This window comes from Pseudoalteromonas sp. NSLLW24 (assembly GCF_015864725.1).
In the GTDB taxonomy this organism is placed as follows: Bacteria; Pseudomonadota; Gammaproteobacteria; order Enterobacterales; family Alteromonadaceae; genus Pseudoalteromonas; species Pseudoalteromonas arctica.
On the sequence record NZ_JADYWQ010000019.1, the window covers coordinates 1 to 57,176 of the forward strand.

59 protein-coding genes, 1 rRNA gene and 1 pseudogene (1 of these 61 running past the window's edge) are annotated in these 57,176 nt (G+C 39.6%); 41 read left to right on the forward strand and 20 right to left on the reverse strand.

From position 1 onward, the window contains the following. Positions 1–95 precede the first annotated feature (95 nt). Positions 96–210, forward strand: a 5S ribosomal RNA gene (rrf, locus tag I6E72_RS16600). A 337-nt stretch (positions 211–547) separates the two neighbouring features. Here the strand turns inward: rrf and I6E72_RS16605 are convergent. Beyond that, positions 548–884, reverse strand: a pseudogene (locus I6E72_RS16605) (DapH/DapD/GlmU-related protein); the annotation flags it as partial. 145 nt (positions 885–1,029) lie between these two features. Here I6E72_RS16605 and I6E72_RS16610 point away from each other — a divergent pair. Next, positions 1,030–1,623 (forward strand): hypothetical protein, encoded by a 594-nt coding sequence (locus I6E72_RS16610; RefSeq protein ID WP_165722808.1) that lies wholly within the window; start codon positions 1,030–1,032, stop codon positions 1,621–1,623. 2 nt (positions 1,624–1,625) lie between these two features. Here I6E72_RS16610 and I6E72_RS16615 read toward each other — a convergent pair whose 3' ends face one another. After that, positions 1,626–2,006 (reverse strand): hypothetical protein, encoded by a 381-nt coding sequence (locus tag I6E72_RS16615; protein ID WP_024591701.1) that lies wholly within the window; start codon positions 2,004–2,006, stop codon positions 1,626–1,628. Positions 2,007–2,105: 99 nt separating this feature from the next. On the opposite strand from I6E72_RS16615, the gene I6E72_RS16620 reads away from it, so the two are divergent. Continuing rightward, entirely contained in the window at positions 2,106–2,546 is a 441-nt protein-coding gene (locus I6E72_RS16620; protein ID WP_165722807.1) for a tellurite resistance TerB family protein, read from the forward strand. A gap of 21 nt (positions 2,547–2,567) precedes the next feature. Here I6E72_RS16620 and I6E72_RS16625 read toward each other — a convergent pair whose 3' ends face one another. Beyond that, positions 2,568–3,134 carry an NADPH-dependent FMN reductase gene (locus I6E72_RS16625; protein ID WP_197113236.1) on the reverse strand — a complete coding sequence of 189 codons (567 nt, stop codon included), beginning with the start codon at positions 3,132–3,134 and terminating at the stop codon, positions 2,568–2,570. Positions 3,135–3,253: 119 nt separating this feature from the next. Here I6E72_RS16625 and I6E72_RS16630 point away from each other — a divergent pair, with 119 nt between their 5' ends. Next, positions 3,254–4,153: a LysR family transcriptional regulator gene (locus I6E72_RS16630; protein WP_165722805.1), complete on the forward strand. Its 900-nt coding sequence runs from the start codon at positions 3,254–3,256 to the stop codon at positions 4,151–4,153. Between the two features lie 21 nt (positions 4,154–4,174). Here the strand turns inward: I6E72_RS16630 and norR are convergent, their stop codons facing one another. Beyond that, complete coding sequence (norR, locus tag I6E72_RS16635; protein WP_165722804.1) at positions 4,175–5,731, reverse strand: nitric oxide reductase transcriptional regulator NorR; 1,557 nt, start codon at positions 5,729–5,731, stop codon at positions 4,175–4,177. Between the two features lie 160 nt (positions 5,732–5,891). Here norR and I6E72_RS16640 point away from each other — a divergent pair, with 160 nt between their 5' ends. From I6E72_RS16640 to hmpA, 3 genes are read left to right on the forward strand one after another with little or no spacing between them, the layout of a single operon-like run. Continuing rightward, positions 5,892–6,161: a hypothetical protein gene (locus I6E72_RS16640; RefSeq protein ID WP_007584928.1), complete on the forward strand. Its 270-nt coding sequence runs from the start codon at positions 5,892–5,894 to the stop codon at positions 6,159–6,161. Continuing rightward, on the forward strand, positions 6,161–7,393 hold the full coding sequence (locus I6E72_RS16645; RefSeq protein ID WP_165722803.1) for an NnrS family protein: 1,233 nt from the start codon (positions 6,161–6,163) through the stop codon (positions 7,391–7,393). Before I6E72_RS16640 ends, I6E72_RS16645 begins: the two co-directional genes overlap by 1 nt. A 20-nt stretch (positions 7,394–7,413) precedes the next feature. Continuing rightward, positions 7,414–8,595: an NO-inducible flavohemoprotein gene (hmpA, locus tag I6E72_RS16650; RefSeq protein WP_197113239.1), complete on the forward strand. Its 1,182-nt coding sequence runs from the start codon at positions 7,414–7,416 to the stop codon at positions 8,593–8,595. Between the two features lie 80 nt (positions 8,596–8,675). Here the strand turns inward: hmpA and I6E72_RS16655 are convergent, their stop codons facing one another. The 3 genes from I6E72_RS16655 to I6E72_RS16665 all read right to left on the reverse strand — a co-directional run bounded on the left by I6E72_RS16655 (position 8,676) and on the right by I6E72_RS16665 (position 11,419). Then, positions 8,676–9,047, reverse strand: a complete 372-nt coding sequence (locus I6E72_RS16655) for a hypothetical protein (RefSeq protein ID WP_024591696.1) — start codon at positions 9,045–9,047, stop codon at positions 8,676–8,678. Further along, entirely contained in the window at positions 9,047–10,666 is a 1,620-nt protein-coding gene (locus tag I6E72_RS16660) for a S41 family peptidase (protein ID WP_197113242.1), read from the reverse strand. Before I6E72_RS16660 ends, I6E72_RS16655 begins: the two co-directional genes overlap by 1 nt. A 99-nt stretch (positions 10,667–10,765) precedes the next feature. Continuing rightward, positions 10,766–11,419, reverse strand: a complete 654-nt coding sequence (locus tag I6E72_RS16665) for an endonuclease (RefSeq protein ID WP_029751433.1) — start codon at positions 11,417–11,419, stop codon at positions 10,766–10,768. A gap of 231 nt (positions 11,420–11,650) precedes the next feature. On the opposite strand from I6E72_RS16665, the gene I6E72_RS16670 reads away from it, so the two are divergent. Then, positions 11,651–12,619, forward strand: coding sequence for a DnaJ C-terminal domain-containing protein (locus I6E72_RS16670; protein ID WP_165736135.1), 969 nt, complete (start codon positions 11,651–11,653; stop codon positions 12,617–12,619). Then, entirely contained in the window at positions 12,619–12,939 is a 321-nt protein-coding gene (locus I6E72_RS16675) for a chaperone modulator CbpM (RefSeq protein ID WP_007584937.1), read from the forward strand. Before I6E72_RS16670 ends, I6E72_RS16675 begins: the two co-directional genes overlap by 1 nt. Before the next feature lie 75 nt (positions 12,940–13,014). Here the strand turns inward: I6E72_RS16675 and I6E72_RS16680 are convergent, their stop codons facing one another. After that, on the reverse strand, positions 13,015–13,740 hold the full coding sequence (locus tag I6E72_RS16680; protein WP_024608687.1) for a membrane protein: 726 nt from the start codon (positions 13,738–13,740) through the stop codon (positions 13,015–13,017). A 312-nt stretch (positions 13,741–14,052) separates the two neighbouring features. Here I6E72_RS16680 and I6E72_RS16685 point away from each other — a divergent pair, with 312 nt between their 5' ends. Beyond that, positions 14,053–14,433, forward strand: a complete 381-nt coding sequence (locus I6E72_RS16685) for a hypothetical protein (RefSeq protein ID WP_008138697.1) — start codon at positions 14,053–14,055, stop codon at positions 14,431–14,433. Here the strand turns inward: I6E72_RS16685 and I6E72_RS16690 are convergent, their stop codons facing one another. Then, on the reverse strand, positions 14,434–14,874 hold the full coding sequence (locus tag I6E72_RS16690) for a PaaI family thioesterase (RefSeq protein WP_007584940.1): 441 nt from the start codon (positions 14,872–14,874) through the stop codon (positions 14,434–14,436). It abuts the gene before it with no gap. A gap of 167 nt (positions 14,875–15,041) precedes the next feature. Between I6E72_RS16690 and lexA the strand changes: the two genes are divergently transcribed. From lexA to I6E72_RS16715, 5 genes are all read left to right on the forward strand, one after another. Beyond that, the gene (lexA, locus tag I6E72_RS16695) at positions 15,042–15,659 is read left to right on the forward strand and encodes a transcriptional repressor LexA (protein ID WP_007584941.1); all 618 of its coding nucleotides are present in this window, start codon (positions 15,042–15,044) and stop codon (positions 15,657–15,659) included. A gap of 483 nt (positions 15,660–16,142) precedes the next feature. Further along, entirely contained in the window at positions 16,143–17,285 is a 1,143-nt protein-coding gene (gene coxB, locus I6E72_RS16700) for a cytochrome c oxidase subunit II (RefSeq protein WP_024594300.1), read from the forward strand. Continuing rightward, positions 17,285–18,877, forward strand: a complete 1,593-nt coding sequence (gene ctaD, locus I6E72_RS16705) for a cytochrome c oxidase subunit I (protein ID WP_007584944.1) — start codon at positions 17,285–17,287, stop codon at positions 18,875–18,877. The genes coxB and ctaD overlap by 1 nt, the downstream gene beginning before the upstream one ends. Then, on the forward strand, positions 18,877–19,407 hold the full coding sequence (locus I6E72_RS16710) for a cytochrome c oxidase assembly protein (RefSeq protein WP_002959612.1): 531 nt from the start codon (positions 18,877–18,879) through the stop codon (positions 19,405–19,407). Before ctaD ends, I6E72_RS16710 begins: the two co-directional genes overlap by 1 nt. A gap of 35 nt (positions 19,408–19,442) precedes the next feature. Then, positions 19,443–20,318: a cytochrome c oxidase subunit 3 gene (locus tag I6E72_RS16715; protein ID WP_024594298.1), complete on the forward strand. Its 876-nt coding sequence runs from the start codon at positions 19,443–19,445 to the stop codon at positions 20,316–20,318. Here the strand turns inward: I6E72_RS16715 and I6E72_RS19905 are convergent. After that, complete coding sequence (locus tag I6E72_RS19905; RefSeq protein WP_076916441.1) at positions 20,221–20,529, reverse strand: DUF2909 family protein; 309 nt, start codon at positions 20,527–20,529, stop codon at positions 20,221–20,223. The genes I6E72_RS16715 and I6E72_RS19905 overlap by 98 nt on opposite strands. Before the next feature lie 14 nt (positions 20,530–20,543). Between I6E72_RS19905 and I6E72_RS16725 the strand changes: the two genes are divergently transcribed. From I6E72_RS16725 to I6E72_RS16785, 13 genes are all read left to right on the forward strand, one after another. Beyond that, a complete protein-coding gene (locus I6E72_RS16725) occupies positions 20,544–21,284 on the forward strand; it encodes an SURF1 family protein (RefSeq protein ID WP_197113245.1) in 741 nt (246 codons plus the stop codon). Next, positions 21,274–21,768, forward strand: coding sequence for a hypothetical protein (locus tag I6E72_RS16730; protein ID WP_007584950.1), 495 nt, complete (start codon positions 21,274–21,276; stop codon positions 21,766–21,768). Before I6E72_RS16725 ends, I6E72_RS16730 begins: the two co-directional genes overlap by 11 nt. Before the next feature lie 28 nt (positions 21,769–21,796). After that, positions 21,797–22,786 (forward strand): COX15/CtaA family protein, encoded by a 990-nt coding sequence (locus I6E72_RS16735; protein WP_007584952.1) that lies wholly within the window; start codon positions 21,797–21,799, stop codon positions 22,784–22,786. 12 nt (positions 22,787–22,798) lie between these two features. Then, positions 22,799–23,728, forward strand: a complete 930-nt coding sequence (gene cyoE / locus I6E72_RS16740; protein ID WP_002959598.1) for a heme o synthase — start codon at positions 22,799–22,801, stop codon at positions 23,726–23,728. After that, a complete protein-coding gene (locus I6E72_RS16745; RefSeq protein ID WP_007584954.1) occupies positions 23,725–24,342 on the forward strand; it encodes an SCO family protein in 618 nt (205 codons plus the stop codon). Before cyoE ends, I6E72_RS16745 begins: the two co-directional genes overlap by 4 nt. A gap of 152 nt (positions 24,343–24,494) precedes the next feature. Continuing rightward, positions 24,495–24,767 (forward strand): STAS domain-containing protein, encoded by a 273-nt coding sequence (locus I6E72_RS16750; protein WP_002959595.1) that lies wholly within the window; start codon positions 24,495–24,497, stop codon positions 24,765–24,767. Between the two features lie 8 nt (positions 24,768–24,775). Then, complete coding sequence (locus tag I6E72_RS16755; protein ID WP_197113248.1) at positions 24,776–25,138, forward strand: response regulator; 363 nt, start codon at positions 24,776–24,778, stop codon at positions 25,136–25,138. Positions 25,139–25,148: 10 nt separating this feature from the next. Next, positions 25,149–27,239, forward strand: a complete 2,091-nt coding sequence (locus I6E72_RS16760) for a chemotaxis protein CheA (protein WP_024594292.1) — start codon at positions 25,149–25,151, stop codon at positions 27,237–27,239. After that, on the forward strand, positions 27,236–27,721 hold the full coding sequence (locus tag I6E72_RS16765) for a chemotaxis protein CheW (RefSeq protein WP_007584959.1): 486 nt from the start codon (positions 27,236–27,238) through the stop codon (positions 27,719–27,721). Before I6E72_RS16760 ends, I6E72_RS16765 begins: the two co-directional genes overlap by 4 nt. 45 nt (positions 27,722–27,766) lie before the next feature. Then, complete coding sequence (locus I6E72_RS16770; protein WP_197113251.1) at positions 27,767–30,073, forward strand: methyl-accepting chemotaxis protein; 2,307 nt, start codon at positions 27,767–27,769, stop codon at positions 30,071–30,073. Between the two features lie 79 nt (positions 30,074–30,152). Next, positions 30,153–30,983, forward strand: a complete 831-nt coding sequence (locus I6E72_RS16775; RefSeq protein WP_024591684.1) for a CheR family methyltransferase — start codon at positions 30,153–30,155, stop codon at positions 30,981–30,983. Next, positions 30,967–31,584: a chemoreceptor glutamine deamidase CheD gene (gene cheD / locus I6E72_RS16780; protein ID WP_007584962.1), complete on the forward strand. Its 618-nt coding sequence runs from the start codon at positions 30,967–30,969 to the stop codon at positions 31,582–31,584. Before I6E72_RS16775 ends, cheD begins: the two co-directional genes overlap by 17 nt. 8 nt (positions 31,585–31,592) lie before the next feature. Then, positions 31,593–32,624 carry a protein-glutamate methylesterase/protein-glutamine glutaminase gene (locus tag I6E72_RS16785; RefSeq protein ID WP_007584963.1) on the forward strand — a complete coding sequence of 344 codons (1,032 nt, stop codon included), beginning with the start codon at positions 31,593–31,595 and terminating at the stop codon, positions 32,622–32,624. Here the strand turns inward: I6E72_RS16785 and I6E72_RS16790 are convergent. After that, entirely contained in the window at positions 32,614–33,651 is a 1,038-nt protein-coding gene (locus tag I6E72_RS16790) for a polysaccharide deacetylase family protein (RefSeq protein ID WP_197113266.1), read from the reverse strand. The genes I6E72_RS16785 and I6E72_RS16790 overlap by 11 nt on opposite strands. Before the next feature lie 42 nt (positions 33,652–33,693). Here I6E72_RS16790 and I6E72_RS16795 point away from each other — a divergent pair, with 42 nt between their 5' ends. Beyond that, positions 33,694–34,965 carry an MATE family efflux transporter gene (locus I6E72_RS16795; RefSeq protein WP_197113268.1) on the forward strand — a complete coding sequence of 424 codons (1,272 nt, stop codon included), beginning with the start codon at positions 33,694–33,696 and terminating at the stop codon, positions 34,963–34,965. Positions 34,966–34,979: 14 nt separating this feature from the next. Here the strand turns inward: I6E72_RS16795 and I6E72_RS16800 are convergent, their stop codons facing one another. Together I6E72_RS16800 and nfuA are read right to left on the reverse strand one after the other, a co-directional pair. Next, positions 34,980–35,249: a hypothetical protein gene (locus tag I6E72_RS16800; RefSeq protein ID WP_002959572.1), complete on the reverse strand. Its 270-nt coding sequence runs from the start codon at positions 35,247–35,249 to the stop codon at positions 34,980–34,982. A 9-nt stretch (positions 35,250–35,258) separates the two neighbouring features. Beyond that, positions 35,259–35,834 carry a Fe-S biogenesis protein NfuA gene (gene nfuA / locus I6E72_RS16805; protein ID WP_007584966.1) on the reverse strand — a complete coding sequence of 192 codons (576 nt, stop codon included), beginning with the start codon at positions 35,832–35,834 and terminating at the stop codon, positions 35,259–35,261. A gap of 146 nt (positions 35,835–35,980) precedes the next feature. Between nfuA and I6E72_RS16810 the strand changes: the two genes are divergently transcribed. After that, complete coding sequence (locus I6E72_RS16810; protein ID WP_197113270.1) at positions 35,981–38,530, forward strand: M14 family zinc carboxypeptidase; 2,550 nt, start codon at positions 35,981–35,983, stop codon at positions 38,528–38,530. Positions 38,531–38,754: 224 nt separating this feature from the next. On the opposite strand, the gene I6E72_RS16815 is transcribed toward I6E72_RS16810, so the two are convergent. After that, complete coding sequence (locus I6E72_RS16815; protein WP_101216091.1) at positions 38,755–39,432, reverse strand: ComF family protein; 678 nt, start codon at positions 39,430–39,432, stop codon at positions 38,755–38,757. A 74-nt stretch (positions 39,433–39,506) separates the two neighbouring features. On the opposite strand from I6E72_RS16815, the gene bioH reads away from it, so the two are divergent. From bioH to I6E72_RS16830, 3 genes are all read left to right on the forward strand, one after another. Next, positions 39,507–40,244 (forward strand): pimeloyl-ACP methyl ester esterase BioH, encoded by a 738-nt coding sequence (gene bioH / locus I6E72_RS16820; RefSeq protein ID WP_010554945.1) that lies wholly within the window; start codon positions 39,507–39,509, stop codon positions 40,242–40,244. Between the two features lie 90 nt (positions 40,245–40,334). After that, complete coding sequence (locus I6E72_RS16825) at positions 40,335–40,643, forward strand: hypothetical protein (protein ID WP_007584971.1); 309 nt, start codon at positions 40,335–40,337, stop codon at positions 40,641–40,643. A 4-nt stretch (positions 40,644–40,647) separates the two neighbouring features. After that, the gene (locus I6E72_RS16830; RefSeq protein ID WP_197113272.1) at positions 40,648–41,502 is read left to right on the forward strand and encodes a putative metalloprotease CJM1_0395 family protein; all 855 of its coding nucleotides are present in this window, start codon (positions 40,648–40,650) and stop codon (positions 41,500–41,502) included. A gap of 72 nt (positions 41,503–41,574) precedes the next feature. Here I6E72_RS16830 and I6E72_RS16835 read toward each other — a convergent pair whose 3' ends face one another. The 4 genes from I6E72_RS16835 to greB all read right to left on the reverse strand — a co-directional run bounded on the left by I6E72_RS16835 (position 41,575) and on the right by greB (position 45,610). Next, the gene (locus I6E72_RS16835; protein ID WP_197113274.1) at positions 41,575–43,902 is read right to left on the reverse strand and encodes a Tex family protein; all 2,328 of its coding nucleotides are present in this window, start codon (positions 43,900–43,902) and stop codon (positions 41,575–41,577) included. A 168-nt stretch (positions 43,903–44,070) separates the two neighbouring features. Then, complete coding sequence (locus I6E72_RS16840) at positions 44,071–44,652, reverse strand: CBS domain-containing protein (RefSeq protein WP_010554942.1); 582 nt, start codon at positions 44,650–44,652, stop codon at positions 44,071–44,073. A gap of 50 nt (positions 44,653–44,702) precedes the next feature. Continuing rightward, positions 44,703–45,014 (reverse strand): hypothetical protein, encoded by a 312-nt coding sequence (locus tag I6E72_RS16845; RefSeq protein WP_007584977.1) that lies wholly within the window; start codon positions 45,012–45,014, stop codon positions 44,703–44,705. Positions 45,015–45,130: 116 nt separating this feature from the next. Continuing rightward, the gene (gene greB, locus I6E72_RS16850; protein ID WP_007584978.1) at positions 45,131–45,610 is read right to left on the reverse strand and encodes a transcription elongation factor GreB; all 480 of its coding nucleotides are present in this window, start codon (positions 45,608–45,610) and stop codon (positions 45,131–45,133) included. A gap of 195 nt (positions 45,611–45,805) precedes the next feature. On the opposite strand from greB, the gene ompR reads away from it, so the two are divergent. Further along, on the forward strand, positions 45,806–46,525 hold the full coding sequence (gene ompR / locus I6E72_RS16855; protein WP_002959552.1) for an osmolarity response regulator transcription factor OmpR: 720 nt from the start codon (positions 45,806–45,808) through the stop codon (positions 46,523–46,525). Between the two features lie 5 nt (positions 46,526–46,530). Continuing rightward, complete coding sequence (gene envZ / locus I6E72_RS16860; protein ID WP_024599469.1) at positions 46,531–47,844, forward strand: two-component system sensor histidine kinase EnvZ; 1,314 nt, start codon at positions 46,531–46,533, stop codon at positions 47,842–47,844. 22 nt (positions 47,845–47,866) lie between these two features. Here envZ and I6E72_RS16865 read toward each other — a convergent pair whose 3' ends face one another. After that, positions 47,867–49,909: a glycoside hydrolase family 97 protein gene (locus I6E72_RS16865; RefSeq protein WP_197113276.1), complete on the reverse strand. Its 2,043-nt coding sequence runs from the start codon at positions 49,907–49,909 to the stop codon at positions 47,867–47,869. 158 nt (positions 49,910–50,067) lie between these two features. On the opposite strand from I6E72_RS16865, the gene I6E72_RS16870 reads away from it, so the two are divergent. Further along, complete coding sequence (locus tag I6E72_RS16870) at positions 50,068–50,691, forward strand: methylamine utilization protein (protein WP_197113278.1); 624 nt, start codon at positions 50,068–50,070, stop codon at positions 50,689–50,691. Beyond that, on the forward strand, positions 50,681–51,913 hold the full coding sequence (locus I6E72_RS16875) for a hypothetical protein (RefSeq protein ID WP_197113281.1): 1,233 nt from the start codon (positions 50,681–50,683) through the stop codon (positions 51,911–51,913). The genes I6E72_RS16870 and I6E72_RS16875 overlap by 11 nt, the downstream gene beginning before the upstream one ends. Positions 51,914–51,972: 59 nt before the next feature. On the opposite strand, the gene speE is transcribed toward I6E72_RS16875, so the two are convergent. After that, on the reverse strand, positions 51,973–52,836 hold the full coding sequence (speE, locus tag I6E72_RS16880; RefSeq protein ID WP_197113285.1) for a polyamine aminopropyltransferase: 864 nt from the start codon (positions 52,834–52,836) through the stop codon (positions 51,973–51,975). 198 nt (positions 52,837–53,034) lie between these two features. On the opposite strand from speE, the gene speA reads away from it, so the two are divergent. The 4 genes in view from speA to I6E72_RS16900 are tightly spaced (at most 60 nt apart) and all read left to right on the forward strand, a layout consistent with a single transcriptional unit that may run on beyond the window. After that, positions 53,035–54,915: a biosynthetic arginine decarboxylase gene (speA, locus tag I6E72_RS16885; RefSeq protein WP_024591379.1), complete on the forward strand. Its 1,881-nt coding sequence runs from the start codon at positions 53,035–53,037 to the stop codon at positions 54,913–54,915. A 60-nt stretch (positions 54,916–54,975) separates the two neighbouring features. Further along, a complete protein-coding gene (locus tag I6E72_RS16890) occupies positions 54,976–55,854 on the forward strand; it encodes an acyltransferase (RefSeq protein ID WP_197113331.1) in 879 nt (292 codons plus the stop codon). A gap of 25 nt (positions 55,855–55,879) precedes the next feature. Then, positions 55,880–56,800 carry an acetyltransferase gene (locus tag I6E72_RS16895; protein ID WP_197113287.1) on the forward strand — a complete coding sequence of 307 codons (921 nt, stop codon included), beginning with the start codon at positions 55,880–55,882 and terminating at the stop codon, positions 56,798–56,800. Next, positions 56,797–57,176, forward strand: the 5' end (the start) of a protein-coding gene (locus I6E72_RS16900) for a mechanosensitive ion channel family protein (protein WP_024599475.1). The gene runs 877 nt beyond the window's last position; only the first 380 of its 1,257 coding nucleotides appear in the window; its start codon is at positions 56,797–56,799; its stop codon lies off the right edge, out of view. The genes I6E72_RS16895 and I6E72_RS16900 overlap by 4 nt, the downstream gene beginning before the upstream one ends.

Genomic DNA, 57,176 nt, shown 5'->3' on the forward strand with positions numbered 1-57,176 from the left:
TAAAGTAGATATTACTTAGAAAGACTTAAAAAATATTATCAGATATTTTCCAAATTCAGTTAGTGCGTAGCGATACGGATTAACGCCCAAATTTGCTTGGTGACAATAGCGTTTTGGACCCACCTGACTCCATGCCGAACTCAGTAGTGAAACGAAACAGCGCCGATGATAGTGTAGCATTTGCTATGTGAAAGTAGGACATTACCAGGCTTCAAATTGTAGAAAGCCCGAATCTAACGATTCGGGCTTTTTTACGTCTGCAGAAAAGTGAAATGTGCGCAATTAACACACACTCACATCAACACACATCACGTAGGTCGGGCGAGCGTAGCGACTCCCGACGCTGATATACTGCGTAGCGTACCGATTTTATATTGTAGAGCGTCCGAATCTAATGATTCGGGCTTTTTACGTCTACAAAAAAGTGATTCAGGTATTCCTCTATAGCGGAGCGTCTCTTAGTGAATAATTCACTTAATTTAACGAGTTAAAGTGCTCGCTGATGCGAGCGTAGCGACTCCCAACGTTAAAATCACATCGAGAATAACTACAGTTTTCTTATTTCACGAGCTGGGTTACCCGCTACTACAGTATTAGGCATTACACTTTTAGTAACGAAAGCACCCGCAGCCACAACACTATTTTCATCAATACTCACACCCGCTAAAATAATTACACCTGCGTCAACCCATACGTTATTGTCTAACGCGATAGGTGCTGCAAAGTTTTCCTTATTAAGCCTTTTTGCTGGATTAGTAGCATGTGACACAGCTAAGAGCTGAACGTTCGGGCCAATTAAGCAGTCATCACAAATGGTGATTAAGTAATTGGCCAATGGCTAGTTGAGGTGTGTAATTAATATTTATAAAAGTAGGATTGTTAATGAAGGCTGAGATATTTAGTCGTTAATCGCTATTTAGTAGTTTTACCTAGTTGTCTTGTTCTAAATTTTATATAGATACTTCTAATAAAGTACTTAAGAAAACTGTACCATTACAGATGTTTTAAAATAACTATAACGAGAAACATATGAAATTATTAACTGCAGCAACTTTAATAGTTGCTTCATCGACAGCTTTTGCACGCCCTGCACCGCTAGTGTCTATTCCTACTCATGATGCCTTTTTTAATAGTATTGCAGCGCATTGCGGTAAAGCTTTTGAAGGTGAAGTAGCGGTAGATAACGCGAAAGGGCCAAGCTCATTTACAGATAAAAAGCTGGTTATGCATGTACGTAAATGTAGCGAGACTGAGTTACAAGTGCCGTTTCATGTAGGAGACGATGCATCACGTACGTGGATCATAACTAAAACGGGTAGTGGCTTGAGTTTAAAGCACGATCATCGTCATAAAGATGGAACAGACGACGCATCAACTATGTATGGTGGCCATACGCTTGATGCAGGGTTCGCGCAAATGCAGTCGTTTCCAGCAGACCAATACTCTAAAGAGTTATTCGTGAAAGAAGGCATTGCACAGTCTGTAGGTAATACATGGCAAATGTATATTTACCCAGAAGTATTTACTTATCGATTAATTCGCCAAGGACGTGAGTTTAAGGTGGATTTTGATTTAACTAAACCGATTACTCCACCATCAGCACCTTGGGGTTATAAAGACTAAGGCTACTTACCCTTGTTTGTATCTTCTTTAGTTTCGCATTGTAGTAAAACACTTAAATCTGGTTGGTAAGCACGTGGTTTTGTTGGAAAGCGCTCGTACTCTTGCACGCCTTCAAGTATTTTCAACATAAAGGTATTGCCGCGGCATAGACGGTCCGCATGGCGTAATAAAAATACACTTTGATTGGTAAAGTGTTTGTAATCGTCTGACTGGATTTCTATTTTATAGTTGTCTTCGCCAATTTTGGTTTGGTAGTAATGCACTTTGTTGTCAAAGTCGTAGAGCTTCTCTGTTTCGGCTTTTTCAGCAAGTGCAGTATTTGCACTTGAAAGGGCCACCAGTGTAGCGCCTATAAATAAGCGTGGTGCGTTTATTCCTTTCATAAAATATATCCTTTAATTTGCGAACTTTATACCCATTAATAAGAGTAATAAGGTCGATTTCTTTACGTATTAGTCTAACACCCAAAAAGGGAAAGTGTGATGTTCAAACAAATAAAACAACTTTTTGCTGTATTCGATGAACAGCAGCCAAGTATGCAAGAGCACGATTTAAAAACAGCTGTTGCTGCATTATTAATTGAAGTTATGCGTGCAGATACCAAGCTTGAACATGATGAACAACAAACCCTGACTGTAACCTTAAAAAAGTATTTTAATTTAACAGATATTGAGGTTAATGAGCTTACTAATAACGCGGCAAGCAGCTTAGATGATTCGATAGATTACTTTCAGTTTTCAAAACAGATTAATGAGCATTGCAGCGCGGCGCAGCGAATAGAAATAATAGAGTTATTATGGCGCTTAGCGTATGCCGATGGAGAAATAGATCCCCAAGAAGACTACGTAATACGTAAAGTAGCAGGGCTTTTATATGTAACGCATACCGATTTTATCGCCGCAAAACTCGCGGCGACAAAGTAATTAGTTATTTAGGCGTGCAGGTTATCTTAACTTACTTGCAACGCTTACTAACTGATGAGCAAGCGCCAATACTCGCTCTGCAGTAACAGGTTCATTAATTTGCCCATTTTCATCAAACAATGTGTGTACAGCGGGTACTGCAAGTTGATCGGCAAGCACTAACGATCCAATACCACTTAATATATCACGTACATGATTTAAACCGCGTAACCCACCAAGTCCACCTGGTGATGCTGAAAACAGCGCCACTACTTTATTACGAAAAGCAGGAACAGCACCTTGCTCTGTGCGCGATGCCCAATCAATCGCATTTTTAAGTGCTGCAGTTATAGAGCCGTTGTACTCTGGGCTTGCTAGTAAAATACCGTCAGCTGCACGTAGTTTGTCTTTTAAAAGCTGTACATCGCCTGGTGTACCTTGCGCTTCAATATCTTCGTTAAATAGTGGGATGTTTAATTCGTTTAGTTTTATTACTTCTACTTCAGCACCTGTTTGTAGAACAAAACGTGCTGCCTCATTAATAATTTTTTGATTAAAGCTTTCTTGTCGAAGACTTCCTGCTAGGGCGATAATTTTTGGTACTGACATGCTAGTGACCTTTTAGTGTTTAAACTTACAACGCTAATGTAGCAAAATTTTGCTTGTAGAAAACCCCAATAAACGCAACACTTGTGTGCGTAAATGCACATAAGTATAAGGTAAGCAGCATGGCGATAAAATTTGAAGATTGGCAAGACGTTAAAGTAGCGTTTGAAGTAGCACGATTAGGCACGTTAACGGCGGCAGCAGAAGAGCTTAATGTGCACCACAGCACAGTACTTAGGAGAATTAATAATCTTGAAAAAAACTTAAATGCACGCCTTTTTCATCGCCATGCCCGTGGTTACAAGGTTACTGAAATTGGCACCAAGTTATTTGCAACAGCACAAACTATCCATAGCTCCTTAGAGCAGTTACATAACGATATAGCAGCAGCCGATAGCACCCTTAGAGGGAGTTTATTACTAACGACGGTAAGTGGTTTTATGGATGTACTTGGTGATGTATGTGAGCAATTTCAGTCGCTACATCCACAAGTGCAGCTTGAGGTTATTTTAGAACAAAAAAGATTAAGACTCGATCACGGACAAGCACATATTGCAGTGCGTGCAGGCCCAAGACCAGATGAAGGCGATTATATTGCTCAGCATTTGGCGCAGCTTTCATCGGGTTTATACGCTAATAAACGTTACATTAATAAATACGGCATGCCTAAATTATTAAGTGATTTACAACAACATAATTTTGTATCAGGTGTGGCGGGTTTTAATGCCCGCGTGCCTTATTTTGCATGGGCTGATGAACATATTCCTGCATCGCAAATAAAGCTGCGAGTGTCCGAAACCTCAGAAGCAACTCGTGCAATAATTAAAGGGCTAGGTATTGGCGGATTACAACATGATGTGGCAGCGCAATATTCTGATTTAGTACCTATATTGCACAGTGATTTAAGCTGGCCTACCGATGTATGGTTAGTCACGCATCACTTAGTACATCGCACTGCTAAAGTACAAGCTTTTGCAGGATTGTTGAAAACACACTTTAGTAAGTTAGCTGCTAATCAATAATTTTAGCTGTGTTTTGAATGATTATAGTGTTTTTTTTACTTCTATCCCTAGGCGTTTAGCCAAGCGTACTAAGTTAGCTCTATCTAATTCAAGCACTCTTGCTGCTGCTGACCAGTTGTAGTTATGCTTCTTTAATTGCTCAGTAATTACGTTGTATTGCAACGATTCTACAGCTTGCTTTAAAGGTTGGTTGATTAAGGTGTTGGTTGTAATTTGGCTTGCTACTAGAGAGTTTTGTGGCGCACTTGGGGTTAAATCACAGTGCTCGCTTGTAATGGTTATTATTGGATTTTGCCATTGGCTTTGTTTTGCTTTTAGGGCGCTGCGGCTAATGACATGTTCAAGCTCGCGAACGTTACCTGGCCAGTTGTACTGATTAAGCAGTACTTGCGCTTCAGGGCTTAGTTTTAATTGTTTTATCCCTAATTTACGGGCTGTTTGCTCAATAAAATAACCAGCTAAGAGTGTTATGTCGTGCTCGCGTTTACTAAGTGGTGGCACAGTAATAGGGTAGACACTGAGGCGATGGTATAAATCGGCTCTAAAGCGACCTTGAGCTACTTCTTCTTTTAAATTTCTGTTGGTTGCGGCAACTACGCGTACATCTACGTACTTTGGCGTGTCTTCTCCTACCGTTTGTATTTCGCCACTTTGTAGCACTCGTAATAGTTTACTTTGCATGGTCAGGGGCAGTTCGCCTATTTCATCTAAAAATAACGTGCCGCCATCAGCTAATTGAAATTTACCTTGGCGCGAATTTTGTGCGCCTGTAAAAGCCCCTTTCGCATGACCAAAAAATTCACTTTCAGCAAGGTTCTCAGGAAGCGATGCACAATTTAAGTGAATAAGCGGTTGATCTTTTCGAGCTGAATTTAAGTGAATATTACGCGCTACAAGCTCTTTCCCTACTCCTGTTTCACCTAATATAAGCACGCTAAAGTTAGATGCTGCAACGAGTTTAATTTCGTTTTTAAGTGTTTGCATTAGCGGACTTTGACCAATAATTTCACCGCCATCTCGTGTTAACGCTTCACGATTTAGTTCTTGCACTAATGCACTTGAGTGCTGTGCATGCTGTTTGTAATGGGCAAGCTCTAAAGCTGTTTTAAAGTGCGCACTACACAGTGTTTGTAAAGTATTGAGTGTATCAGCGCTTATGCTGTTAAATGCATTGGCGTTAAGGCTATCAAACGTAAGTACGCCAAGTAGCGCGTTTTTATCATAAAGAGGTAAACCTAAACATGCATGTACCGGTATGTCGCCGGTTTTAGCTAATAGCAATCCGTCGTATGGATCGGGTAGTGGGCAGTCGTGCGCAAATTGTAGCGCGAGTGTGCTTTTGCAAATAGCTTCTAGACGAGGGTGTTCTACTATCTTAAATCGCCTGCCAAGACTGTCGGACATTAATCCTTTAATTGCCAGTGGTTTTAATTGCTCACCCTGAAGCACTAATAACGCGCTTGCATCACTAGGAATCACCCGCTCAACCGTTGCTAGTAATTGATCAAAGCTATGCTCGTGTAGTGTACTTTGAGCAAGCTCTAGAGCAACTTGTGTAAGGTTGAATTGCTGGTTCATGTCAAAATGACCTGTTTGTGTTCTTATGAGTTAATTTATAGTAGGTCATAAAGACTCATACTGTAAAGTGGTTTAATTTAACTTATTGAATTTAATTAATTAAATTTGTTGGCACAGTATGTGTAATAGCTAAGTAACGTAGTTAGTTACAGAGATCGCCATGAACACACTAATGCTGAATAATTTAAATAATCAAACACAGTTTAGTTCACTATACGAAACAGTATTATTTGCTGCCAATACTGCATTAGCTGTGAGTTTAGTGTGTATTACGGCAAGTATTTTAATTAGCTACCCGTTTGCTGAGTACTTTTCCATGGCGGTGCAAGTATCAGCTCATATTGGCACTATTGTTATTGCTGCTATTTTAAAAGTAAGTTACGTACTGCGCTGTGTTGCACAACATGGTTTAGGGCAGGAGGTACGATAATGCGCCCTATAAACTTAACTGAGCCAATGCCAGCACGCGTTGCTATTCATCAAGTATCTCAATGGCCATTATGGATGCTCGCTTTTAGACCTTTCTTTTTAGGCGGTGGCTTATTGGCATTTTTGTCGGTGGGGTATTGGCTACTTATTTTAACAGGCCATGCAAGTTGGCACTTATCGATACCTGCGACATTATGGCACGCGCACGAAATGCTGTTTGGCTTTGCAGGAGTTGTAGCTGTTGGCTTTTTACTTACCGCTGCACAAACATGGACAGGCGTGCCGAGCATAAGTGGCAAAGCCCTTATGTGGCTTACGTTTATATGGCTTGCAGCGCGCTTAGCTTTTTTTGTGATATTGCCTGATATTGCTCATTTTAATTTATATGCTGCACTTACATTACAAGTTATTTGGTGGTTAGGCGCCATAGCCGCGTTGGCTAATATGTTATTAAAAGCCAATAGCAAAAGTAACTATCCGTTTTTAGCTATTTTGGCTGTGCTTTGTGGGCTCAATGTATTGTATTTAATACTCATTTTACAGAAAAACATGCAGCTTGCACTTGGTGTGGTTGATACCGCAGTACTAGTAATTACTTTACTAGTTGGCATTGTTGCGGGTCGCGTTTTACCATTTTTTACCGCTAAAGGTCTAGGTTTAACCGCACAAGTTCGCACTCCTAAAATAGATAAAGCGGTGATGTATTTATCTATTTTGGCTATCACTTTATTTTTCATCAACAAGTTGTTTTTGAACACGATTAATCCTGCGTTAGTTGTTGCAACTGTTGCTGCGCTTCACCTGGTCAGGGCTGGTTTTTGGTGGGATAGCAAGGTATTGAGAGTGCCGTTGTTATGGTCTTTACATTTTTCCTACTTAGCGTTAGGCGTAGGGTTAATGATGGTTGCATTTAGCTTTTATAGCAGTGCAATACAATTTAAAGATGCGCTGCACTTAATCACTATTGGCACAATAGGTATGATGATTTTAGCAATGATGACGCGTGTATCACATGGTCATACAGGGCGTACACTCGCTATTCCTCATTACATGGCTGTTGCTTTTGCGTTTTTGCTTGTGGCCGCTATTACTCGTTCATTACTCCCTTTTATTATTGGGCCTCACCTTGCTTGGCAAATAAGTGCTTTGCTGTGGTTAGTGGCTTTTTCATTATTTTTAATTCACTGCACACCTATATTAACGCGGCGTCGTGTTGATGGGCGTCGTGGTTAGTTCATCCATAGGAAACACATATGTTATCTGATAAAACCATTGAGATTGTAAAAAGCACAGTTCCGTTATTAGCGCAGGCGGGTACGGTTGTTACCGATCATTTTTATAAGCGTTTATTTAGCCATAATCCTGAGCTTAAAAATATTTTTAATATGGCGAATCAAGATACAGGTCGTCAGCAATTTGCACTTTTTAATGCATTGGCTGCGTATGCACAAAATATTGATAATTTAGCCGTATTAAAAGAAGCGCTAACACGTATTAATCATAAGCATACAAGCTTGAATATTTTACCTGAGCATTACCCTATTGTAGGTGCACACTTAATTGGTACGCTTAAAGAGCTTATTCCTGAGCAATTTACTCCCGATGTTGAATACGCTTGGCGCGAAGCTTACGGCGTACTTGCTGATATTTGTATAACCGAAGAAGCTGCTTTGTATGAGCACAGTAAAAATAAACACGGTGGTTGGGCGGGAACTCGCCAATTTGAAATAACCAACAAACAGGCTGAATCAGAACTAGTAACGAGTTTTACACTTACGCCAGTTGATGGCGAAGCTGTTATTACACATAAACCAGGGCAGTATTTAGGTATTAAAGTTAAGCCAGAGGGCGCTGAATATGAAGAAATTCGCCAGTATTCTATTTCACAAAAAAGTAACGCTAAAAACTACCGTATTAGTGTTAAAAAAGAGCTACAGCCAAAGCCTGGCATGGTGTCTAATTATTTACACTCATTAGAGCAGGGCACTATTGTTGAGCTATACCCGCCGGCAGGAGACTTCTTTTTACGTAATAATACAAGTCCAGCGGTACTCATTTCAGCAGGTGTTGGGCAAACGCCAATGCTAGCAATGCTCGAAACGTTATTAAGCGATAACTCTAATCAAAATATTATGTATTTACATGCCTGCGAAAATACTCAGCAGCATTCGTTTTCAAAATATTTAAATGATTTAGCAACGAAAAATAACCATTTGCAAACAATGACCTGGTTTAATCAAGCGACAGAGGGCGCTGACTTTACTGGGTTAATGAACCTAAACGCAGTACAAGCACAGCTACCATTGAGTCATGGCGACTTTTACTTATGTGGTCCTGCCGGTTTTATGGCATTTATAAAAAACCAGTTACTTGAGTTAGGTGTTAAAAACGAGCAGATTCATTATGAAGTGTTTGGTCCGCATCAAGACTTGTAATAACGCTTTAAAATAGAAAAAGGCGCGCAGCGATATGCTGCGCGCCTTTTTTATTAATTTATAAACATTAATAAAGTGCCTTATAACTCTTTACAGGTAACACCTTCAAGTACTGTAGTAAGCTCTTTTTTAGGATAGTAAAGCTCGCATTGGTTATTACGTAGTTGCAAAATAAACTTCTCAGATTTTATATTATGCGCGCCCATAATTACTCTGCCATCAGACCCTTTACTCATTGCATGATCAATTAGCAGTTCGCTACGTTTAGTAAATACCGAATCGGCAAGTGTTACTAATGTGCCTCCCTTAGCTTGTTGAATTGCCTGTTGTAGTGTTGTAATAACGCTGGGATTAACGCTCGTTAATATAGCGGGTTTAGCAGGCTCACTATTTACACTTTGGCATCCGCCTAAAGCGAGCAAGGTGGCTAATGGGAGTAATAATTTAGCCATTACCTTTCCTCACCCAGCGTTGGCCAAGTTAAGTCCATATTACGCTGGGTAAATTGCTCAGGCATATTTAAAGGAATGAGAGATTCACGAGAGCTTGAAAAATTAGCTGGCTCTGCTTTTGCAGCAGCCGTTCTAACTGGACAACTGCCATTTTCAACATGAAATAATGCGGTGGCTAAAACGGCCTCGTCACTGTCGCCTAACTGATGATCAAAGTCGTCCTCAATTTCACAACCTTGAACATCAGCATCAAATTGTGGCGTAGGGGTTGGTGTAAAACCCGCAGCGTATTCGCCAAATCCTTTGCTATTTACGCCACTAAATTGAATAGTGTAATAGGTTGTTGCGCAGTTATGAGTTGGGGTAAAGCCATAGGGCTTACCGCAGGTTGTGTCGCCAATTAAAATAACTTCTGCGTCTATACCTTTTAAACCATTAATAAAAGCTTCTGATGCCGAACAGGTGCCTGATGTGCTTAATACATAAACCTTCGATAGGTTTAAATCAGGTAGGTTTTCACCTGTGCTAAAAAAAGTAGAGTAATCTATTTCTTCATCAATAAATGGGAAGGGCGAATCAACGGGTTGTTTATCGTTTTGTTGAGTTTGATAATAAAAGCGGTTGTTAACGTTGGCATTACCGGCAACCATATAAGCTAATTGTGCCGACAGTGCTAATAAACCACCACCGTTATATCTAAAGTCGATTACAAGCTCATCAATACCATCGGTTTTAAACTTATTTACCGCATCAATAAGTCCTTCTTGGGCAATGCTTATATGGCTATTAAATTGCATGTAACCCACGCTTGAACCATTTGCGGTTGTAATCGTTTTAACATTTTGAACAGGTGTTTGTTCAATATTACCAGCGGTTACATTAAATGTTTTTTCGGCGCCATCGTTACTGCGTACAACAATAGTATGTGAGTCGCCGTTAGTAGGACTAAATAAACCTTCGTTAAGCGTATCTACACCCGACTCTGTATTGGTATTAATGCTAACACCGTCAACTGAAAGTACAGTATCACCACGTTGAAAGCCTATTTGGCTTGCAGGTGAATCATCTTCAAGATAAGCGACGCGTAAAATACGGTCGGCTGTATCGCCAATAAATGCCCAATTTATACCGTAACCAGAAGTAACGCCCGATTGCGCTTCTTGAAAGTAATCTTCAGTAGGTTCTGAAAAATGAAAGTTATCTTTTTTTGCCCCTGAGTCGGTAAGCTGCTCTGTTTTTAATTGAGCGAAGTAATCGGCTACTGTTGTAAAGCTTTCAGGGTCGTTATCGGCAATCTCATCATACCAAAGGTATGTTTCGTCGCTCCAAGAGCGAAGCCAAAGCTTTTCATAAAGGGCAGAACCCGCTTGATCTGGGTAGGGGTTGTTGTTATTAAAGGGATCGTTACCCGTACGAGGGGTTTCGCAAAAGTTTTTTAAATCGTTAGAGGGCTCAAATACCGCCGCTGTCCATGTTGGGCTGCTACTAACAGGTGTTGTAACTATAGGCGTGGTAACTACAGGAGCAGAGTCGATACCGCCTCCGCCGCCACAACCCGTTAAAGCAAAGCCCGAAAGTGCTGCAAAAATGGCAAGCGAGGTTTTATTATTTTTAAACATAGTTAAGGACTTTCTGTAAATAAGTTGTTTAAAATATTACAACACTCGCTCGTTTATTCAACATTTATAACTTTGATTTATGTAAATGAGTGTTAAAGCTTAGAGCTTGCTCGCACTACTTGTATCTGCAAATGCTTGCTTTTTCCACGCATTAAATAACTTTTGCTGTTTATCAGAGATTTTTAAACCGTATGTTTTCTGCATGTAAGCGTAAGTGTCGGCTATACGTTTACGTGCATAGACAGGCGGTTCAACTACACGTTGCTTAAAGTTTACTTTTACTTCGCAGCGACCATACTGTGTGGCGTTTTCGCTAAGCATGCCAAAACGATAATTAGAGCGATCGGCATTAATTTCGCCAATAGCTGGCGCTAAGTTATTTATATCAGCTTCCATTTTTCTAAATTTAGCACTTACTTTACGGCAGTTTTTACGTCCGCCATCTTGCCAACATTGTAGCTGATGACCAAATTCCCACGCCGGAACAATATGTTCCCACTCAATGCGTAGTGCTCGCACATTTACTTTGCCTGAGCGGGTAAGTGTATTTCGAGGAATGTAACCACAGTTAGAAGGATCAGGAATGAGTTTTTTGCCTTCTTTTTTAATATCACAACCGCAGTAAATACTTTTGGCGTTGTCAGGGAGGGTTTTAATTAAATGTCTTTTAGCCGTTGAAAAACGGGTAAATTGTTCGGCAGATACCGAAAAACACACACAACAAGCCAGTAAGGCCAGAATAAATCGAGTCATATCCATCACAAATGTGAACTACAGGAACAGGCAGTTTAAAGCCTTGAAGATAAAAGATAAAGTTAACTTAAGGCCTGCACTTATATTACTAAAAAGTGTCCGATTAATTTTTTATTCAAAGTTATTTTCACTATTCATTTATTTCTTACTATTTATCGTATTTTAACCACACAAGATTATACGTTAAGGAGTATGCTTAAAGCTTACTCAATATGGGGATTTGGATTGCAAATGAAATTTGTTGATTATTATGCAGTGCTTGGAATATCGCCTGATGCAGACGATAAAGCGGTTAAAGTAGCTTATAAAAAGTTAGCCAGAAAATATCACCCAGATGTAAGCAAAGAGCCTCAAGCAGAAGATAAGTTTAAAGAAATAGCAGAAGCTTACGAAGTCATTCATAACAAAGAAGAACGCACTAAATATGACGAGTTACGTCGTCACCAACAAAATCGTGCTCGTCAACAGCAAGGTAATTATGGTGGTAACAATGCTTCATCGCAAAGTAATTATCAGCAAAGCGATCCTCAAACCGATCAAGAGTTTTCTGATTTTGTTAATTCAATGTTTGGCGGCGCCGGTGGATTCAATCGTTCCGGGCAGGGCAGAAGTAACGCCGCTCGCGCGCAAAAAGGACAAGATGTGGAAATAGAGTTCCCGATTTTTCTTGAAGAGACTTTAGTTGATACCGTTAAGCCTGTTGAGTTTATGTTACCGCAGCGAGATAGTAGTGGTCGTGTCTCTGAAATTAAAAAATCACTTAAAGTGAAAATTCCCGCAGGTTCAGTAAATGGCGAACGAATTCGACTAAAAGGGCAAGGCGGATTAGGGTCAGCGAACGGGCAAAATGGCGATTTGTACTTACAAATTAGTTTAGTGCCCCACCCATTATTTGATGTTGAAGGTCATAACCTAAATATAGTCGTCCCTCTTGCACCATGGGAAGCGGCTCTTGGTACAAAAATAAATTTACCTACGTTGGCAGGCAAAATCCAATTAACTATTCCATCTAATAGTCAGTCTGGTCAACGCTTGCGTATTAAAGGTAAGGGATTAATGAGTAAAAAAGCCAAAGGTGATTTATTTGCTGTGCTTAAAATTGTTAATCCAACATCTGTTGATGATACCAGTAAAAAACTTTGGGAAGAATTAGCCGAAAAAGCTCACTTTGATCCCCGTAATAACTGGAGCAAGCCATAATGCAAATTATCGTGACACAAAAAGATGATTTACTTACTAGCAAAGAGCTATGTTTGAGTAGTGATATTAGCGAAGCAATTTTATATGAGCTAGTTGAGCACAATATTGCGGTTCCAATTGAGGGGAAGCATGTTACGCAGTGGCAATTTACGGTATCGGCAGTGACCTTAGTTAAAAAAGCGGCCCGTATTCAACATGACTTTTCGTTAGATTGGTCGGCAATAGCTTTAGTTTTACAATTGCTGGATGAGCGTGATGAGTTGATTTTCGAAAACGAAATGTTAAAGCGACATTTGAGTCGATTTAAACACTTGGAATAAAATCTGCCCTTGGGTACTTCCTCGGGCTTATTTACTCTTTGGTGAGAGTGCGCTAGTTCTTAAAAACCAATATGACTACTTTGATTTATTCTTACTTTTAATTCGGATAAATCGTTTTAGTCGTATGTTTTGCATAAGTAGTAATATTCCACTTAGGCAAAAAAGTACGCTGGTTGCTGCAAAACTAATAAGCAGCGGATTATTAAAATCCTCTCGCTCATCGTAATCCATAATATGTAACATCCAAAAAAAGTCGAAAATTCGCCATAGTGTGCTGCGAACGGTGATAACTTTGCCGTTATTTTCTGACAAATACAGTGTTGTGTTAAATGTGTCGTCAAATTGTACCTGCCAAACATTGGTTTTATATCCAACTTCTCGCATACCTTGCTTTAGCAGTACAGCGCTTGTCACTTGATCATCAATAAGTAAGTGTGCTTTAGCATTTGCGGTAATTTGTATTTTAGTTGGCGGCTCAAAAGGTCGGCCTGTTATACCGTTAAAGCTTTGCTGTTCATCTTTATTTATTACTGTAATTATAGGTGTGGTTAAAAAGTTCTCAAAAATTATTTGTGTTGGATTAACCACCTGAGATGCAATATCGTCAAGGGAGGCAACATAATCAGCCTGCGTAAATGGGTTATTAAGAGTACGTGTTGCAAGATGCTCCCCATGAACTTTATCAAGAGGGATAGCGCTCATTACTAAACCACCTAATAGCCAAGCTAAAATTTGTAATGCGAGCAAATAACCGAGCCATTTATGTAACTTGCGAGCATACTTAAATATTTTTTTATTCATGTTTTAGTCTTATTATTTTTAGAGGCTAGTTTATTACATTAATGGGATTAGTTACTGCGACATTTTGTCGCAGTTTAAACTATAGCTTACTGTAATCATTTAAAAATAAAAAAGATTACACTTAAATTGCTAACATGACTTATTTGTTAATTGAGCTGAGTGTTTGATATCCAGCTAGCTTTAAACGCTAAAAAATACTTAAAAGCTGCGAAATATCTATATAAAGTGGTTAATAGAGCATAGTTGATTTGGTATAACGGTAAAACTGCGTTAAAGTTTGCAATGAAATTATTAGAGGATAAATACGAAACGATGTCGGAAATTCAATTTTTAAATGTAGATCTTGAGCTTGAATCAAAGCAAGATATTAGTTTGCTAGTGGCAGACTTGAAAAAAGTCGCGACGATTTTACATTATGACAAAGACGAATACCGTCAATTAGCGCGTATTGAAGCAACAGGTGTAGTAAACACGCCTGACAAAGCAATAAACCATATATGTGAGCTTATTGAATCGTGTTCGCGTAACGCGCTAAAACAATGGTTAAGCTGTTCACGTAGAACGTTTGATATTGGTTTTGAATCAGGCACTTCACCTAAGTGCTTTAATCAAGCCTTAGATGCAGATACATTATTGCGTATATCTGCGATTGGTGCGGGTATGGAAATTACAATTTACCCAATCGAAAAGTAACTACCTTCGCTCTACGACTGCTGCGGTCATTTTTGATACGCAGCACAGCTCATTGCGGCTATTTGTAATTTTTATTTCCCACACTGAACTACGTTTGCCAATATGAAACGCTCTTGCCGTTGCTGTTAAAGTGCCGTTGCGAGATGCTTTTAAATGACTTGCGCTAATTTCCTGCCCCACGCAGTAAAATTTTGTAAAATCGACAACAAAGTTAGCTGCATAGCTGGCAACTGTTTCGGCAAGTACAACGTTAGCACCGCCGTGAACCATTCCCATTGGGTTATGATGCTCAGGAATTGCCGGCATAGTGGCTACTAAGTAATCATCACCAATTTCAGTGACTTCTATTCCCATGGTTTTCATTAATGTTCCTTGGCCATCAATGCCTTGTTCTAACTGCTTGCACAGCTCTAAAGTGATGGGCTGGTACCAAATACTCATAATGACTCCTTTGCTTTTTTAATCATTTATAAACCTAGCTTTAGTTATATCCCTAAAATGTACACAAGTGAAATTACTTTGGCTATTTTAAGGCTTAATTTAAATTTGCGATTTTTATTTAACTGTATATACTCACAGTTAAATGTACTGTATGGAAAACCAGTTGTATGCGACCATTAACGAACCGCCAAGCTCAAATACTCGAACTAATTAAAGTTTTTATTAAAGACACTGGTATGCCTCCTACACGTGCTGAAATAGCGCAAACATTAGGTTTTAAAAGTGCCAATGCTGCTGAAGAACATTTAAAAGCACTTGCTAAAAAAGGCGCAATTAAAATGAAACCAGGTGCAAGCCGTGGTATTCAGTTAATTGAAGAAGAAGAGCCAGAACAATTAGGTTTACCGCTTATAGGGCGTGTTGCTGCTGGTTCACCTATTTTGGCGCAAGAGCACGTTGAAAGTCACTGCAAAATAGATCCATTAATGTTTAAACCGGCTGCAGATTTTTTACTACGCGTTAACGGTATGAGCATGAAAGATATTGGTATTATGGATGGTGATTTACTTGCTGTACATCGTACTCAAACCGCTGAAAACGGGCAAGTTGTTGTTGCCCGCCTAGACGAAGACGTAACTGTAAAACGTCTTGAGAAAGCGGGTCGTAAAGTATTACTTCATGCTGAAAACGACGATTTTGAATCTATTGAAGTAGATCTTGAGAATGAGTCTTTTAATATTGAAGGCTTAGCCGTTGGTGTTATAAGAAACGCTGATTGGATGTGACTTTAAAAATAGCTTTTAAACAAGCAGTTTTATAAATGCGTACTAATTAGTACGCATTTTCTGTTTTAAATTCGCACTAAAAATAGGGCATAAATAGCTCACTGACAATTTAAGCTGTAAACTTTTTTGCACTTATATTTTCCCCCTTCGAATGCGTTAAACCCCTTTGTTTTGCTCATCTTTTGAACTTCCTGTTACCTAGTTGGTTACTGATTTTTTATTAATTACTCAATATCACCTGATTGTTTTTTATACTAAAACTTGCTTGTTGTTCATTTTTTAGCTAATTATTAATGTGCTGAGCTAATAATAACTCACAGCTTTTTAGTTTTGAGAACACACAATATACACAAACACGTTGTTGGCGCAGCAAAACCAATCAATATTAAATGAGATTGACTAAAAAAATAAAAATAACGAATTGGCGTTTAAGCCGTATGCCTCTTCGCTTTGCATTCGCAATAGCATCAAAGGAGCCGTCACATGGGTAAACTGACCTCTACCTTGTGGCTTATATTATGTGTTTTTTCGCACCCAGTTTTGGCTAACAGCCAATACAATATGCGCAAAGGCGTAACCGATATAAGCAATAATGTATATCAGCTGCACATGACCATATTTATAATATGTTGTGTGATTGGGGTGATAGTGTTCGCAATTATGTTTTGGGCACTTATTCATCACCGTAAATCTAAAGGGGCTGTACCTGCCCAATTTCACGAAAGCACTAAAGTAGAAATACTTTGGACTGCAATCCCGTTTGTTATTTTAATTGCTATGGCAGTACCAGCCACTAAAACTCTAATTGCAATGGAAGATGCCAGCAAAGCTGATCTCACTATTAAAATTACAGGCTCGCAATGGAAATGGCATTATGAATATATGGGTGAAGATGTAGAGTTCTACTCTATTTTATCTACCCCGCAAGATGAAATAGCGAATCTTGCAGATAAAAATCCTAACTACTTACTTGAGGTTGATAAACCTCTCGTACTGCCAATAAATCAAAAAGTACGATTTTTAATGACTTCTGACGATGTTATTCACTCTTGGTGGGTACCTGATTTTGCAGTTAAAAAAGATGCGAATCCCGGCTTTATAAACGAAACATGGACGAACATAAACGAAGAAGGTACTTACCGAGGCCAATGTGCTGAGTTGTGTGGTAAAGATCATGGCTTTATGCCCGTTGTGGTGGTCGCTAAATCTGAGGCTGATTTTAAAACGTGGCTTGCAGATGCAAAGCAAGCTAAACAAAAAGCAGCATTAGCAGATGCCGCATTACTTGATAAAACCCTCCCAAAAGAAGAATTAATGACTTTAGGCGAACAAGTATATATGGCCAATTGTGCTGCATGTCATCAGCCTACTGGCATGGGGTTACCGGGTGTATTTCCTGCACTTAAAGGCAGCCCTATAGTGCTTGGCGATATAAAAGATCACATTGATGTAGTTATCCATGGGCGACCCGGTACGGCAATGCAAGCATTTGCCAAACAGTTATCTATAAAGCAATTAGCAGCGGTTATTACTTATAAACGTAATGCGTGGGGTAATGATACGGGTGATGTTATTCAACCGAGTCAAATACAGGCAGCACTTGATGCCAAAGTGGAGGCGAACTAATGAGTAGCATAGTAGAACAACCTAACGCCAATGAAGCTCATCATGCTCATCACCCAGCTAAAGGTTTTAAACGCTGGCTTTACACAACTAATCATAAAGATATAGGTAGTTTATATTTAATTTTTTCGCTGACCATGTTCTTAATTGGTGGTGGAATGGCCATGGTGATCAGAGCTGAATTATTTCAACCAGGTTTACAGTTGGTCGATCCTCACTTTTTTAATCAAATGACCACAGTGCATGGTTTAATTATGGTGTTTGGTGCGGTTATGCCGGCCTTTACAGGCCTTGCTAACTGGATGATACCACTCATGATTGGCGCGCCAGATATGGCATTGCCAAGAATGAATAACTGGAGCTTTTGGATTTTACCGTTTGCGTTTTTAATCCTATTGGCATCGTTATTTATGCCTGGTGGGGGTCCTGCATTTGGTTGGACTTTTTATGCACCACTGTCTACAACATACAGTAATGACAATACTGCATTGTTTGTATTTGCCGTACATATTATGGGGATTAGCTCAATAATGGGCGCAATCAATGTGATTGTAACTATAGTGAACTTACGTGCTCCCGGCATGACATGGATGAAGTTGCCCTTATTTGTATGGACGTGGTTAATTACTGCCTTTTTATTAATAGCGGTAATGCCAGTGCTTGCAGGGGCTGTCACTATGGTACTTACCGATAAGTATTTTGCGACCAGCTTTTTTGATGCCGCAGGCGGTGGCGACCCGGTGATGTTCCAACACATTTTTTGGTTTTTTGGTCATCCCGAAGTATACATAATGATTCTTCCTGCCTTTGGCATTATATCTACAATAGTACCTACCTTTTCTCGTAAAAAACTTTTTGGCTATGCCTCAATGGTATACGCCACATCCTCCATAGCACTATTGAGCTTTATTGTATGGGCTCATCATATGTTTACCACTGGGATGCCGGTCGCTGGCGAGTTGTTTTTTATGTACGCGACCATGCTTATATCGGTACCTACAGGAGTAAAAGTATTTAATTGGGTTGCCACAATGTGGAAAGGCTCAATAACTTTTGAAGTGCCAATGCTTTTTAGTATTGCGTTTATTGTGCTGTTTACCTTAGGTGGCTTTTCGGGGTTGATGCTGGCAATTACACCTGCTGACTTTCAGTACCACGATACTTATTTTGTAGTGGCGCATTTTCATTATGTATTAGTAACAGGGGCTGTATTTTCGATAATGGCGGGGGCCTATTACTGGCTGCCCAAGTGGACGGGCAATATGTTTAATATCACGCTAGCTAAATGGCATTTTTGGCTATCGCTGGTGAGTGTGAACGTATTGTTTTTTCCTATGCATTTTGTAGGGCTTGCCGGTATGCCGCGTCGAATTCCCGATTATGCACTTCAATTTGCCGACTTTAACGCAATCATAAGTATTGGTGGATTTGCCTTTGGTTTATCGCAATTGTTGTTTGTAGCTGTGGTAATTAAATGCGCGCGTGGCGGTGATAAAGTGCCTGCAAAAGTATGGGAAGGGGCAGAAGGGCTTGAGTGGGAAGTTGACTCTCCAGCGCCATATCATACTTTTTCTACGCCGCCGGTAATTAAGTAATGACACACGCACCGCTACTCAAACGTTTGGTACTTATTTGCATAGGCATGTTTGCCTTTGCCTTTGCTTTAGTACCTTTGTATGACGTGTTTTGTGATGTAACAGGGCTTAATGGAAAACCTTCGCTTGAGCAGGCAGAGCAAAGTACACAAATAGTACAAAACCGAGAAGTCGGCGTTAGCTTTACTACTCACGCACAAAGTGGTGCACCGTTTGAAGTTAAATCAAAAGAATACAGTGTAGTGGTAAAACCCGGTGCAATGCGTGAAGTAATGTTTAGTGCTAAAAATAACAGCAACCTAGATAAAGTAATGCAGGCTGTACCATCAGTCTCACCAGGTAAAGCGGCAAAGTATTTACACAAAATAGCCTGTTTTTGCTTTGATCAGCAACCTCTAAAAGCAGGGGAAGAACTTGAATTTAAATTACTTTTTTATGTTGATACCGCATTGCCGAGCGATATTGAAGAATTAACTTTATCTTATACCGTATTTGATATTAGTGAACAGCTGGTGGCAAGTAACAACTAGCTTTTTAAACTAGTGTGAAACTAGGAGTAAATAAAATGAATCAAGAATATGAGCATTATTACGTACCTGAGCAAAGCCCATGGCCTATTGTAGGTGCTGTTGCATTGTTTTTTATTGCAGTAGGGGCAGGCTTGACTGTTATGAGTGTAGGTAAAGAAGGTGGTAGCGGGGTTTATCTGCTTTATGCCGGTATTGCTGTACTTGTGTATATGTTGTTTAGCTGGTTTAAAAATGTAATTAATGAATCGGACCAAGGTTTGTACTCAGCACAAATGGATCGCTCTTTTAGACAAGGTATGAGCTGGTTTATTTTTTCTGAAGTTATGTTTTTTATGGCCTTTTTTGGTGCGCTTTTTTATGCACGCGTATTGTCGGTACCTTGGCTTGGAGGCGCAGGCAATAATGCAATGACTAACGAGGTTTTATGGCCAACTTTCGAAGCTGTTTGGCCGCTAGTTTCAACACCTGCTGGCGAAACTACTCAAGCTATGGGCTGGCAAGGCTTACCGCTTATAAATACCTTAATACTGCTTACTTCCTCAGTGACTTTACATTTTGCCCACGTAGCGATGGAAAACAATAAACGCACTCCACTTAAAGTTTTTTTAGGCGCTACTATTTTATTGGGCGTTTGCTTTTTAGGGCTGCAAGTTGAGGAGTACATGCATGCATATAATGACCTTAACCTAACGCTAGATGCGGGCATTTACGGTAATACGTTCTTTTTATTGACTGGTTTTCATGGCATGCATGTAACGTTAGGAACCGTACTTTTATTTGTAATATTTTTACGGATATTAAAAGGGCACTTTACTAAAGATAAGCATTTTGCTTTTCAAGCAGCTGCTTGGTATTGGCACTTTGTTGATGTGGTGTGGCTGTGTTTGTTTGTATTTGTATATGTGCTGTAGCGTTTATTGGCGAATTATTTGCTTTAATAAAACCAAGTTTAAGCGCTGCAATAACAACAACTAAAACAACGACCGAAAACAATACGCGACGACCTAAAAAGTGAGACATAGGTCGTCCCCCAGTTTTCCCTGACACCATAATAAACAATGCTCTAAATAAGTTAAAAAGTATAAATATTAACAACAGTACGATAATAATTTTAATAATCACTGAGTTGACCCTTTATGCAGTTAGTTTTATGGCACAAACAAAAGCTTAGTTCACTAATCACACTTTGTATGGTTGTGGTTGTTGTACTTGTGTGTGTGCGACTAGGATTTTGGCAGTTGGAGCGGGGTGAGCAAAAACAGCAGCAACTAACCGCTATTGCTAAGCAACAGAATCGGGGTGTGGTGAGCTGGTCTCAATTACTTAACCTGCCTGATAGCTGGAACAAAACAGGTGTATTGGTTGAGTTAAAAGGGCGGTTTGTACAAAACCAATATTGGCTTTTAGATAATCAAGTTTATAACGGACAAGTAGGGTACGACCTACTTGCTTTACTAAAGCCAGCCAGCGAAGAAAAAGTGATTTTAGTTAATTTAGGATGGGTAAAAGCGCCTATATCTAGAGATACACTGCCAAAGGTTACTCTGCCTACAGGTGTTTTTATTCTTAAAGCGCAAATAAAAGAAAATAACCTAAGTAGCTTTACGCTTGAAGATAAAACTACAAATAACGACTTACCTACAAGAATCCAATCTATCGACTTGAATATGCTGAGCACTCAAAGCCAGCAATCATTAATTAATTTTATGGCTTACAGACAAGGTACTGGTGATGAGATTGCAACACCTCATTATGAGGCAGTTGTTATGAGCCCTCAAAAGCATAATGCCTACGCTGTGCAATGGTTTTTAATTGCTGTTGCATGTGCTGTTGTGGCTATTTTTGCGAGCAAAAAAAGGACACTTAATGAAAAATAATCCCCTTGTGTTGTTTGTGGGCTGCTGCGCTATCCCATTAATTTTGGCATATGGCGCATTAAAGTTTGATTGGTTGCCTACTGCAATTACTAATAATGGCGAGTTTTTAAGCCAAGAAATAAAACTTAAAAATTGGCCGCAAAATAATCCCAAGCAATGGACTATCGCACTTAATTATTCAAACGAATGTAACACCCCATGCAGCGAACAACTCAATGCACTTAATAATTTATATGTGGCACTTGGTAAAAACCAAGGCAAGGTTGATATGGCTGTAATGGGAAGTCCCGACAATAAAAACCTACCATGGAAAATTATTACCGAGCAACAGAGTTTAAATCCTGCAAGTTTGTATTTAATTGATCATATGGGGTTAGTGGTACTTGAATATCCCTTTAAGGTCGAGCCACAAGAAAACCGTTTAGTACAAAAAGGGTTATTAAAAGATCTAAAAAAATTACTTAACTATTCTCGTTCTAGCTAACTAAGTTGAGCTTAAGTTGGAGTATCTGATGTATAAAAATTATAAAAACTTAGTATTAATAACAGGATTACTCGCTTTAATTGTAGTTGCTTTAGGTGCGTACACCCGCTTAAGTGATGCAGGTTTAGGGTGCCCCGATTGGCCTGGTTGTTATGGCTTTTTAACGGTACCTAAGCATGAGGCTGACATAGCCTTAGCAACTCAAAGCTACCCCGATATGATGTTCGAAACCGCAAAAGCGTGGAAAGAAATGATTCATCGCTACTTTGCAGGTGCTTTAGGCTTACTTATTTTAGGTTTATTTGTGTTGGCTTTTTTAAAACGCCAATATCCAACTACGCCAGTTAAATTGCCTTTGGCTTTACTTCTACTAGTGGTGTTTCAGGCTGCTCTTGGTATGTGGACAGTAACCATGAACCTTCAGCCGCTTATTGTAATGGGCCACTTATTAGGTGGCTTTAGTATTTTGTCACTTATAACGCTTTTATATTTACGGCTAACCGCAAAACCTATTATGGGTGGCGATAGCGGCGCAAAACGCTATTTCGGTTTAAGTTTAGTAGCGCTCAGTGTATTAATTATCCAAATTGCACTTGGTGGTTGGCTGGCTGCAAATTACGCCGCTCCACATTGTAGTGGTTTGCCATTGTGTAATTACGCACAACCGTTTTCATTGAGTAGCGTATTTCAATTACCACTTGAGCACAGTAATTATGAGTTTGGTGTGTTATCGCAGCAAGCGCGTATGTCTATTCATTTATTACATCGCATTTGGGCACTCGTTACTTGCATTGTTCTGGCGTTAATTATGTGGAAAATATACAGCCAAGCGTACTCTAAAAAAATTAAAAATTGCGTTGTGAGTGTATTACTTGTTCTGCTTTGCCAAATTAGCTTAGGGCTTATTTTAGTACATTGGCATATTCCGTTGGGAGTTGCACTGGCGCATAACTTGATGGCAGCCATACTGTTATTAAGCATGGTTAGGTTGTGTTATTACCTAAAATCACGCACATAAAGGGGAAATATGATGGCACTTATAATTGATAAAAAAATACTGCTACCCGTTAATACTCAATCGCTAATTTCGCGTACACATAGTTTGCTGCAAGACTACTTAGCAATTAGTAAATTTAAAGTGGTAGCTATGCTGGTGCTAACAGCTTGGGTTGGTTTAGCGCTGGCTCCCGATGTAGGGCGCGGTATGGTCGTACAGTTTATTAGCTTGTTAGGTATAGGGCTACTTTCTGCTGCTGCAGCGGTTATTAATCATGTGGTTGATAGCGAGATAGACTCAAAAATGGCGCGGACTCGTCATCGCCCTGTGGCTAAAGGGCGTTTAAGTAAAACACATGCGCTTAGTTTTGCAGCTGTTATTGGGGTTGCTGGTTTTATTATGCTGATGGTGTGGGCTAATACCTTAACCGCTATATTAACGTTATTTGCATTGGTAGGTTATGCATTTGTTTATACATCATTTTTAAAGCGTGCAACGCCGCAAAATATTGTTATAGGTGGGTTGGCTGGCGCAATGCCTCCATTATTAGGTTGGGTGTCAGAAACAAACCAAATGGCAGCAGCCCCTTGGTTACTCGTAATGATAATATTTACCTGGACCCCACCACACTTTTGGGCGCTGGCTATAGCACGAAAAAGTGATTATGAACGCGCTAAAATCCCTATGTTACCAGTAACCCATGGTATCGATTTTTGTAAAACGTGCGTCGTTGCTTACTCTGTTTTACTCGCTGTTGTTTGCGTATTACCTTATTTAATCGGTATGTCTGGATTAATCTATTTGATAGGTGCATGTGTATTAAATGCCGTGTTTATATATAAGGCGGTCAATTTAAAAATTGCTGGAAATGATGAGACTGCAATGGACTTATTTCGTTTTTCGATTATTCATTTAATGGTACTCTTTGTAATCTTATTTATAGATAAATGGCTCCCTTTATGAAGCAGTTATGGCTTGGATTAATTGTTATTTTAGTTTCGTTTTTATCAGCATGTTCAAATGAAAATAGTCCACCAGATGTAGATGCATTAGTTTACGAAAATGCAAAGCCACTGTCTGATTTTACGCTAAACGATCAGCGCGGCGAATTAGTGACTAAGCAACAATTTTTAGGACAGTGGAATTTAGTATTTTTAGGCTACACAAGCTGCCCAGATATTTGTCCATTAACACTTGCTAAGTTAAATGCTGTTTATAAAAATTTACAAGCAGATTATCCGCTACAAGTTTGGTTTTTATCGGTTGATCCAAAACGCGATACACCAGCTAAACGAAAGCAATATATAGATTACTTTAACCCAGACTTTTTAGCTGTGTCGGGAGAGCATAAACACCTTTTTCCTGTTGTTCGAGAGCTTGGTTTAATTTACGCCATTAGCGATAGTAGTGAATCAGAATATGCTGTTGATCATAGTGCCTCGGTCGCTATGGTTGATCAAAATGGAGCCGTTAGAGCTATTTTTAAACCAGAATTTAAACAAGGTAGTGTGCCATTAATTAATGCGACGACTTTAACGCAAGAGTTTAAAAAAATAGCTGATTACTATAAAAACTAGTTTTTTACTTTTTACCAATTTTAAAGGAGCTTTAGGCTCCTTTTTTTGTATTTTAACGACAGGTTAAATTTAATTAAGCATTTTATGGCAATTTTAATAACTAGGGCTAAGCTTTTGTTATGAATTGAATTGACAGGGAATGCACTTACTAAATGCTAAAACTTCCGAGCGAACTTGCTATTACGCAAGTTGAAACACTACATCAAGACTTACTACACGAACTCAATAGCAACGATGATATCTGTCTTGATATTAACGATGTGATTTCTGCTGATACTGCCTCAATTCAACTTTTATGCGCCTTACAAAAACACCTACTTACTATACAGCACAAAATAATATGGGTAGGCAGTAGCGAGGCCTTAACGCATACAATTAATAAACTTGGCTTAAGCCAATACTTAACAACCGAAAGTAAAAGTTAGGGGTATATATGAAAAGAATTTTAGCGGTTGATGATTCAGCATCGATGCGTCAAATGGTGAGCTTTACATTAAAAACGGCCGGGTTTGATGTAACCGAAGCTAAGGATGGCAGTGAAGCTCTCGCTATTGCCAAGCAACAAGACTTTGATGCCGTGATCTCAGATGTAAACATGCCACTAATGGATGGAATTACATTAATACGAGAGCTGCGTACTTTACCTAGTTATAAATTTACACCACTACTGATGCTTACTACAGAGTCGGGCTTAGAAAAAAAGATAGAGGGTAAAGCTGCTGGTGCAACAGGTTGGATTGTAAAACCATTTAATCCCGATCAGCTACTAGCGGTAATTAAAAAAGTTATTCGCTAAGGAGCGCAGTGTGAGTATAGATTTAAGTCAATTTTTTGAAGTTTTCTTTGAAGAGAGTTTTGAAGGCCTAGATACCATGGAGGCTGAGTTATTAAACTTAGTGCCAGGTGAGGAAGATTTAGAAACTATCAACACTATTTTTAGAGCTGCTCACTCAATAAAAGGAGGCAGTGGCACTTTTGGTTTTAGCTCCGTTGCTGACTTTACTCATGTACTTGAAACACTACTGGATCAAATTCGCCAAGGTGAACGAGAGCTTAGTACCGAGCATGTCAATTTATTACTCAAAGCTGTGGATTGCTTGCGCGCTTTACTTGCTGCACTTCAAGGTGAGCAAGAGCCAGATTTAACCGAGGCAGATTTGTTAAAAGTACAATTTGAACATGTACTTGGAATGAAAAACGAAACACAAGAAAATAAACCTCAAAGCTTTGGCGAGCAAACAAGTAGTAACACCTATCAAATAGACTTTAAACCCCATCATCATTTATTTAAAACAGGAAACGAGCCACTGTATATGATCAGTGAGCTCGAAGAGCTAGGTGAGTTAGAAACCACAGTATTTTACGATGAAGTTCCAGAAATTACAGATTTGAGCAGTGATGAATGCTTTTTACATTGGCGCTTTTTTTTAGATACTAGCCATGATGAAAAAGCCATAAAAGAAGTATTTGAATGGGTAGAAGACGATGCCGACATAAAAATTGAATTATGCGGAGGCTTATTTGGCAATGATGAGCAAATACAACCTAATCAAGGTGAGATATCTAAAGCTGTTGAGCTTGAAACATCCGATTTAATAAAAGTAGCTGAGCTACCTAGTAAGCCAAAGCAACCCGCTGCTAATAAAGATAAAAAACCTGCAAGTACACCAGAGTCTACCTCCATTCGAGTTGGTATTGATAAAGTTGATTCGTTAATAAATATGGTAGGTGAACTTGTTATTACACAAGCGATGCTCAATCAGCTTAGCGAGCAAGAAATCACACCAGCCACAATCACTTTACTACAAGAAGGTCTAGCGCAACTTGCCCATAATACGCGTGATTTACAAGAAAATGTGATGCGCATTCGTATGCTGCCAATAAACTTTGTATTTAGTCGTTTTCCTCGATTAGTGCGAGATATAGCGCAAAAACTAAATAAGCAGGTTGAGCTAAAGTTGATTGGAGAGCAAACCGAGCTTGATAAAACAGTAATGGAAAAAATATCCGATCCTATGGTGCATTTAGTGAGGAACTCACTTGATCATGGATTAGAGACTGTTGAGCAAAGACTGGCGGCAGGTAAAGATCCCGTTGGCACAGTAACCTTAAATGCATTTCATCAGGGTGGAAACATTGTTATTGAAATAATGGATGATGGGCAGGGGTTAAATACAAAAAAAATAAAAGAAAAAGCCATCACTAACGAATTAATCTCAGCTGATAACCATCTCAGTGACGATGAAATAAATGAGCTTATTTTTATGCCCGGCTTTTCGACAGTAGATGAGGTAAGTGACTTATCTGGTCGTGGAGTTGGGATGGATGTAGTTAAGCGAAATATTCAATCATTAAATGGCTCAGTGGAAGTAACCTCAGCGCCCGGTGTTGGTTCTACGTTTACTATTAGATTACCACTTACTCTCGCTATTTTAGATGGGCAATTAGTTAAGGTGGCTCAGCATACTTATATTATCCCGCTCATTTCTATTGTGGAGTCACTGCAAATTGATATTGCTAAAGTGAGTCGAGTGGGTAAAAACCTTGATGTATTGAGACTTCGGGACGAATACATTCCTATTTTAAGGCTCTACGATATTTTTAATCATAAAAATGCCATTGAATCACTCGATAAAACGCTGCTTGTTGTTGTAGAAACAGATAACCAAAAGGTGGGTTTATTAGTTGATGATTTACTGTCTCAACAACAGGTTGTTATTAAAAGTTTAGAGGCTAACTATCATAAAGTTGATGGCGTATCGGGAGCCACTATCTTAGGCGATGGGCGTGTATCGCTGATTGTGGACATTAGCGGCTTAATAAAGCTCTCAGGTTTAAAAAAACCAGGTAGCCAAGAACTAACTATTGAAACGCAAGCCACTTTGGAGGCGTTATGAGCTCAGAGCAAAGCCAGTTAAGTAATCAATTAAATCTTCAGCAACAGCAAGGTGTAAAACAGTTTTTAACTTTTATTATGGCTGATGAAGAATACGGCGTTGATATTTTAACAGTACAAGAAATTCGCAGTTGGGAAGAAATTACAGTACTGCCCAATGCGCCTGAATTTGTAAAAGGCGTTATTAATTTACGTGGAACAATAGTGCCAATTATTGATTTACGGTTGCGCTTTGGATTACCAAGTGTCGACTATGGGCCATTAACGGTGGTTATCGTTGTCAAAATAGAATTTGAACTAGGTAGTAAAATTATAGGTGTTGCTGTTGATGCCGTTTCTGATGTTTACAGTATTGCGGAGCAAGATGCGAAAGCGGTTCCTAGTTTATCTGAGTCGAATAATTGTGAATATGTAGCTGGGTTGGTGAATGTTGGTGAAAAAATGGTAGCGCTAATTGACCTGCAAAAAACAATGAATATTTAGCAAATAGAAACTAAATGAATAATAAACTTAAAGGTGGTGATGAGCATGGGATGGTTTAGTAATCCAAAGCAGTCAAAATCAAGTAATGATTTAATTGTAGACGCATTGAATAAATCATTAGCGGTGATTGAGTTTGAACCTAACGGAAAAATAATTACTGCAAATATGAATTTTCTAAACGCGATGGGCTATCGTCTTGAAGAGGTTCAAGGCCAGCATCACTCTATGTTTGTTGACCCAGATGAAGCTCAGGGCAACGATTATAAGAACTTTTGGCGACGCCTGCGTAATGGCGAGTTTATCTCAGATGAGTTTAAGCGTAATGCAAAAGGTGGAGCTGAGGTATGGATCCAAGCAACTTATAACCCAATTGTTGATGAGCAAGGGCAAGTATTAAAAGTAGTTAAATTTGCCACCGACGTGACCGAGCAAAAGTTAATAGCAGCAGAAGCCTCAGGGCAAATTAGTGCTATAAGTAAATCTCAAGCGGTTATCGAGTTTAATTTAGATGGCACTATTATTGATGCCAATGATAACTTTTTAAATGCACTTGGTTATCAACTTAGCGAGATTAAAGGTCAGCACCATAGGCTTTTTATTGAACCCGAACATGCAAATAGTATCGAATATAAAGAGTTTTGGGCCAAACTAGGTCGCGGTGAATTTGATTCAGGGGAATATTTAAGAATAGGGAAGCAGGGTCAGGAGGTTTGGATTCAAGCATCTTATAACCCAATTTATGATATGAACGGCAAGCCGTTTAAAGTGATTAAATACGCATCTGATATTACTGAACAAAAAGAGCTTGAAAAAGCATCTCGCAAAGCAGCCGATTTAGCAAATGCGCTTAAAGTTTGCCAAGCGAACGTAATGATTGCTGATGAAGACCTTAATATAGTATTTGTGAACGATCGTGTTCAGCAAATGCTAAAAGTCCGCGAAAAAGAATTACAAACTGTATTACCAAGCTTTTCTGTTGATAATTTAATTGGCACCTGTGTTGATGATTTTCATAAGCACCCTAATCATCAGCGCGATTTATTAAAAAATCTCGATAAGCCTCATAAAGCCGAATTACTTTTAGCAGGTGTCACTTTTACCTTGATTGCTTCACCTTGGATTAGCCAAGATGGAAAGCATTTAGGCACCATTGTTGAGTGGGAAGATAGGACCAATGAGGTTGCGCTTGAAAAAGAAATAGCCGAACTTATTAGCGCTGCAGGTAATGGCGAATTAGATACAAGAGTCGCGGAAGAAGGCAAGGAAGGATTCTTTTTACGTTTGGCTCAAGGGCTAAATAGCTTAGTTAAAATAGTTGATGATGCAGTTGCTGACACTGGCAGTATGCTCGATGCGATGGCAAATGGTGATTTATCAAAACGAGTTGAAAAAGAATATAAAGGCTCATTTGATAAACTCAAACGCGATGCTAATGCTACGGCAGATAAGTTAACGGAAGTGATTAATCGCATTAATTCATCGGCAACGCTTGTAGCCAGTGGTGCAGAGGAAATCTCTCAAGGTAATGCTGATTTAAGCCAACGTACAGAAGAGCAAGCCTCGTCACTTGAAGAAACAGCGTCGAGCATGGAAGAGATGACTAGCACCGTTCGCCAAAATGCTGATAACGCAAAAGTGGCAAACGATTTAGCAGAAGAAACATGCGAAAAGGCGATTCAAGGTGGTGAGGTTGTAAATAGAGCAGTTACGAGCATGTCGGCAATTAATGAGTCGAGCAAGAAAATTGCAGATATTATTGGTGTCATTGACGAAATAGCATTTCAAACTAACTTATTAGCGCTTAATGCTGCAGTAGAGGCTGCAAGGGCTGGTGAACAAGGTCGAGGCTTTGCGGTTGTCGCAGGTGAGGTGCGTAATTTAGCACAGCGCTCTGCAGGCGCAGCGAAAGAAATTAAAGAGTTAATAAGAGATAGTGTAGGCAAAGTAGCTGATGGCTCTCAATTAGTTAATGAGTCGGGCGCTACACTTAAAGAGATTGTTGTATCGGTACAAAGAGTGACGCAAATGATTTCTGATATTACAGAGGCATCTGAAGAACAAAGTGCGGGTATTGAACAAGTTAATACCGCCATCTCGCAAATGGACGAAATGACGCAACAAAATGCCGCCTTAGTAGAGCAAGCCTCTGCCGCTGGCGAGTCTATGGCTGAGCAAGCTAATGAGATGCGCCAACTACTCAACTTTTTCTCAATAGGTCAGCAAGAGATGGCGATGATTTCGCCGACTATGCGCACACCTAAATTATCTCATAAGTCGCAAAGCAGTTTTGTAAGTAATAAACCCAGAGGCGATAACTTTGTAGACTCTGCTGATGAATGGGAAGAATTTTAACAACCAATCTTCTTATACACCTCGCTGAATACATAATCACAGCGAGGTATTATTTGGCAGGCTAAATTGAGAGCGAATAATGAAAGAGTTTTTGTGTACCGACCGCGACTTTAAAGAAATTGCCAGTTTAGTTTATAGCGCATGTGGAATTGTATTAGGTGAGCATAAGCGAGAGATGGTTTATTCACGCTTAGCAAGACGTATTAGAGAGCGAAAACTAACTGACTTTAAAGCCTATTTAGAGTATTTAAATAGCCATAAAGATCAGGAGTTTGATGCCTTTATTAATGCAATAACAACTAACTTAACGTCTTTTTTTCGTGAAATACACCACTTTGAATTTATAAAATCTGAGCTTGTACCTGCTCTCTTAAAGGCAAATAAAAATAGTAAGCGAGTAAGAATCTGGTCTGCAGGTTGCTCAACAGGAGAAGAACCCTACAGTTTGGCGATGACTTTAAATAATGCATTTCCGAGCAATTGGGATGTAAAAATACTAGCAACCGATTTAGATTCTAATGTATTGGCAAAAGCACAAAAGGGTATTTACACCGCAGCGAATGTTAACGGCTTAGATGACGTGCAACTTAAGCGTTGGTTTTTAAAAAGTAAAGACGGTGAAAACTATAAAGTTAAAGATAGGCTAAAAGAGTCTATTTCATTCAAGCGTTTAAACTTATTGCAAGATTGGCCAATGAAAGGATCATTTGATCTTATTTTATGTCGTAATGTTGTTATTTACTTTGATAAAGAAACAAAAGATCAGCTTTTTAAACGTTACGCCAATATATTAAATGAACAAGGTTATTTGTTTTTAGGTCACTCAGAAAGTATGGGAAAAGAGCATACGCAATTTAAAAATTTAGGGAAAACTATGTACCAAAAGGGACAAAATGCACGCAGAGTTTAGGCCGGTATTACCTAACTTTGAACATATTAAACGATATTGGGACTCGGGCCGAGGTAGCGTTGTTGCTAAAGTGCTTCCGGGTGAGTTTTATGTTTCTAAAAATAATGAGCTGATCTCTACAGTTCTGGGTTCGTGTATTGCGGCTTGTGTTTACGATGAAGTACTAGGGATTGGGGGCATGAATCACTTTATGTTACCAATTCAAAAGGGAGTAGAACTTAAGAATGCGCATAGTTTAAGTTGTCGGTATGGCAATTGGGCTATGGAGTATCTTATAAACGAAGTTTTAAAAAATGGTGCATCTCGCCGTAACCTAAAAGTAAAACTTTTTGGTGGGGGTAAAATTATTAGTGCGATGACTGATATAGGGCTGGGTAATATTAGTTTTGCAGCGGCGTATATTAAAGAAGAGGCATTAAACCTAGTTGCCCACGATATGGGTGGACCATGGCCACGAAAAATATTTTTTCATCCGAACACCGGTAAAGTTCATATGAAAAAACTTAAAAACCTACATAATAATACGATTGAAAAACGCGAAGTCCGTTACTTACAAAACCTTAAAAAGCAAGAAGTAGTAACTGATATAGAGCTGTTTTAGGAGTATGCATGATTAAAGTATTAATAATTGACGACTCCCCCTTAATTAGGCGTTTACTCACTGAAATATTACAGCAAGCTAAAGATATTACGGTAGTGGGGAGCGCTGAGGATCCCTACGAAGCTCGCGAAATGATAAAAAAGTTAAATCCTGATGTATTAACGCTCGACGTAGAAATGCCAAAAATGGATGGCATTAGTTTTTTAAAAAACTTAATGCGATTAAGACCAATGCCAGTAGTGATGATTTCAACACTGACCCAAAAAGGCTCTCCTATTACACTCGAGGCACTCGAATTAGGGGCTGTTGATTTTATAGCTAAGCCTACTAATAACGTAAGAGAGCAATTGAGCCAATATGCATCACTTGTTCAACAAAAGGTGCGAATAGCTGCTGGAGCAAGAGTAAGAAGCTATAAAAAAACGGTCGTCACAAATGAGCCTATTAATACCCATTCTCAATTTTTACTTAATAAAGTAATTGCGATAGGTGCTTCCACGGGGGGTACTGAGGCTATCAAAGAAGTACTTATTAAAATGCCACAAAATTGCCCGCCCATTGTAATTACTCAGCATATTCCTCCTGTGTTTAGCGCCTCATTTGCTGAGCGAATGAATCGTACATGCACGATAAATGTGAAAGAGGCTGAACATGGCGATAAGCTTAGCACTGGCTGGGCTTATATAGCACCAGGTGGTTTTCATTTAAGTATTAAAAAGCGAGGTGTTAGCTTGTATTGCCAGCTTGATGATGGCGAGCCGGTCAACAGACATAAACCTGCGGTAGATGTGCTGTTTAACTCATTAGTTGAGACAGGAGCTAAAAACGTAGTTGCAGCCATACTAACAGGGATGGGGAGTGATGGCGCAAAAGGGTTACTTGCACTAAAACAAAACGGTGCGTATACCTTGGCTCAAGATGAGTACTCATCGGTGGTATGGGGTATGCCTAAGGCTGCCGCTGAGTTAAATGCAGCAGACGAGATAGTTGCGCTGGATAAAATAACCCAGCGACTATTACATCAGGCAGTTAAGGTTTAGGCGCTTCAATTACCCAAGGCTGCGAAAACCAAAAATAATCATCAGGGCTAGAAATAGAAGGGGCCGTACAATTAAAACGAGAGCGTCCTTTATTAAGCACCTTTGGTGAGGTTATTTCGACTGTATTTTTATTTACCCATTTTAAATCTGCTTGGCCTACGCTTGATACGTAACAGGCAAATTGGCTTTTATGAAAGTCACCCATTTTAAATTCAATTGTGAGCGTGGGTGGATTTTGTTGTGTAACGCTATCTTGATAAGTTAAATTGGTGATATTAAACGCGCGTGAGTTAAGCTTAGTAATAAGAGTTTCTAGTTTGCTGTAAAAGCCTGATGCAGGAAAACGTGGTAAGCGGCTAAAATTAGAGTCTTTATTTACAGCGCCGGAGTGCTGACCAATACCCACAAAACCAAGCTCTGTCACAAGTGCTTGCAGCTCGTTATTAAACTCACCATACGGGTATGCTAAGTATTTATAGTCGTGGCCTATTTCTTCTTTTATACGCTTTTGAGAGCTAATAATATCTTGCTTAATACGTGATTGCCATTGTGCATCGGTTTCGTTTTCAAGCTTAAGGTGTAAGTAATCATGTTGTCCGCTATGATTGGCTATTAATGCCCCTTTTTTAGATAATTCTTTGAGCTTATCCCACCCCATTACGTAGCTCATGCCCTCGTCTATTAATTTAGGATTTACAAAGATAGTGTACGGGTAGCCAAACTTTTCTAAAATAGGCGCGGCTTGTTCATAGTTATTGTTATAACCATCATCAAAGGTGATGGCGACAGTTTTATCAGGTAAGGTTTCACCTTGCTGAAGTGCGTTTATTAAGTCATTAAGAGGAATAACGTTAAAGTTGTGCTCTTTTAAATAGCTCAAATGTTTAGTGAATGTATTGGCGCTAACGCTTGTTACAGCGGGTAGGGTTTCACTAACATGATGATACTGTAAAATAACGGCTGCTTGAGCCCGCACAGATACACTAATGAGGATAAATAATACTAAATGAAACAATTTCTTATACATAATAAGGCACACCATAAAAGCTTGCTGTTGTTAGCGGGTCCGATGATACTATCAAATATCACAGTGCCGTTGTTAGGAATTGTTGATACTGCTGTAATTGGGCACTTAGGAAGCGCTCATTACCTAGCGGGTATTGCCCTTGGCTCTGCAGTTATATCTATTTTATTTTGGCTTGCTGGTTTTTTAAGAATGAGCACCACGGGACTCGTGGCACAAGCATACGGAAAAAACGATTTAACCCAACTTGCCGCTTTACTTAAACGAAGCCTATTGCTTGCAAGCGCAGTGGCCGTGCTATTAATTGTGTTATCCCCATTAATAAAGCACGCTATAGCTTACCTCTCCGCCGCCAATAGCGACGTACTTACCCAAGCGTATCAGTATTTTAGCATTCGTATTTTTAGTGCTCCAGCAGCATTATGTAATTTAGTGTTACTGGGGTGGATGCTTGGTGTGCATTATGGTCGAGGTCCATTTTATTTATTACTCGTCACTAATATCGTTAATATAGTACTCGATATTTATTTTGTTGTTTATTTAGATTGGGCAGTTGCAGGCGCTGCGTGGGCTTCACTTATTGCTGATTATACGGCTTTAGTATTTGCACTGTTTTTAGTGGTTAAACTAGCTAAAAAACAAGACATTGATCTAAATGTACCGAATTGGTTGAGTATTAGCAAAATGGCTGAATTATTGAGTTTGAATAGAGATATATTTATTCGCTCTTTAATACTGCAATTATGCTTTAGTTTTATGACGTTTTACGCAGCGCGTATAGGCGAAACCACATTAGCTGCTAATGCTGTTTTACTTAACTTTCTAATGTTGGTGAGTTTTGCTCTTGATGGCGTTGCTTACGCGTCTGAGGCAAAAGTAGGGCAAGCTAAAGGCCAAGGAAGCGTTAAAAATATAGAGCTTTGGGTTAAAATAAGTGTATTTTGGGGCATGCTTTTTGGCGTCTTATATAGCGCTTTTTTTGCATTATTTGGCAGCGGTATAATCAAGCTTTTAACCAATGTGCCAGAGGTTATTCAAGAGGCAACACACTATTTACCATGGCTAATAGTGTTGCCTATTTTGGCCATGAGTTGCTTTTTGTTTGATGGTGTTTTTGTAGGGCTTACGCGAGCAAAGAACATGCGTAACAGTATGATACTTTCAGCAGGAGTTGGCTTTTTTGGTGTGTTTTGGGTGTTTATAGACTTGCAAAATAACGGGTTATGGCTGGCTATGAGCTGTTTTATGTTAATGCGCGGGGTTACATTAATAATTAAATATCACCACTTAAAAATAAATAATCAGCTATTAGATTAAACTAAATAAATGGTTTATTTCCAGAGATCGGGGTCGTGGTGTTTAGGGCCCATATCTTTTAAAACTTGTGAAAAACGATTAGCAAAAATACCGCAGTAGCCCCAACCGGCAAAAAATAATGCGGGGAGTAAAATTATAACGCCAATTATTTGTAAGCTGTAGTGAGTGTAATACCCAATAGATATGAATATCACGGCTAGCACAAACAGTGCTAAGCCGCGAAAAAAGCGCTTTAAGCTCAGCTTAGGGTTGCTCCCTAAGCGATAAATAAGCTGCTTTAGCATTTAGAAGGCCTAATAGTAAGAGTGATCGCCCGCTTCGTGCTCTGTTATATCAGCAACACCGGTGATTTCTTCAAACTTAGCTATCATTTCTTTTTCAATGCCTTCTTTTAGCGTTACATCGATCATAGAACAACCGTTACAACCACCACCAAACTGAAGTATAGCTATACCTGCAGCTGTAATTTCAACAAGGCTTACTTGACCACCGTGGTTAGCAAGTTGTGGATTTACTTCGGTTTCTAGCATGTGCTGTACACGTTCGTTTAACGATGCATCGTTACCTATTTTACGCGCCTTTGCATTTGGTGCTTTTAGCGTTAACTGAGTACCCATTTTGTCGGTAACAAAATCGATTTCAGCTTCTTCTAAAAATGGAGCACTTTCTGCATCTACAACGGCATCAAAACCGTTAAAGTTTAGGCGAATATCGCTCGCTTCTACAGCGTCTTCTGGACAATAAGACACACCACATTCCGCTTGTGATGAACCAGGGTTTACAACAAACACACGAATATTGGTTTGTTGTGATTGATCTGCTAATAGTTTAGCAAAATGCGCTTGCGCTGTTTCGGAAATAGAAATCATAAAACCATCTATACTTGACTAAATTACTCGGATACTGCGTATCATACTCCGCTCATCGTGTTGCGGCTAGTGTTGAGCGTAAAAAGTTGGCATCTATTTTAAGCAATGGTAGCGTGCAAACAACGAACATTTTTTGAGTGATTTATATGCGTTTGGTATTAACATTAATGGTGGTGTTGCTTAGCTTTTCAAGTGTAGCTAAGCCACTTTCGTATTATTTTGAACAAGATGTAAAATTTGACCCTTCAATTCCTACTCCTGAGCAAGTACTCGGTTACGAAGTAGGAGAGTGGCACGTGAGACACGATCAGCTCGTACGTTATATGGAAATACTTGCTGATAAAAGCGACCGTATAAATTTTGAGGTGATTGGCCGCACGCATGAACAACGTCCGTTAGTAATGCTAACAATTACTGCTGCTGATAAGTTATCAAGCATAGAGCAGACACGCCAAGCTCACTTAGCACGCTTAAGTAATAACAGTGGTAAAGCACAAGATGACCCTGCCGTTGTATGGATGGGGTACAGTGTTCATGGTAATGAGTCATCAGGTAGTAACTCATCTTTGCTGGTGGCATATTACTTAGCTGCTGCACAAGGTACTGAAATAGATGAGCTATTAAATAACACGGTTATTTTACTCGATCCTTCACTTAACCCAGATGGCTTAGCGCGTTTTGCTAATTGGGCCAACAGTAATCGAGGCATGAACTTATCAAGTGACCCTAAAACCCGTGAACATGTTGAAAACTGGCCAAGTAGTCGTACCAATCATTACTGGTTTGATTTAAATCGTGACTGGTTATTACTACAGCATCCTGAATCGCGTGCGCGTATTGCCAAATTTCATCAGTGGAAACCAAATATTTTAACTGACTTTCATGAGATGGGTCCAAACAGCAGTTACTTTTTTCAACCAGGTATTCCAAGTCGTAAGCACCCTATAACACCTGATGAAAATGTTACCTTAACAAAGGCAATTGCTAACTATCATGCAAAAACCTTAGATGAAAACAATGCACTTTATTTTACAGAAGAAAGCTTTGACGATTTTTACTATGGAAAAGGCTCAACTTACCCAGATGTAAATGGCGGCATAGGCATTTTATTTGAACAAGCAAGTTCTCGCGGACATATTCAAGAAACTATAAATGGACCTTTGAGCTTTCCTTTCACTATTAAAAATCAACTGTTAACGAGTTTATCTACCTTTAAGGCAGCAGTTGATAACCGCCAAGCGTTATTGGATTACCAAGCTAAATTTTATAATCAGGCTACTGATTTAGCCAGCGATGAAAGCTTTGAAGGTTATGTTGTTGAAGGTGCAAGCGACAACACCCGTATTAAGCACTTTTTAGAATTGTTAAAGCAGCATCAAATTAACGCTTACCCACTTACTAAATCATTAAAAGCAGATGGTAAGAATTTCAGTACACATAGCTATTTTGTACCATTAGCACAACCACAATATCGTTTGGTAAAAGCGATTTTTAGTGAGCAAAAAAACTTTGCTGATAATACTTTTTACGATGTATCTGGCTGGACATTAGCGCATGCGTTTAATTTGCCATTTTCTAAAGTTAAAAGTAGTTGGGGATTAAAGGTTGCTGATAAAGCATGGGAAAAAGTAGCAACCCCATCATTTTCTTCACTCACCGAAGGTTACGCATTTGGTTTTTCGTGGGATGATTATTTAGCACCTAAAATGTTAAATAGCTTATTACAGCAAGGTATAAAAGCACGTGTAGCGCTAAAAGCATTAACGGCTAAATCAACATCAGGAGAAATTAATTTTAAACCTGGAAGTATTATTATACCGGCTGGACTACAAACAAATACAGATTGGATTACCTTGCTAAATAAAGCACAAAATGAGTTTGGTATTGCAATCAAACCGATTACATCAGGTTTAACAAGTAAAGGAGCCGATTTAGGGTCGCGATCAATGGCGGTTGTTAGTGCTCCAAAAGTACTGCTTATTGGCGGGCAAGGCGCAAGCCAGTACGAAGTCGGCGAAGTGTGGTATTACCTAGATCGCTTTGTAGGTGTTGCACCAACAATTGTTGAAATGAACCGCTTTAGTTCACTCGAGTTAAGTGACTACAGTCATATTGTGCTTGCTCATGGCAATTACAATAGCCTATCTGATGCCGACAAAGTTGCTATTAAAAGCTGGGTAAGAAAAGGCGGCGTTATTTGGGGTCACAAAGGCGGCGCTAAATTTTTAGCTGATCAGCAATTACTCAAAGCAAGCTATCTATCACGACAAGATGTAGCAAGTGCATTTAAAACGACAGATTTAAGTTATGGCGATAAAGATCATTTAGCAGGACGTCAACGCATTGCAGGTGCTATTTTTAATACTAATGTAGATTTAACTCATCCGCTTACATTTTCACTTAAGCGTAATACATTGCCCGTATTCAAAAACAGTACTTGGTTGCTAGAAGCTTCCAATGCTCCGTTCGTAAATATACTTACCTACACTAAAAATCCATTATTGGCAGGCTTTACCGATGCCGTTAATGTTGAGCAAGTTGCTGGCGGCGCAGGCTTAATTGCTCACTCATACGGACGAGGTACAGTAATAGGCATGACCGATGACCCTGTATTTAGAGGCTACTGGTATGGGACTAGTCGACTACTAAGCAACGCTTTATTTTTTGGCCATACGTTTCGTGCAAATGGCGAATAATACTAATTCGCTTAAATTAAGTGATCTATTTTGAGGATGGAAAAACGTGTTGATAGCTAGGCAAAAAATTCGCTATTTAGTTGTTCTCGGCAATTGCTCCTGCATTGCTCTACCTTCTGCATCCATGCAGTCGTAAATGAGAATTTTTTAACACAGGTAGCGACACGTTTAGCCCCGTAAAATGATTAAGTATTATTGCGGATTGGTATAATACTTTTTAATAATTAAATAGGCGTTAAGCAAGTTGTAAAAGCCCACACTTGTTTAGCGCCTGCTTGTTTTAGTGCACTAGTAGCTGCGTTTAATGTTGCCCCTGTCGTCATCACATCATCAACAATAGCGACTGTTTTACCGCCCATATCCTCTGTACAAATAAAGGCATTTTTTAAGTTTTTAATACGCTTTGCTTTAGATAGCTCCGACTGGGCTTGTGTTTTTTTATCGCGAATAAGTACGTTACTCACTGATGCGTAATTAGCTAAACATGGTTGCCAAACTTGGCTTACCTGATTAAACCCGCGAGTAATGAATCGGCTTTTATGAAGAGGTAAAATAATAAAGGTATCTGGCAAAGTAGGGCTTTGCTCAAAAAACTGCGTTAATTGTTTTTGTATAACTTGCTGCAATGCCTTTTTATAATGAATTTGATTATTAAATTTTAGCCTTTTAAGCCAATGTTCAAAGGGAGGTTGATAAAAAGCACAGGCAAATAATTTATCAAACTCGCAATTAGGAAACATCTCAACAATATCGGGTCGATGCAGTAAATTCTTATGCTTACTAAAATCAAACAATGGTAAATCTTCAAGGCAATAATCACAAAGCCCTAAAGAGGTCGTAATCGTATTTTGACATTGCACGCAATAAGAGGGAAATAACCAATTTAAAACGGCTTGTTTCACTGACTCTCTCCTTGCATTGCAATCGCCTTTTTAAACGTTATGATGAGCCTAAGTTTGGTAAAGGTTAGGCAAATATGCAAAATGAGTTAGTGTTATTACATGGTTGGGGAATGAATCAGGGCGTATGGCAGTTAGTACAGCCAGAACTTGAGTTTTTATATTCAGGAAGTGTACGTAGCCTTGACCTACCTGGGTTTGGTAATAGCCATGTTTGCCCAAGCCCTTATACTTTGCATGATGCAGCAGAAACTTTAAGTAAGCAGTTAAAGCCGAAGACCATTTTAATGGGGTGGTCGTTAGGTGGATTATTTGCACTTTATATTGCTAAGCATTGGCCTGAAAAAGTATCAAAAGTTATTTTAATTGCATCGACTCCTTTTTTTGCGGAGGCAGATAATTGGCCCGGAATAAAAGCGAATGTATTGGCGCAGTTTAAAGAGCAGTTAGTTAATCATCGAGAAAAAACAATAGAGCGCTTCTTAGCTATTCAAGCGATGGGTAGCGAGTCGGCGCGTGATGATATAAAGCTGCTTAAACAATTACTAAATCAGTACAGCGCACCACAAAGCGACGCCCTGAGTGCTGGTTTAGATATTTTACAAAACGACGATTTACGTGATTTATTTGCTCATTGCCCAGTACCTATCAAAGGAGTATTTGGCCGACTTGATGCCTTAGTGCCTTATAAAGCAATTAGTGAAATGTCAGTACTAAATACTGAGTTTGAATATGAGGTGCTAGATAAAGCGTCGCACGCGCCATTTATTTCTCATAAAAGTGAGTTTTTATCTGTCGTTAAATCAATGCTTTAAAATAGAGCTAAGAATAGCGCTGTTTAAAGCTTTATTTTGAGCAGAACCTGAGCGATAATTAAACAATGTTTATTTGGTGGAGGTTTTAATATGCCAATCGGATCTGTATTTAATAGTGGTGTAGAAGGGTTTAATCGAGCTAGCCAAGGTATTGAAAAAGCCAGTGCTGAGATTAACCGTGCCAGTATAGAACAGCAAGATGACGCGCAATTAGCGCAGCAACGTCAGCTTACAGCAGCACGCCCTGAAGAAGCTATTACTGCACCTGTAGCACAGCCTGCTCGTGTTGATGAAGCACTTGTTAACTTAAAAGTTGAAGAGTTTAATGCCAAGGCAAATACGCAATCAATTCAAACGGCCGATGATGTACTTGGCACGTTAATCGATATTAAAGTTTAGTATTATGAATATTGTCACGCCATTTCCTTCTATCAATATAAACACTGCAAATGTTTATACGGAAACTGCACGGCGTGACAACCAACTACGCGAAGTTATTCCTGCTCCCGCATCTAGTAGCGCAAGCAATACAGAAACCAAAGCGCAAAGTGATTCTGAAAAAGCAAAATTACCAGGCAGTAGCGATGGTGCGACGTATAACGCAACGGGGAAAATAGCAGACGAAAAGTCAGTTCAGCAGCGCGATGGAAACTCAGAAAACCCTGAGGGCTCTGAGGAAGACAGTGAAGCAATTGAGAAAAAAGAATCTGAGCAAGAAGAGCTGCAATTAGAACAAGAACAACAACAAATTACAGAGCTAAAAGCACGAGATACTGAAGTACGAATACACGAGCAAGCGCACGCTTCTGTAGGTGGGCAACATGCTGGCTCGCCAAGCTATGAGTATCAACGTGGCCCAGATGGTACTAACTACGCAGTTGGCGGAGAAGTACAAATAGATGTGTCAGAAATTCCGGGTGACCCGCAAGCGACTATAGACAAAATGCAAACGGTACGAGCTGCCGCATTAGCGCCTGCAGAGCCTTCGGGAGCTGATCGCTCTATTGCCGCAGATGCTACGCAAAAGCTAGCAGCGGCTCAAGCTGAGCTTGCACAACCTGAAAAAGAAGACGACGAAGACGCAAAAAGTAAACTTGAAGCGTCATTCTCTAGCGATGAAAGCAGCGATACAAAAACAGCTAAAAGTGACGAGCAAACACGTGATGCCGATGTTGAGGCACGGGCGGGGCGTATTGCTAACTTTTATCAAATGGCTACATCGCCAGCGAGCCGAAGTAGTTTTTCAGCGTTAAGTTAATAATTTAGTAAAACGTAACCACAAAAAAACCGCTTACACGGTTTTTTTCGTTTTAGCTTAGCTGTACAAGTATTATTTTTTCACTTTAGCATTAGCGAACGCATCGGCAAATGCATTACCCATTAACGCATTGCCATTGTCACGTTTAGGCTTTGCAGCGCGAGGTTGCGAATTATTAGCACGTGTTTGTGGCTTTTGCGTAGGTGGCGCTGCTGACTTATTACTTGTGTCAATGTCGTCATCTAAGCGCATAGTAAAGCTTATACGTTTACGTGCAGCGTCTACTTCAACAACTTTAACCTTTACAATATCACCAGCTTTAACAACTTCACGCGGATCTGATATAAATTTATTCGTGATTGCTGAAATATGCACTAAACCATCTTGGTGAACACCTACATCAACAAACGCACCAAAATTAGCAACGTTTGAAACCACGCCTTCTAAAATCATACCTGGTTTTAGGTCACTAATTTTTTCAACACCGGCTTTAAACTCAGCTGTTTTAAATTCAGGGCGAGGATCTCGACCTGGTTTATCAAGCTCAGTAATAATGTCGGTAACGGTTGGTAAGCCAAATTTTTCGTCAGTGTAATCGTTAGCAGCAAGTTTAGTTAAAAAGTCGCTGTTACCAATTAGGTTACTGACATCGACGCTATTGCGTTCACAAATACGTTTAACAACAGGATAAGCTTCAGGGTGAACTGATGAGTTATCTAGAGGATCGCTACCATTGTTAATACGTAAAAAACCAGCCGCTTGTTCAAATGCTTTTGGCCCTAAACGCTCAACCTTTTTAAGCTCACTACGTTTAGTAAATGTGCCGTTAGCATCGCGATAATTAACGATATTTTGCGCTAATGTTTTGTTCAAACCAGATACGCGTGTAAGTAGTGGAACCGATGCCATGTTTAAATCTACGCCTACTGAGTTTACACAGTCTTCAACAACTGAAATAAGGCTTTGGCCTAATTGGCTTTGCGATACATCGTGTTGGTATTGGCCAACACCAATTGATTTTGGCTCAATTTTAACAAGTTCAGCAAGAGGATCTTGAAGGCGGCGCGCAATAGAGACAGCCCCTCGTATAGAAACATCTAAATCTGGGAATTCATTAGCTGCAAATTCAGAAGCTGAGTAAACCGATGCACCCGCTTCGCTAACCATAATTTTACTAAGCTTAAGTTCGCTGTTTGCTTTTATAAGCTCAGCAACCAACTTATCTGATTCGCGTGATGCAGTACCGTTACCAATCGCAATTAGCTCAACTTTATGCTGACGACAAAGTTGCTCTAACGTACGCACTGATTTATCCCAATGATTTTGTGGTGCATGAGGGAAAATAGTTTGTGTAGCTAGTAATTTACCTGTGCTATCAACAACGGCAATCTTACAGCCAGTACGAAGGCCTGGATCAAGACCTAAAGTAGTACGAGGGCCTGCAGGTGCTGCCATTAATAAATCTTTTAAGTTTTTAGCAAATACGTCGATTGCACCAGCTTCTGCTTTTTCGCGCATTGCTGCAAAAAATTCATTCTCTAGGTGTAATCCTAACTTAATTTTCCACGCCCATTGCACAACGTTTAATAACCAAGGACTTGCCACTTTATATTTAATATCTAAACGGTAATGGTCAGCAATCATGTTGGCACATAGTTGCGCTGAATTTTCAGCGCTAGGCTCTGGATTAACATTTAACTGAAGTACACCTTCATTTCGGGCTCTAAGCATAGCAAGCGCACGGTGAGAAGGTACTTTTTTGAGAAGTTCTTGATGCTCAAAGTAGTCACGGTATTTTGCACCCGCTTGCTCTTGGCCTTTAATTACAGTGCTTTCAATTGCGCCGTTTTGGCTTATGTGGCTTCTAAATTTAGCAAGTAATTTTGCGTCTTCAGCAAAGCGCTCCATCAAGATAAATTTAGCGCCTTCGAGTACCGCTTTTGTATCTGCGAAACCTTTTTCAGCATTTACAAACTGCTCTGCTTGTTGCTCTGGGTCAAGGTTAGCATCTTTAAATAGTGCATCTGCAAGTGGTTCTAAACCAGCTTCAATTGCTATTTGGCCTTTAGTACGGCGCTTAGCTTTATAAGGTAGGTATAAATCTTCAAGTTCAGTTTTACTTTGTGCATTAGTTATATCGGCACTTAGCTCTGGCGTTAATTTATTTTGCGATTCGATGGTCGATAAAATAAAACTACGGCGCTCTTCTAGTTCACGTAAATACGATAAACGCTGCTCTAAAAGGCGTAATTGGGTGTCGTCTAGGCCGCCGGTAACTTCTTTTCTGTAGCGGGCAATAAAAGGAACAGTTGCGCCTTCATCAAGTAATTTTGTAGCTGCAACAACCTGTTGCTGCTGTGCGTTTAACTCACCGGCTAAACGTGCAGAGATATCGCTCATGCAAAAACCTTTTTATACAATAAAATAAGACCAGAAGCGTGTTACTGGCGCCGTTAATTGCTTGAATAATATCACAGGAGGTAGTAATAAAAAGCTCTTAAAGCAAGCTATTTCACTTGCTTTAAGATGGTTGGGAGGGGAGTAAATCAATTCAACTAAAAGAGCGCCCTAGTGAGGATGCTCAATGTTTTCTAATACTTCACTGAAAGAGTGAGCAATAGGGCTAATATGTAGTGGAATATGTAATGTTTTAGCTATTTGGCGAGCTGAAATTAAACCACAAATTTCGCTACTTGCTGTTGTTACTAATAAAAACATTACACCTTGATGCTCCATTGTTTGCAGCGCATCACCAATACATGCATAGCTTAAACTTTGCATGCTTACACCTGTAAGTCGGCTAATTGGCGTCATAATATCGCGCAAGCTTACTTCACTTCGTGGGGTATTTAAACGCTCTGCAATAATAGTAATTTTAGAGCTTTGTAAATCGGCGCTAGAAACAAGACCAATCAATTTTTGGTTCTCGTCGGTTACTAAAACAAAATCAGATTGTTGCGAGCTAACTTGTTTAAGTGCATCTGTAATCGTTGTTGTATGCTCTGCACGAATGGGCGTTTTTTGAGTAAAGTTATTTACCATTTTTAGCGCTGGAGATGATAAATCAATCAATGGTTGGTCATCTGCAAATGTGCTTGCAATAACGCCGTGAGAAACATTTTGAGTACGTAATTCTTTAAAGTTAGACATAGTAGTCACCTTAGTAGTTATAAAATTTAATTAAGTTGTAAAATAATGAATTAAATTAAATAGCTAGGTGGTCCGCGTTGGTACGCAGTGCTAAAAGGTCTGTTTAGGTTGGTGCTCTTATAAAAAGAATCTACGACATTAGGAAGTGGTTGAGGCGACCTAAAGGTAATAGTATTAACGTGAGAGTCTACGTCAAAATCGAGGTTTGCTTGGTCAGGAATGTCACAAGCAATAAAGTGATTAGATAGTTTAGCGTTATCAAGGTTTACTTCAGTGTTACTGGCATGCAGCGTCAAACTTACACTCATTAAAAGTGCAAACAATACGGCATTATTTAATATGCGCTGTACTATGTTTGACATAACCACGACCTTAATTAACTGCTTTCAAATTAAACAAATCAACTTGAATAATTCAGTTATAGCTTATTGGTTTAATTTACACAATCAAAAGTTAACATGATCTGAATCAAAACTTTTTATTTCTTTTTTTGGTAATCGATACTGTTTACATACCACTGTTTTTTACCCTGAGGAGTAGGTACCTCAAAATCGTCATCTACTTGTTTTTTAATCAGCGCCCGCGCCATAGGTGAGTCTATCGATATGTAATCTTTTCGGTCGTAAATTTCATCAGGTCCGACAATTCTGAATTTTTTAGTTTCACCTTCTTCGTTTTCAATTTCGACCCATGCACCAAAAAACACTTTTCCATCTTGAACGGGAGAGTAGTCGATGATTTTTAAATCAGGTATGCGTTTGCGTAAATAGCGTACACGACGGTCAATTTGGCGTAGCAAACGCTTGTTGTACTGATAGTCTGCGTTCTCAGAGCGATCTCCGAGGCTGGCTGCCCAGCTAACTATTTTTGTTACTTCTGGGCGTTTAACGTTCCATAGTTGGTCGTGTTCTTGTTGTAATTGTAAGTAACCTTCACGGGTAACTAAATTTGTTTTCATGGTGAATTCTTTATTAGCTCTAATGGTGTGCACGTTATTAAATTTGCCAAAACTTGTCGAGCGTAAAATGTAATAAAGTACGAGTAAGTAAGCTTTGAAATGTTCAGTAACAATCTAAGCAAGTAATTAGTTTTTGATTATTAAGTTTTTCATTTATATTAACTAGTAATTGGATATAAAAATAAGAAAGAGATTATGGGACACGAAACCACAAAAGTATTAGTTGTTGATGACGATATGCGCTTACGCAGTTTGCTTGAACGTTATTTAGTAGAGCAAGGCTTTATTGTTAGAACCGCAGGAAACTCGGAGCAAATGGATAGACTCCTAGAGCGAGAAAACTTTCACTTAATGGTTCTCGATTTAATGCTCCCAGGCGAGGATGGCTTATCTATTTGTCGCCGTCTACGCCAAAAAGAAAATGAAATTCCTATTGTTATGCTTACTGCAAAGGGCGACGAAGTAGATCGCATTATTGGCCTTGAACTTGGCGCTGACGATTACATTCCAAAACCATTTAATCCACGAGAGCTACTTGCTCGCATAAAAGCCATTTTACGTCGCCGAGCAAAAGAAGTGCCAGGCGCACCTGCTGCTGAAGAAAACTTAATCGCTTTTGGTAAATTTACGCTTAATTTGGCAACGCGCGAAATGAGTGAAGGGGATAAAACAATATCGCTTACCAGTGGTGAGTTTGCAGTGCTTAAAGCGCTTGTTTCGCATCCACGTGAGCCACTTAGCCGCGATAAGCTAATGAACTTAGCGCGTGGCCGCGATTACAGTGCGCTTGAGCGAAGCATTGATGTGCAAGTGTCGAGACTTCGCCGCATGATTGAAGTAGATGCTGCCAATCCGCGATATATTCAAACCGTTTGGGGTTTGGGGTATGTGTTTGTTCCCGACGGTGAAAAGTAATATTTATGGGCATGTTTCCGCGCAGTGCTTTTGGACAAACTGTTTTTTTAGTGGCGGCTCTGCTGCTCATAAATCAAATAGTGTCTTATGTTACGGTTAGTTTTTATGTTGTAAAACCAACCATTGAGCAAGTTAACTTGATGCTTGCTAAGCAAATTAAAACAGTATTTATTGACTGGGAAGATGGCGTTGAAATAAACGACGAAGTATCTGCAAAGTTTTTTGAAATTACCGGTATTGAAGTCATGACTCAGCGAGAAGCGATGCGTCAAGGGCTTGGGCAAAGCCGCGAATATTCTATGCTATCGCGTAGCATGACTGAGCAACTTGGTGGTTATTCTCGTGTACGTATTAGCCAAACTGATCCGTTGATTTATTGGGTTGAAGCACCGCAAGCGCCAGGTTATTGGGTCAAAGTACCGCTTAAAGGCTTTAAAGAGAACAACTTAGAGTTTTTAACTTTTTACTTATCAAGTATTGGCTTTTTAAGTGTGCTGGGTGGGTGGTTGTTTGCAAGGCACCTTAATAGACCATTAAAAGCACTGCAACAAGCTGCAGTGAAAGTGGGTAAAGGCGACTTTTCTACCAAGTTAGAAGAACAAGGCTCAACAGAAGTAATAGAAGTAACGCGCGCGTTTAACCAAATGTCGCGCGGAATTGCTGCACTTGAAAACGACCGCCGTTTACTAATGGCCGGTGTATCTCATGATTTACGTACGCCGCTTACGCGTATCCGTTTAGCCACCGAAATGATGGTTGATGAAGATGATTATCTTCGTGAAGGTATTATTTACGATATAGAAGACATGAACGGGATTATTGATCAGTTTATTGAGTATCTACGCCACCATAAACGTGAAGAACTAAGTTGCGAAGATATCAATGCTTTAGTTGCCGAGGTTGTCAATTCTGAGCTTCAGCATCAACGTACTATTACGTTTAAAAGTAATCCAAATATAGGCAATATACCGTTAAGCTCTGTGGCTATTAAACGTGTAATTACCAACATGATTGGTAATGCGCTGCGTTATTCTGAGGGCGATATTGAAGTACTTAGCTACTTTAATTCAAACAAAAAGTATGTAGTTATCGCTGTAAACGATAGTGGCCCCGGCATTCCTGAAAACGAATTAGAGTCTGTATTTGAGCCCTTCAAACAAGGCGATGCTGCACGAGGCAGTGAAGGCAGTGGTTTAGGCCTTGCTATTATTAAACGCATTGTTGATATGCACGACGGTAAAGTAAAACTAGAAAACCGTCCAGAAGGCGGTTTAAGTGCACAAGTATATTTGCCAATAAAAGTATTAACCCCTGCATAGTAAATGCAGGGGTTTTATTATATTAAAGTGCTTTAAAACGAATAGCTGTGCCGCCACTGGTGGCCAGCTCAAGCGTTAGTTTATCGTCTGTAGTTACAATACGTTTTTCGATAGTTATATCGTACGGATTATTTTTCCACTCTGCGTTTTTACCATCTTTATAAATTTGCGCTTCGAACTTTTTGCCTTGCTCTAAAAAGTCGAGTTTTACCTCAATAGTTCGGGCTTTTTCGTCAGTAACAGCACCTAAGTACCAATCGTTTCCTGAGTATTTAGTGCTTTTACGCTCTTTACGAGCGAATACAATAAAGTCGCCTACTTCACCATCAAGAGCAATGCTTTGCTGCCAATCTGTTGGTACGTCTTGAATGAATTGAAACGCATCGGGCTTAGCTAAGTAGTTTTTAGGTAAGTCGGCAGCCATTTGAATTGGACTATACAAAACAACGTAAAGTGCGAGTTGTTTGGCGAGAGTGGTTTGTGGGCGGTTTGTATTGCCTCCTAAACCATTAAAGCTCATATCAAAAATACCTGGCGTAAAATCCATCGGCCCAGATAGCATGCGGGTAAAAGCAAGCATTGGTACATGCTCTGGTGGGTTAGGTGGCGAACCCCATGCATTGTATTCTTGTCCGCGTGCGCCTTCGCGCGCAATCCAGTTTGGATAAGTACGGCGCAGGCCGGTATCTTTAATTGGCTCGTGAGTGTTAATGCTAATTTTATGTTTAGCTGCAAGTTTTACGTTATAAAGGTATTCGTTAACCATAAACTGGCCGTCATGCCATTCGTGGCGAGCAATACCGTTTTTGTCTATACGTTTTATATTTCCGCCATCGGCTACATAACCTGTTTTTACTTGGCTTACGTTTGATTTTTCGTAAAGGGCAAAGGCATCTTCCATTTGGTCACGGTAGTTGCTTACATTGCCTGATGTTTCATGGTGGCCAATGAGTTGTACGCCTTTTTTTTTGCCGTATTGAGTAAGCGCTGCTATATCAAAGTCGTCGTACGGTTTGGTAAAGTTAAATACATCGCCATTAAAATACCAATCGCCATCCCAGCCAATATTCCAGCCTTCAACGAGTACGCCATCAAAACCATACTGCGCTGCAAAATCCATGTAGTATTTTGTGGTTTGCGTAGTGGCGCCGTGTTTTTTACCGCTACCCCAAGTTTGTGTGTTTATATGCATACCCCACCAAATACCGACGTATTTACCAGGTTTAACCCACGACACGTCACCGAGTTTATTAGGCTCGTTTAGGTTTAGTATTATATCTGAATTAACTAAGCCAACAGCGCTGTCGGCTATTTGAATGGTGCGCCATGGTGTTTTAAAAGCACCTTGTTTTTTAACTGCGACACCATCTGACCACGGCGTTAAATCGGCAGTAAACGTACCAGAGCGACGCTGATTAAGTACCATGGCTGCATAATCAACAAGTGCGGCTTCATGAATACTAATATGAGTACCATCACTTGTTTTAAACGTAAATGGTGTGTGAGCTAGTGGGGCTTCGTTAAGTGGGGTGGTGTTGTAAACATATTCGTAGCGGTTCCAGCCACGAGCAGGTATCCACCATGCTGTTGCATCATGACTATTGTTTATTGCAAATTCAGTCAGCTCTTTGGTTATTTCTGTATGTTCGAAGCCTACTTGTTGTGGTACTTCGTATCTAAATCCAATCCCACTATCAAATGCTTTAAATCGAATGGTGTAGGTGCCTTTATTTGGCTCCTTTTTTGTAAACGTAACGGCTACTTCGTTATATTCGTCAACAACGTTTTGACGTTCGCCCCAGGGTTGTTGCCACTGTGTATTAACGCTTTGTTGTTTAATGCTTTTAATTTTAAAGCCGTCGCTAAAGGCCGCTTGTGTTTTAAATTCAAACCCCAGTAAAGATTTGTTTATAACCGCTTTGTTTTTAAATTTTATTGCGTAGCTTGGCGTGTTGTTTTCGTCAGAAATGCTTACTGTTATTTGTGTGTCTGGCGATTTTAGCTCTACGGTTTGTCCGTAGCTATTACTAGCAAAGGCTAAAAGCACAAGTGCTGGTATTCTCATGGTGTGTCCTTAGATGAGTCGGTGGTGACATTTAAGGATAATGACTGTTGATGATTAATACGACTGCCTACATACGTATTCAATGTTTTAAAAAATAGAAAGAATTTGGTGGCTTAATCGGTCTATAATGTAAACAAATTGATAATAGCGACAAGAAAATGATAAAAAGCTTACTTTGTGTATTTTTACTAAGTGTTAGTACTGGAGTTTTTGCAGCAAATATTACAATTAAAAATGCTAATAATGACCCGTTACCTAATGCTGTTGTATGGCTAACTGCAGGAGGCCCCTCTAGCGTTATTCCTCCAGAAGCACCTTATGCGATGACCCAGCAAAATCGAGAATTTAAGCCGCGTATTTTAGTTGTCCCACAAAATGCAAAGGTAGAGTTTCCGAATGCGGACTCAATCATGCATCATGTTTATTCATTTTCTAAAGCTAAAACATTTGAATTAAAGCTATATAAGGAGCACCCAAAAGCGCCTATTACTTTTGATCAAACGGGTGTTGTTGAGCTTGGCTGTAATATTCATGATTGGATGTTAGGCTATATTGTGGTGGTAGATAGCACTATTTTTGCAATCACTGATGAAAATGGACATGTAGATTTAAATGCCAATGCAGGCGAATACACGTTAAGTGTTTGGCATTCTGGGTTTAGCGATATTAGTAAGATTGAATCTCAAACTATTACTGTGGCTACCAACCCTATCACTTATAAAGTAAAGCAGGAAATAGCGGAGCAAATTGATTTTGCTACGGATGAATTTGATGATTATTAATAGGCTAATGAGACTGGCACTTGTAGCCGGTGCTTTATGTTTTAGTAATGTGTTGTATGCACAAGTAAAAGGCTTAATACAAATTAGAGCCGTGCAGGGTGATAATACGCTTAGTTTTCAAGAAGGCGGTATCGGACTATATCGGCACGATACTAAAAGTGATGAGCTTATTCTATCGCAAGGTATTTTAGATTTTAATGTTGATTTAGCATCTAGTTGGTCGGCTCACGGCGTGTTAAATGCGAATCAAGATCCTGACGTTGGCCTTGGTTTTACGCAAGCTTTTGTAAAGTATCAGCCACTATCTAACAGTAACTATAAATGGCACGTGCGCGTAGGGGGATTTTATCCGCTTATGTCGCTTGAAAACCCTGACATAGGCTGGACTTCTCCTTATAACTATACAAATTCAGCTATTAATAGCTGGATAGGTGAGGAAGTGCGTACCGTTGGTGCTGAAGTGACTATTAAGCGCCCAGCAAAACGTTTTAACAGCAGACATAGCTTTAGCTTTGTAGGTGCGACATTTAAAGGCAATGACCCCGCAGGTACTTTACTCGCATGGCGTGGCTTTGCATTACACGATAGACAAACAACGTTTAACGAAAGCGTGCAATTTGCGCCTGTAGCGGCATTAAACGAATACGAATTACGCTGGCAAGCTAATCAGGTTTTACCGTTTGAGGAAGTAGATGGGCGCTTTGGTTATTACGCCGGTATACATTGGGATTACTTAAAGCAGTCTCAATTTAGAATCTACTATTATGATAATAATGGTGATCCAAATACTGTTAATTATAGTTCCGGGCAATATGCTTGGAATACTCGATTTACGAGCGCCGCTTGGCTTTATAAATTTAACAGCAAGACACGTTTTATTGCTCAGACACTCAATGGCAAAACTGAAATGGGCAGTAACGCATTAATTGATAATGCTTTTTATAGCCATTATTTAATGCTAAGCCATAAAGAAGGCAAACACCGAGTTTCAGTACGTTACGATTATTTTAAAGTTACTGACAACGACACAACCGCGTTTGACCCTAATGCAAGCAATGGCGAAGGTTTAACAGCAACATGGCGATACCAGCTTACTAATAAACTACAAATAGGGGTTGAAGGCTCAGCCCTTAAAAGTGTTGCAAAAAATAGAGAGCCAATTGGATTTAATGAACGAATCTCGCAGCAGCAAGTAATGCTAAATGCGCAATGGCGTTTTTAGAAGTATAAAAAAGGGAGCATTTAAATGCTCCCTTTTAAGTTTAATAAAATTGGTATAGATTATTTTTTATCGAATGCGCGCTTCATGTAGTTCGGTGTAGCGAGTGCGCCATGATGAATACCGCTATTGTAGTATTCACTGTGCTTGGCTATTTGTGCCGCGCCATCTTCTCTAAAGCCGTCAAATGCTTGTGATTTACGTGCAAGTGTTACTGACCATAAACCGCTTGGGTAAATTGGTTGTGGGAATGGTAATGTTTGTAAATCGTTAAAGCCTACGCTTAGCATTGCTTCGCGCATTTCAACTAATAATGGCATGTGCATAAGTGGCGATTCACTTTGTTGCACTAAAATACCGCCTGGGCGCAGTGCATCTAAACAGCTTGTGTAAAACGCATGATTAAATAAACCTTCACCTGGACCTACCGGATCGGTGCCATCAACAATAACCACGTCGATAGATTCGCCAGCGGCTTCGCGCATGTATTTAATACCGTCGTCAAACATAACAGTTGCACGGGCGTCGTTATTAGATTCACAAAGCTCTGGGAAGTATTTTAACGACATTTGTGTTACTACTTCGTCTATATCTATTTGCGTTACAGTTTCTACGCCTGGGTGTTTTAATACTTCGCGTAAAGTACCGCAGTCGCCGCCGCCAATAATAACGACGTTTTTAGGGTTTGGATGCGCTAAAAGTGCAGGGTGGCTGATCATCTCATGATAAAAGAAGTTTTCGCGGGTTGTTACCATAGTACACCCGTCGATGATCATTAAATTACCAAAGTCTGTGGTTTCAAACATTTCTACCTTTTGAAAAGGAGACTGTTTTTCATCTAACTTTTTATTAATACGTAATGAAAATGCGCTGCCATCGCGGTCGCTAATTTCAGTAAACCACTTACTTTGATCTAAATTTGCCATAGTTACTATTACACTTTTTAGGTTGAGTATGAAAAAGGGGCAATTCTGCCAGTGCTTGGCGTTTTGCTCAATGACATTTTAACTGATTTGACGAATAAAGTTAGTTAGGAGTGAGTGAAAGTTCAATTTTTGTTAGCCTAGTGGATAGTGACGTATTAAAATGCGCCTTTATACCTAATTGACTAAAGAAGAGTTGCCATGACCTGGGGTTTAGAAACAGCACGCGCCACTTATAACGTTGCTCATTGGAGTGATGGTTATTTTGATATTAACGCACAAGGCGAACTGGTGGCTTACCCAGATGGCGACCAAACAAAACCGGCCATTTCTTTAACGCAATTAACTGAGCAGTTTAAGCAACAAGGTTTAACGCTGCCGGTTTTAGTACGCTTTACCGATATTTTAAAAAATCGTGTAGACACCCTTACTAACGCGTTTACGCAAGCGCGAGCAAATCGTGAATATAACGGAAAATACACCTGTGTTTACCCAATTAAAGTAAATCAGCAACGTTCTGTAGTAAGTAAGCTATTAGCGCATCCAAGCGGGCTTGTTGGCCTAGAAGCAGGCTCAAAGCCAGAACTTATGGCTATTTTGGGTGTAGCAAAAGAGCCAATCACAATAGTGTGTAACGGCTATAAAGACAGTGAGTTTTTACGCCTAGCGTGTATTGGTCAAGCAATGGGCCACAGCGTAAAAATTGTGGTAGAAAAGCTTTCAGAACTGACCACACTACTTGAAGAAATAGACAACCTAGGCATTGAACCGGCTATTGGTATTCGCATTCGCCTAAACTCAGTAGGCAAAGGCAAGTGGCAAAACACGGGCGGCGAAAAAGGCAAGTTTGGTTTAACAGCAGGCCAAGTACTAAGTGCTGTTGAAGTGCTTAAAAAGCATAATAAGCTGCACTTAATGCAAATGGTGCATTTTCATATTGGTTCTCAAATTGCCAATATTCGTGATATTCACCGTGCTTTACGTGAATGTGCACGCCACTTTGCTGAGCTTACACAATTAAACGTACCGTTAAATACCGTTGATGTGGGCGGCGGCTTAGGTGTTGATTACGAGGGCTCTGGCTCGCGTAGTGCATGTTCAATGAATTACACCGTAGAAGAGTATGCGCGTAACGTAGTGAATGCATTTGCTGAGGTGTGCGATCAGCATAACCTTACGCATCCGGCCATTATCACCGAGTCGGGGCGTGCTTTAACTGCTCACCATGCGGTATTAATTACCGATGTAATTGACGTAGAAAAAGCGCCTAATCATTTAAATCCAGAGCCACCGCTTGAAAATAGCGCATTAGTGCTTGATGAAATGTGGCAGTGTTTACAGCGTTTAAACCCGCGTATGGCATTAGAGATTTATCACGACGCTATGCACTTATTTAGCGAAGCGCACGATCAGTACGTGCATGGCTTAGTAAGCATGCTAGAGTGGGCGAAAATAGAGCAGCTTTACTTTACTATTTTACATCGTGTACGTGCATCGCTTAGTAATAACGCGCGCGCGCACCGTGAAGTACTCGACGATTTAAACGAAAAGCTTGCTGATAAACTCTTTGTTAACTTTTCATTATTTCAGTCGTTGCCTGATGTATGGGGTATTCAGCAGTTGTTTCCTGTTATGCCAATCGAAAACTTAACTCAGCCATTGACTCAGCGCGCGATTATTCAAGATATTACCTGCGATTCTGACGGGCAAATCCGCGAATACGTTGAAGGCGCTGGTATCGAAACCAGCCTACCTATTCCAGAATATAAACACGGTGAGCAATACCACATTGCTATGTTTATGGTGGGTGCATATCAAGAAATTTTAGGCGATTTACATAACCTATTTGGTGACACTGATTCAGTGCATGTAGAGCTTAACGATGAAGGTTATGTGTTAACCAATGCCATAAAAGGTGATAGCGTTAAGGATGTATTAAAGTTTGTTGACTATGATAGCGCCATTTTAGCTGACAACTTTGCGTACCAAGTTAATAAACTTGATGTATCGACGCAGTGTAAAGAAGGTTATTTAGCTGAGCTTAATGCAGGCCTTGAAGGCTATACCTATTTTGAAGATTAATTTGTAAGCAACTGAAAGCGCAGTATTAGTGGCTGCGCAATGTTTAAAGGAATGGAAGTAATGTCAGTTATTCGCAGTGTATTTAGTATTATTTTTTACACAATAAACACACTTTTTTGGTTTGTGCCTATTTTTGTTTGTGGGCTTATAAAGCTTATCCCTATTAAGCCTTTACAAAAGCTTATGAGCTGGGCAGCTAAGCAATTTGCAACTATTTGGGTTACCTTTAATAGCTTAAATCAAAAGTTATTTACGCCAACTAAACTTAATGTAACTGGCCTTGAAGACCTTAAACTAAAGGATTGGTACCTAGTAATAGCAAATCACCAAAGCTGGGTCGATATTTTAGTATTGCAACGTGTGTTTAATCGAAAAATTCCATTTTTAAACTTCTTTTTGAAAAAAGAGCTTATTTACGTGCCTATTTTAGGTTTGTGTTGGTGGGCGCTTGATTTTCCGTTTATGACTCGCACGAGCAAAAGCCAATTAAAAAAGAATCCAAAGTTGCGTGGCAAAGATTTAGAAACCACGCGTAAAGCGTGTGAAAAATTTAAAGAAATGCCGGTAACCGTAGTTAACTTTGTAGAAGGCACTCGTTTTACTACACAAAAGCACGCGCGCCAAAATAGCCCGTTTCCACATTTATTAAAACCAAAAGCCGGTGGTATTGCTTTTGTAATGCAAGCAATGGGCGAGCAAATTACTAAAGTGGTTAACGTCACCATTCATTACCCAGATGGTATTCCTACTTTTATGGATTTTGCTGGTGGTAAGGTAAAAAATATCAACGTACACGTGGAAGTAAGGCCGGTAAGCGAAGAGCTTATTGGTGACTACACAGGTGATTCTGAATTTAGAGTTCGCTTTCAAAGCGAGTTAAACCGCTTATGGGAAAACAAAGAGCAAACACTGCAATCGCTCGAAAAAACCCATAAGTAAAAGGTAAAAATATGAGCTTACAGTTATGCTAAAAAAGTGGTTACCAAATTGGCTTAACGGCTTAATTGTAGGCTGCGTATTGTTTTCTAACATGATACTTTTTGGCTCGCTAGTATTTGTACTGGGCCTTATTAAGTTATTACTGCCTTTGCCTGTGGTTAACTCTATATTACACAGCGCTTACCGAGGTTGGTGTAACGGCAACCGTTTAGGGCTTTGGTTAGGTTGCCCTAACATTGTGGTTGATATAAGTGGCGACTTAAACTCAAAAAGTTGGTATTTACTTATTTGTAACCACGCGAGTTGGTTAGATATAACTGTACTTAGCTCATTACATGCATTGCCTGCCCCTAAGTTCTTTTTAAAAGACGGGTTAAAATACATGCCTTTTATTGGCACTGGTGCGTGGGCTATGGGTATGCCGTTTATGAAACGGGTAAGCAAAGCGCAATTAGCTAAAAATCCAAAGTTGAAAGGGTTGGATGTAGAGCGCACGAAGCGTAGTTGTCGTAATTTTCGTCATCATCCTACTACCATCATTAATTTTGTTGAAGGTACACGCTATACGCCAGCCAAACATAATCTGCAACAAAGTCCTTTTAAACATTTATTAAAGCCCAAAGCGGGCGGCATTGCTTTTGCGCTTGAAGTATTAGCCGATCAATTTGATGCCATGCTTAATACAAGTTTAGTATATAGCGGTAAGACAGATCATGTTTGTCGTAACTTGTTAAAAGGTGAGCTAGATTCTATTTATGTTTCAATAAACGTAACGCCCATTAATGAAAGTATGCAGGGCAGCTATCAAAGCGATGACGTATTTAAAGTTAATTTTCAACATTATGTGAATGAGCTATGGGTTGCTAAAGATCAGCAGCTTGCCGATATTTATGCTCAACAAGATTTACCTGAACCACAAATCAGTAAGGAAATTGAAACACTATGACCAACACCCACCTACAGGAATTAATTGCTCCTTGGTTTGAAAAAGTACCCGACGCGGATTTTCTTAGCTCAATCACCGCCGTCTCAATAGGAATATTCTCTTTATTAATTGTTTACTTATTTACTCGTAGGTTAATGTTACCTGGCATTCAAAAAATAGTGACGAGGCTTTCCCCTGAGCGAATTGGTGCGCTTTCGCCTATGCTTAATAAGCTAAATAAACGTATTGCAGGAATGCTTTGCTGCGTATTGTTTTTAGCTACATTTGATAGTGTATACCCAGTTAACGAAATAGCAGCAGAAATACTAAAAACGATAGGACAAGCTTTGCTTATTATTTATGCAGGGTTCATTTTTAGTAGTATTGTGAGCATTGC

Coding starts and splice junctions, on each gene's coding strand:
- bioH (WP_010554945.1), top strand. CDS start 39,507: ATGCAAAATGAGTTAGTGTTATTACATGGTTGGGGAATGAATCAGGGC.
- I6E72_RS16685 (WP_008138697.1), top strand. CDS start 14,053: ATGTCGGAAATTCAATTTTTAAATGTAGATCTTGAGCTTGAATCAAAG.
- I6E72_RS16845 (WP_007584977.1), bottom strand. CDS start 45,014: ATGTCAAACATAGTACAGCGCATATTAAATAATGCCGTATTGTTTGCA.
- I6E72_RS16645 (WP_165722803.1), top strand. CDS start 6,161: ATGCGCCCTATAAACTTAACTGAGCCAATGCCAGCACGCGTTGCTATT.
- ctaD (WP_007584944.1), top strand. CDS start 17,285: ATGAGTAGCATAGTAGAACAACCTAACGCCAATGAAGCTCATCATGCT.
- I6E72_RS16730 (WP_007584950.1), top strand. CDS start 21,274: ATGAAAAATAATCCCCTTGTGTTGTTTGTGGGCTGCTGCGCTATCCCA.
- I6E72_RS16865 (WP_197113276.1), bottom strand. CDS start 49,909: ATGAGAATACCAGCACTTGTGCTTTTAGCCTTTGCTAGTAATAGCTAC.
- I6E72_RS16800 (WP_002959572.1), bottom strand. CDS start 35,249: ATGCTAAAGCAGCTTATTTATCGCTTAGGGAGCAACCCTAAGCTGAGC.
- I6E72_RS16755 (WP_197113248.1), top strand. CDS start 24,776: ATGAAAAGAATTTTAGCGGTTGATGATTCAGCATCGATGCGTCAAATG.
- I6E72_RS16840 (WP_010554942.1), bottom strand. CDS start 44,652: ATGTCTAACTTTAAAGAATTACGTACTCAAAATGTTTCTCACGGCGTT.
- cheD (WP_007584962.1), top strand. CDS start 30,967: ATGCACGCAGAGTTTAGGCCGGTATTACCTAACTTTGAACATATTAAA.
- nfuA (WP_007584966.1), bottom strand. CDS start 35,834: ATGATTTCTATTTCCGAAACAGCGCAAGCGCATTTTGCTAAACTATTA.
- norR (WP_165722804.1), bottom strand. CDS start 5,731: ATGAACCAGCAATTCAACCTTACACAAGTTGCTCTAGAGCTTGCTCAA.
- I6E72_RS16725 (WP_197113245.1), top strand. CDS start 20,544: ATGCAGTTAGTTTTATGGCACAAACAAAAGCTTAGTTCACTAATCACA.
- I6E72_RS16655 (WP_024591696.1), bottom strand. CDS start 9,047: ATGGCTAAATTATTACTCCCATTAGCCACCTTGCTCGCTTTAGGCGGA.
- I6E72_RS16665 (WP_029751433.1), bottom strand. CDS start 11,419: ATGACTCGATTTATTCTGGCCTTACTGGCTTGTTGTGTGTGTTTTTCG.
- I6E72_RS16620 (WP_165722807.1), top strand. CDS start 2,106: ATGTTCAAACAAATAAAACAACTTTTTGCTGTATTCGATGAACAGCAG.
- envZ (WP_024599469.1), top strand. CDS start 46,531: ATGGGCATGTTTCCGCGCAGTGCTTTTGGACAAACTGTTTTTTTAGTG.
- I6E72_RS16890 (WP_197113331.1), top strand. CDS start 54,976: ATGTCAGTTATTCGCAGTGTATTTAGTATTATTTTTTACACAATAAAC.
- I6E72_RS16710 (WP_002959612.1), top strand. CDS start 18,877: ATGACACACGCACCGCTACTCAAACGTTTGGTACTTATTTGCATAGGC.
- I6E72_RS16825 (WP_007584971.1), top strand. CDS start 40,335: ATGCCAATCGGATCTGTATTTAATAGTGGTGTAGAAGGGTTTAATCGA.
- I6E72_RS16615 (WP_024591701.1), bottom strand. CDS start 2,006: ATGAAAGGAATAAACGCACCACGCTTATTTATAGGCGCTACACTGGTG.
- I6E72_RS16630 (WP_165722805.1), top strand. CDS start 3,254: ATGGCGATAAAATTTGAAGATTGGCAAGACGTTAAAGTAGCGTTTGAA.
- I6E72_RS16735 (WP_007584952.1), top strand. CDS start 21,797: ATGTATAAAAATTATAAAAACTTAGTATTAATAACAGGATTACTCGCT.
- cyoE (WP_002959598.1), top strand. CDS start 22,799: ATGGCACTTATAATTGATAAAAAAATACTGCTACCCGTTAATACTCAA.
- I6E72_RS16775 (WP_024591684.1), top strand. CDS start 30,153: ATGAAAGAGTTTTTGTGTACCGACCGCGACTTTAAAGAAATTGCCAGT.
- I6E72_RS16795 (WP_197113268.1), top strand. CDS start 33,694: ATGATACTATCAAATATCACAGTGCCGTTGTTAGGAATTGTTGATACT.
- I6E72_RS16835 (WP_197113274.1), bottom strand. CDS start 43,902: ATGAGCGATATCTCTGCACGTTTAGCCGGTGAGTTAAACGCACAGCAG.
- speE (WP_197113285.1), bottom strand. CDS start 52,836: ATGGCAAATTTAGATCAAAGTAAGTGGTTTACTGAAATTAGCGACCGC.
- I6E72_RS16680 (WP_024608687.1), bottom strand. CDS start 13,740: ATGAATAAAAAAATATTTAAGTATGCTCGCAAGTTACATAAATGGCTC.
- I6E72_RS16770 (WP_197113251.1), top strand. CDS start 27,767: ATGGGATGGTTTAGTAATCCAAAGCAGTCAAAATCAAGTAATGATTTA.
- coxB (WP_024594300.1), top strand. CDS start 16,143: ATGGGTAAACTGACCTCTACCTTGTGGCTTATATTATGTGTTTTTTCG.
- I6E72_RS16640 (WP_007584928.1), top strand. CDS start 5,892: ATGAACACACTAATGCTGAATAATTTAAATAATCAAACACAGTTTAGT.
- lexA (WP_007584941.1), top strand. CDS start 15,042: ATGCGACCATTAACGAACCGCCAAGCTCAAATACTCGAACTAATTAAA.
- I6E72_RS16895 (WP_197113287.1), top strand. CDS start 55,880: ATGCTAAAAAAGTGGTTACCAAATTGGCTTAACGGCTTAATTGTAGGC.
- speA (WP_024591379.1), top strand. CDS start 53,035: ATGACCTGGGGTTTAGAAACAGCACGCGCCACTTATAACGTTGCTCAT.
- I6E72_RS16830 (WP_197113272.1), top strand. CDS start 40,648: ATGAATATTGTCACGCCATTTCCTTCTATCAATATAAACACTGCAAAT.
- greB (WP_007584978.1), bottom strand. CDS start 45,610: ATGAAAACAAATTTAGTTACCCGTGAAGGTTACTTACAATTACAACAA.
- I6E72_RS16810 (WP_197113270.1), top strand. CDS start 35,981: ATGCGTTTGGTATTAACATTAATGGTGGTGTTGCTTAGCTTTTCAAGT.
- I6E72_RS16765 (WP_007584959.1), top strand. CDS start 27,236: ATGAGCTCAGAGCAAAGCCAGTTAAGTAATCAATTAAATCTTCAGCAA.
- I6E72_RS16690 (WP_007584940.1), bottom strand. CDS start 14,874: ATGAGTATTTGGTACCAGCCCATCACTTTAGAGCTGTGCAAGCAGTTA.
- I6E72_RS16790 (WP_197113266.1), bottom strand. CDS start 33,651: ATGTATAAGAAATTGTTTCATTTAGTATTATTTATCCTCATTAGTGTA.
- I6E72_RS16670 (WP_165736135.1), top strand. CDS start 11,651: ATGAAATTTGTTGATTATTATGCAGTGCTTGGAATATCGCCTGATGCA.
- I6E72_RS16875 (WP_197113281.1), top strand. CDS start 50,681: ATGATTATTAATAGGCTAATGAGACTGGCACTTGTAGCCGGTGCTTTA.
- I6E72_RS16675 (WP_007584937.1), top strand. CDS start 12,619: ATGCAAATTATCGTGACACAAAAAGATGATTTACTTACTAGCAAAGAG.
- I6E72_RS16625 (WP_197113236.1), bottom strand. CDS start 3,134: ATGTCAGTACCAAAAATTATCGCCCTAGCAGGAAGTCTTCGACAAGAA.
- I6E72_RS16870 (WP_197113278.1), top strand. CDS start 50,068: ATGATAAAAAGCTTACTTTGTGTATTTTTACTAAGTGTTAGTACTGGA.
- I6E72_RS16715 (WP_024594298.1), top strand. CDS start 19,443: ATGAATCAAGAATATGAGCATTATTACGTACCTGAGCAAAGCCCATGG.
- I6E72_RS16750 (WP_002959595.1), top strand. CDS start 24,495: ATGCTAAAACTTCCGAGCGAACTTGCTATTACGCAAGTTGAAACACTA.
- I6E72_RS16610 (WP_165722808.1), top strand. CDS start 1,030: ATGAAATTATTAACTGCAGCAACTTTAATAGTTGCTTCATCGACAGCT.
- ompR (WP_002959552.1), top strand. CDS start 45,806: ATGGGACACGAAACCACAAAAGTATTAGTTGTTGATGACGATATGCGC.
- I6E72_RS16785 (WP_007584963.1), top strand. CDS start 31,593: ATGATTAAAGTATTAATAATTGACGACTCCCCCTTAATTAGGCGTTTA.
- I6E72_RS16660 (WP_197113242.1), bottom strand. CDS start 10,666: ATGTTTAAAAATAATAAAACCTCGCTTGCCATTTTTGCAGCACTTTCG.
- I6E72_RS16745 (WP_007584954.1), top strand. CDS start 23,725: ATGAAGCAGTTATGGCTTGGATTAATTGTTATTTTAGTTTCGTTTTTA.
- hmpA (WP_197113239.1), top strand. CDS start 7,414: ATGTTATCTGATAAAACCATTGAGATTGTAAAAAGCACAGTTCCGTTA.